Origin of the sequence: Bacteroides sp. AF25-38AC, assembly GCF_003602995.1 — a bacterium.
Classification (GTDB): Bacteria; Bacteroidota; Bacteroidia; order Bacteroidales; family Bacteroidaceae; genus Bacteroides; species Bacteroides uniformis.
The window spans coordinates 16227-73897 of the sequence record NZ_QTMD01000020.1 but is presented as its reverse complement, the minus strand read 5'-3'; the positions used below and the strand labels follow the sequence as shown (position 1 = coordinate 73897).

Below are 57671 nucleotides of genomic sequence, written 5' to 3'. Positions count from 1 at the left end.
ATAAGAGTCTATTTTACGGCGATGGGTAGCAAAAATTCTTGAAGGGAGGGATTTCTTAAACACTTTTTCCATAACATTCTCTTGTTTATGGAGTAAATTTTCCAATTTGGCAAGTTCGGTCTGCCGCCATATCAAGTGTTCAATCTCGTTTTTGCAACGTTCTATTTTAACCTTCAACAATTCAGCATCCGGAAATTCCTTGCCATCGGCAAACAACTCGGATATCTCTTCGAGGCTGAACCCTAATTGCTTGAGGTAAACAATACGGCTCATACACCGGAGCTGGCTGATGTCGTAATAGCGATACCCCGTCCACTCATCCACTTCAACGGGTATCATCAATCCTATCTCTTCATAATGACGAAGCGTCTTAACGGTCACTTGGCAAAGTTTGGAAAACTCTCCGATTTTAAACTTCATTTTATTCTTCATAAACTCATGCGCATTTTGTTTATGAAGCAAAGATAGGTCCTGCCCTTAGGGACGAGTCAAGAGATTGCTTCAAAAAAAACACATATTTCACTATTCACAACGGCAATAGGTGTTTGCACCGCACGTACAACGAGGCAACAGCTGCTCACTCAGTTCATCGCGGTAAAATTCATACAGCCGCCGGTACATGGTTTCATAGAGTGAGGCAACTTGTTTCTCCTGCTCACTTTCATTTTGAAAACGATTTTTAAAGGGATCTTCAAAATCAAAATGCACCTGCTGCTTGGCATCCAGAGTGATAAACTTCAGTTCTTCTCCGGCTTCTTTACATAGGGTAATCACGTAGTCCCACGACCGGTGCGTATAGGTCCCGACACCAGACGGTTTCTTGCGAGACACGCTGAAACCATTCTGTTCCATCACATTGCACACGGCATCGGGAACGCAGTTCCCCTCCATAATTCCTGCCGTAGAGATATTCATTCCCCTGCCAAATGCATGCAGGAGTTCCTGCGCGATACGGCTGCGGCACGTATCTTCATTACTTATTAACAGTATATCCATTGTCCGTTACTTTTCCAGGTTTAAATACTCGCCATCTCCTTCTTTCTTCATCTTCGCTTTACGTGCCAGGTCGAACAAGGTGGGGTTAATGTGGCAATATCCACCAGGATTTTTGTCCAGATAGTCTTGATGATAATCTTCGGCGAGATAGAAGTTCTTCAAAGGCTCTATCTCTACAACCAACGGACGGGAGTAGTTGGCAGCCAGCCGGTCAACGGTTTCACGAATAACGGGCAGGTCGGCGGTATCCGTATAATAGATACCCGTGCGATACTGTGTACCTCTATCCCCCCCTTGCTTATTGAGGCTGGTAGGGTCAATCGTTTTGAAATAAAGGTCGATAAGGAAAGGCAAGTCCACCTCATCGGGATCATACTGTACTTTTACGGTTTCGGCAAAGTCCGTGGTACCGGTACATACCTGCTGATAGGTAGGATTGGCTATATTTCCATTGGCATATCCCACCTGGGTAGCCTCCACACCTTCTATTTGTTTCAGGAAATGTTCGGTACCCCAAAAACATCCTCCTGCCAGATAAATCTCTTTCATTGGTTTCATGTCTGTTCTCCTTTCTGACCGTCCTTCCGGCTTACCGGCATAGGACAGACAAGTCATTAACATTGCAAAAATAAATATTATTTGTTTCATACCTCTAACTCTATGGAAATTATAACAAGAAAGAGAACCGTATGGTTGACTTTTCTGGATGTATTGTATAAAAAGAAACTCCCTTTGCAAAGTATTCATGCAAAGGGAGTTCCTTTCTTTGTGACCCCGGTGCGATTCAAACGCACGACCTTCAGAACCGGAATCTGACGCTCTATTCACTAAGCTACGGAGCCAAATGTGGATGCAAAAGTATAAAAAAATTAGCAGATTCCTAACATTCAAACGCTTTTTATATCAAACCGAGGAATATTTTTATTATTACTTTGAGAAGACTAACCGCAATTACACAAACATTTTGTTCTTTTTTCCCACAAAACAGAAGCAAGTATCAATATTATTCCTATCTTTGCCGAGCAATTTAATAGAAGTTATACTGAATAAATTTATGAGCTACCTGATAACACCTGAAGGTTACAAACCTTTATTGGACCTAAAACAGACTGAATTAGGGATTAAACAAATTAAAGAGTTCTTCCAATTGAACCTCTCTTCCGAACTGCGCCTGCGACGTGTGACAGCTCCACTGTTCGTATTGAAAGGAATGGGTATCAATGACGACCTCAATGGAGTGGAACGTGCCGTAACTTTCCCTATCAAAGATTTGGGCGACGCCAAAGCTGAAGTGGTGCACTCCCTCGCCAAATGGAAACGCCTCACGCTTGCCGAATACCATATCGAACCGGGATATGGCATCTACACAGACATGAATGCCATCCGTGCCGATGAAGAACTGGGCAATCTGCATTCCCTTTATGTAGACCAGTGGGACTGGGAACGCGTCATTACTGCCGAAGACCGCAATGTGGAATTCCTCAAGGAGATAGTAACCCGTATCTATGCAGCTATGGTGCGCACAGAATATATGGTATATGAGATGTATCCGCAAATCAAGCCTTGCCTGCCCCAGAAACTTCACTTTATCCATGCCGAAGAATTGCGCCAACTGTATCCGGACTTGGAACCCAAATGCCGCGAACATGCCATTTGCAAGAAATACGGTGCAGTGTTCATCATCGGTATCGGATGCAAGCTGAGCGACGGCAAGAAGCACGACGGACGCGCCCCGGACTACGACGACTATACCAGCAAAGGGCTGAACGACCTCCCCGGACTGAACGGTGACCTCCTGCTATGGGACCACATCCTGCAACGCAGCATCGAACTTTCCTCCATGGGTATCCGCGTAGACAAGGAAGCCCTGCTTCGCCAGCTCAAAGAGGAAGGCGAAGAGGAACGCCTGGAACTTTACTTCCACAAACGCTTGATGAATGATACACTGCCGCTTTCCATCGGTGGCGGTATAGGGCAGTCCCGCCTCTGTATGTTCTATCTGCGCAAGGCGCATATCGGTGAGATACAAGCCAGTATCTGGCCGGAAGATATGCGCAAAGAGTGCAAGGAACACAATATACACCTGATTTGATATACATTTATCCCGTCATATAATATAAAGTTCACCCCCTCAAAAGGTTGGACTTTATTTTTTATTTTGTACTTTAGCATCCGAAACTACTAACAGATCCAATTATGAATGTTCAAATAGAAGAAAGCTGGAAAGCACATCTGCAACCTGAATTTGAGAAAGATTATTTCCGTACATTGACTGATTTTGTACGGGACGAATATGGGAAATATGCAATATATCCTCCGGGAAAGCTGATATTCAATGCATTCAACCTATGCCCTTTTGACAAAGTAAAAGTCGTGATAATCGGTCAAGACCCCTATCATGGTCCGGGACAAGCACACGGACTTTGTTTCTCCGTAAATGACGGTGTTCCTTTCCCTCCTTCCTTACTTAATATTTTCAAGGAAATAAAAAATGACATTGGCACTGATGCCCCCACTACCGGCAATCTGACACGCTGGGCAGAGCAAGGCATATTGCTGCTCAATGCTACCCTCACCGTACGTGCACACCAAGCCGGTTCTCACCAAAACCGAGGTTGGGAAACATTTACAGATGCGGCTATCCGCATTCTCGCCGAAGAAAAAGAGCATCTTGTATTTATTCTTTGGGGAGCCTACGCCCAACGTAAAGGGGCATTCATCGACCGTAGCCGACATCTGGTACTCACCTCGGCACATCCATCTCCCCTATCCGCTTATAACGGCTTCTTCGGGAACAAGCATTTCAGCAAAACAAACGAGTATTTGCGGGAACATGGAGAGACGGAAATAATTTGGTAAACATCAATACCACTGAATATTACTCTGAGTCTGGCTTCTCTGTTCCCATTTCAAGTCTTGCAGGATACTTGCATTGGCACGGATGGTAAAGTTATAGTATTTCCAGCGTCCGAAAGGTGATATGGCAGCCGTCATGCTGAAACAGTGCAGGTCACGTGTGATGTTGAAAGCGGTCTGCGTTATCTCCTTCGCATTGAAGTCATAACCGGAATTGAAGCTGACAGCCCATTTATTGGTAAGCTTGACGTTACCGTTTATATTAAGGGAATTCAGGCTGAATTTGTACGGATAGCGCATGTTCTTACGATTAATGGGCTTACTGGTGTCTTCCGTAATATTGAAACCGGTACTGAAGTTGATAGACCAAGGCATCTTGAATACCTGATAGCCGTCAGCATCGGCAGCAGCCTTTTCCTTCTTCTTCTTCGGAGTGCCGTCCTCGGTAGTTTCCCCCTCCATGTCACCGTCTTCCTCCGTCGAGGCATTCTGGTCTTGGCCCTGCTCCTCGTCATCCTTCTGACCGGTGAAGAAGTTCCTTATTTTCTTCCACGAATCATTGTTCACGGTCCAACTGAACGACGTACCATATCCCGACCAACGACCGAAACGGCCATACGACCATTCCGTACGGTTACCGGGCACCACCCTTCCGTTCTCATCAAACTCGTAAGCATAAGTGGCAAAGGTAGAGCTCATACTCAACGTATAACTCTTGCTCAACTTCAGACGGAGATTAAAGCTCAAGTCACTCCAAGGACGCACCTGGGCAGCCGTGTTGTAACTGATACCCATACTCAAATCGTCAATCAGGCTCACCTTGCGGATAGAGTCATTCTTATCCTTGAACTTCATTTCAAGGTTATTGGAGATATTGAAACTGATAAGCCCCTGCTTTCCTCCACTTGGCGGACTGAACACCTGACCGGCATAATAGGAATACTGCACGGTATCGCGAATGCCGTTCTGGTCTTTTATATAAGAGTCATAATAGCCAAAACGGGACGAAGTGAAATCGGGCGCAGCGCTGAAACTGATGGAGGGAGTGATGACGTGACGTATCTGTATCTCCTTCTTCTTCATGAACAATGGCTTGTACATACCATAAACTTTGGTATTGATACCCAGACTGGCACTGTAGTCGTATACACGGTGAAAACCGTAGGTCGTATCATTCACCTCCTTGCCTTGCTCATCGTCCCAGTCCTTCTTCACCTTGCGGGTGTACCAACGCTCCGTATAGTTTACGGTAGGCGTCACATTGAAGTACTTGAACAAAGTAAACGTGGCACTTACCGGAATCTCATGCTGCATACCGTTCTCCCAATCGCGTATCAAGTTCTTCTTGAACAACAGATTGTCCTTCGTCTTGATACTGTTCTTCACACGGCCAGTATAGCGAACGGAAATCTTCTCATACCACTTTTCATCTCCCACTGCATGTTTGCGCTTGAAAGGGAAAATGGTACTCAAGGAAATGGTCATGTCCGGTAAAGTCACCGCGATAGAGGAGTCGCGCATGGTCTGGGCAATATTACCTGAAGCGGAGATGCTCAGATGCTGGTCGGGAAAGTTACGCGAATAGCTGACACTGGAAGTCTTGGTATTCTGCGACATTGCCTGGGAGTTGTACATATTGCCGATATTGGTACGCTCATAACTACTGGTAGCAAAGTTCACACTGGCAGAAAAGGTAGAATTCGGACTCGCTTTCGGGTCCTGCCGGTGAGACCACACCACCTTGAAGTCTTTGGCAACCGAGTAGTCGGGCAAGCCTTTGTCACCGGTCTTGGTCACCTGATAGCTTGCCTGCAGCAAACCGGAATATTTGTAACGCTTCACATAGTTCGACTCCATATTCAGCGCCCAAGAACCTTTCGTGAAGATATCCGCCCGCAGCTTCAAGTCCATTTGGTCACTGATGGCGAAGTAATATCCACCGTCCGTCAGACCGAAGCCACGATTGGAGTCATCCATATAGGTAGGCATCAGAAAACCGGACTGGTAACTGCTAGAAAACGGGAAAAAGAAAAATGGAACGGCAAGCGGAAGCGGCACATCCTCTACTACCAGATAGGCAGGTCCCGTCACCACGTTCTTTTTCGGACGTACCTTGGCATAAGTCATCTGCATATAAAAATGGGGGTGGTCATGATGGTCACAAGTCGTGTAACGACCGCTCCTCATATAGAGTTCATCATTATTCCCTTTCTTGGCATTATTACCGGTCACGTATCCCTCGCCCTGCTGGCTGACAACATTGCTGATAAGACCTCTTTTACTCTTGAAGTTATAACGGATAGTATCGGTTTCGTAGGAGGTGTCCCCGTCTTTGAAGACCGGTCTTCCCTTGGCTGTTCCTACAGAATCGACCACGCCACGGGCAAAAACCGTACTGTTGTCCATATCCATAGAGATGACATCAGCCTCCAGGTCAGCACCCGGATAACTCACCTTTCCCTGGCCATAAAGATGGGCAAAGCCACTCTGCGTAAATACAATGGAGTCATTGGCTTCGTAGGCTACGGGAGCATCCAATGCATCCTTCTTGGGAGGCGCAGCCGCTACCGTATCTTGTTGCAACGAATCGGCAGGAAGCCCCTTTCCCCCTTGCAGGGAGTCTCCCATCTGCAAACTATCCCCTACCTGCAACGTGTCTGTCCGCTGAATATTCGGAGGCGCGACCTTCGCTCTACGGCGCTGAGAAGCAGCCCCACCGGAGAGAAGAAGCAAGACGAATAGTAGTATGAATGATATGAATGTATTTGCTTTCAATGGCGTCATTAACTAATAGTTTACGCTTGGAGGGGCAAAAGTACATAATTTATACGGATAATCTCCCTTTTTAAAGAAATTTAGATTGCTACAAGAACTGTTCGCACCAATTATCAAAGCGCCGTACCCCTTCTTCACCATAACGTTCCAAACTTTTACGGGCTTTTTCTACACTTTTCTCCTTTTCCAAATGAGTTTTTGAATAAAACTTATCGGCAAAACAGATAGCTTGTTCTTCCAAGCTGACCGGAACCATTTCACGATGCGGTACGGGCAAATCCTGCGCAATGATTCCCTCCAATGAAAGTCCGGCACCCGTATGGCGTTCACAAACCAAAGCATGGCGGGGATAGCCTTCGCCGCGTATCAGGTCGGCTCCCAAATAACCGTGACAGATATAAGGCTTGTCGCCAAAACAATGGATACCTGCCGCATCTGTAAGAAAAATGCCTATATCGTGCAGCATGGCAGCCTCGTACAGAAAATCCTTATCCAATGAAAGTTCCGGATGGCGGTCGGCAATCCATAACGACTTGTCGGCTACGGAACGGCTGTGCGTCAACAGTATATGCCGCAACTCATTCTCTTCCGGATAATATTTGTTAATGATATCTATCGGATTCATTTTAAGTTATGAGTTATAAATTATGGGTTATGAATGTCAATCGCCCTAAATTTATACATGCAGATTTCATTACGCATATCACAACTGCGTCTGTCTGTACGGAATATCTTTTCCAGATGATACGTCTGTTCCAGCTGTCCCAACATATTCTCCTCCTCCTTTACGGGAACCAATAAATAGCCCTCCCCGCTGGACGGACGTTCCTTTTCAATGTGCCGCATGCGGTCTTTCAGATAGAAGTTAACACCATAGAAACTCATTTTCGAGTAAGAATAGACCACACCTTCCGGAACATACGTATTGACCCTTTCAGCCAAATGTTTATCTGATTTCACAGCCAGCACCGTGGGCTGATAAACCGAATCCAATGATACGAAAAGGCAGAGCATACATCCTGCTATGCCATATAATAATGACCGGCTATCCGCACGCTTTATCACCATGCGTAATGTGCAGACAGCGGCTACTACGGGAAGCGCTACCAGGAGCCACTTGGGAACAGACAAAGCCACATCCTCCAACGCATGCATAAAGGCTACATTCTCAGCGGCATGGCGTCCGCTTCCAAAAACGCTGTCGGGAACCAGGCCGAGACGAACTACGACAAAAACAAGCGTAAGCAACAAGCCCAAAGAAGCAAAGATGATTGCACAAATCCTGAAAACTCGTGCCCCCTTTTGTACCAAAGCCAACAGATACTCAGCTATCAGCACTGCCATAAACGGATAGATGGGAAGCAGATAAACGCTCCGCTTACTCTTGGGGATGCAGTAGAAGACAAAGATTATCAGAATGACCAGCCACGTGAACAATTGTACCGGAGACTGGTTGCGGAAAGCAGTCCAGCCCTTCTTCAACCGCAACAGCAGGGTCTCCCCTTCCGGCAGACAACGCATGTTTTTCCACTTCAAGCCAAACAAGGAAATTACCAGAACCAACGTCCAGGGAATCCATCCCCAAATCAAAGTCAGGAAATTATACCATATAGGATTTTCATGGGACTCGTAGGACATTTTGCCCATAAACCGCCCGGTATTCTCCTCCAGAACCAAATCGAGGAACGGTTGTCCACCTTGTCTGTAAGCTACGTATACCCAAGCTAAATAAGGAACAAAAGAAAGCAAGCCGATACCTACCAACGAGAAAAACGCTTTCCAGAAAGAACGTCCGCGCAACAACTGATACACACCGATACACGCGCAAGGGAATATGGAGCCTACCGGCCCTTTGGTCAACGTGGCACATCCCATCAGCAACACCGCAAGCCAGGGCACTCCGCGGCATCCCTTCTCATCCCAGCGGAACAGCAGACAAAGGGAAATAACGATAAAGGCAACCTGAACCATATCGACCCGACAAGCGACAGCCGCCCGATGCACCTCGAAAGAAGACAAAAGAAGAATAGAGGCCAGAAACGCCGTTTGAACGTTTTTACGTTTTGCCACAAAGGCAAAGAACATTAACTGCATGGCTAAAAAAGCCAATGCAGACGGGAAACGGGCAGAAAACTCCGTCACCTCTCCAAAAAGGGAAGAGACGGCGGCTATTGACCAGTAGAAGAAAGGGGGTTTATAAGCAATATCAGTACCATAGTTCACCGGAAGTATCCAGTTTCCACTTTCCAGCATAGAAAGGGCAACAATCGCCTCCCGCGGTTCCCCCTTGGAATAAAAAATGGTTTCTCCCAGAAAGGGAACAACCACAAGCACACTCAGCAGCGCAATAAACCAGAACGCCTTCTTTCTGTCCGACATACCTTATTTGTTTTTTATGTTTTCTGGACGCAAAGATAGCGCAAACCGAAAGCAGATGCAAATTTATTTGCAATTTGCTGAGATGCAGCTTAATTTCGCAAAGCAAAATTACAAATAATTCTGAAACAATGCCTAACTTTGCCGCCCCAATGATAATGGCAACAGAGAGTAGATATTTAATGTTAAGATGAAGCGGCTGAAACAACTACCGGAATTTGTACGCTTCGTAATGGTGGGCATCTTTGCGACAGCTCTGCACTACGGATTGTATTTTGTATTACAACGGGTTATCAATGTAAACATAGCCTATACACTGGGATATGCTCTCAGCTTCATCGCCAATTTCTATCTGACTGCTTACTTTACCTTCGGCCGAAAGCCCTCATGGAGAAAAGCCTTCGGATTTGGAGGAGCACACTTATGCAGCTATCTGCTACACATGGGGTTGCTGAACCTCTCTCTCTGGATGGGCATCCCCAAACCTCTGGCCCCCATTCCGGTTTTCGCCATCGCCATTCCGGTCAACTTCTTACTCGTACGTTTCGTTTTCAAAAGAAAAGAGTGATAATTTGTTTTTCTCCCGATTTCTTACGAATATTGCAAAAAGATTTGTTCTATGATGGAAAACTCTCCCATACTCGCCGTTGTCGTACCTTGCTACAAAGAAGAGGCAGTGCTGCATGAAACCCATAAACGATTGAGCCAATTATTCGACCGGCTGATACAAGCCCGGCAAATTTCCCCGGAAAGCTATATATTATATGTAAACGACGGAAGCACCGACCAGACATGGGCTATCATCAAAGAACTGCACCAAAATACGGCCTATGCCTGCGGACTGAACCTGGCAGGAAACGTAGGACACCAGAATGCCCTGCTGGCAGGACTCAATGCAGTAAAAGACCGTTGCGAGATAGCCATTTCCATTGATGCAGACTTGCAAGATGACATCCAGGTGATTCCGGACATGATAAACAGCTATAAAGCGGGCAATGACATCGTTTATGGCGTACGTAAAGAACGGAAGACCGACACTTTCTTCAAACGCAACACCGCTTTGGTCTTTTATCGGCTGATGAAGGCAATGGGGGTAAAATCCGTCTACAATCATGCCGACTACCGCCTGATGAGCCAGCGGGCTGTACAACACCTATGCCGCTTCCGCGAGCGCAACCTTTTTCTTCGGGGACTGGTTCCCCTCATCGGCTACCAGACGGACAGCGTGTACTACAATCGTGACAAGCGTTTTGCCGGAGAATCAAAGTATCCTTTCCGGAAGATGCTTAATTTTGCCATCGACGGTATCACTTCCTTTTCCGTCAAACCGGTCCGTATGATTTTTTGGATAGGCTGCATCTTTATTCTTGTGGCACTGTGTGTCACCGGATGGACACTTCACTCTTACACACAGCATAACGCCGTCCCCGGATGGTCATCACTGATGATTTCCGTCTGGCTGGTAGGAGGTGTGATACTTGTGTCGCTGGGGATTGTAGGCGAATACATCGGCAAAATATACATTGAGGTGAAGGACCGACCGCGCTACAATGAAGAAGAACTGCTGATGCCGTCCGGCAAAACAGAATAAAAGAAGCCCATCATCATTCTACACAAAAGTTTTAAAAAGGAAAAACACTTCTCACACTATCACACTATAATAAAGGTATAGGGAACAGTGTGTGTCTTTCTTGCCGACAAGTTGGCAAGATTTTGCCACCCTATTGGCAAGACTTTGCCATAGGCATGGCAAAAGTTTGCCAAAAGCATGACAATGGGTTGGCAAAATTACTCTCTGGCAGACAATGAGTTAACATAACTATCAAAATCGTATCGTCACATCAGTTTATATCAAAAAACACAAAATCGCTTGCGAAAGCGACATAAATGCCGTATCTTAGTACACGTGCAAGCAAACCATTTTGCTTACACATGATAAAAATCTGCTTATGGGAACATTAGGCTGCATCAATGACATGCTACAAAGGGATAAAGAGAACCGTGCTCTCCGCAAGTTGAGCAGAGGACGGATGCGGGAGCACTACAAATACCTTGTAAAAAGGAAAGGTCCTGAGAGAGCCGATGTAACCATTGAGGAAATAGAAGAAATCCGAAGAAATACTACTGAAAAGGAATTATCAGATAAAGAACATCTATTCAGGGCAAAGACGATTCTTGCAGCATGTGCTTTAGTCTTGCTTTTATTGGGAGTACTTTGTTATAAATTGTTCTTATAAGCAGGTCTGAAACCGATTGACAAGAAATCTACCCGGTTAAATTCATCAGCCATTGGCTGGCGATTGAAAGCAGATTCCCATGCTTCATAAAAAATTCGCATACTTTTTATATTCGAAGCAGAGAATCAACAACTTGGTTTCCTAAACCAATAAATTAGAAATGAAAAAATTATCTTTGCAAACACAATAAATACATTGAAAGACTTTCTGTTAGAACATGGAACATCTAAAAGCATACATTTTAGCACTTAAAAACATGAATACAGATTTTACAATTAGAATTGCCCAACAGTCTGATGCCCTTGAACTTATGAGTTTGTTTCAAGAGACAGTCCTCCATATAAACAAACGTGACTATTCAGAAGCAGAAGTGGCAGATTGGGCATCGTGCGGAAACGACCTCTCCCGCATAAAAGAAATGATTAAGACACATTATTTTATTGTAGCAACCAATCAACAGTCACAGATTGTCGGCTTTTCATCCATTACCCACCAAGGATATTTACATTCTATGTTTGTTCATAAAGATTTTCAAGGTAAAGGCATTGCTACCATACTTCTAAATGAGATAGAACGGTATGCAACCACAAGAGGAATCATGCGAATTACATCAGAAGTAAGCCTGACAGCCCGTCCATTCTTTGAGAAAAGAGGCTATATAGTAGAAGTGGAACAGAAACGCAAAGCCAACCAACTTTATCTCACCAATTTTTGGATGGCGAAAAGGCTGGCTGAATGAAATCGTATAACGGACGTATTCCTGCTTGTGGTGTCTTTTGTGGTGGTTGTCCCATATACACAAGAGAAAAAAGTTCCTGCAAAGGAGCAGAACAGAATGGTTCTCGCTGTGAAAAATGTAAAACATTCCATTTATGTTGCTTGGAAAAAGGAATAACACATTGTTTCCAGTGTTCTGATTTCCCATGTACTAAATTCAAAAGATTTACCAAACGTTGGCTAAAATACGGACAAAACTTCATTGAAAACCAAAAGCTTTTAAAAAACGTAGGTGAAGTTAAATTTTTAAAGTATTATAATAAGAGAATCCACAACCAACTTACCAACAATGACAAAAAATCAGGAATAAAATAATAATTTTGTACCTTTCGAAAAACATGTGTTGTAAATGACAGATTTTAATTCATACATGGGCAATATAGACACTGACTTTTTTAGGGAACTGTGTTTAAGAAACGGAGAACTACGGTATCATAAAAGAAATGAATTTATCCTCCGAGAGGGAGAAGTCGGTTCTTTCTTCGGGTTTATTGTATCCGGTGTAATCAAATATACCTGCATCAACCAAACTGAAAACAAAACATATAATGTAGGTTTTTCTTTTGCCAATGAATTTATCTCTGATTATCCCAATTGTTTATACGACATAAAATCTGAATTGAATATACAAGCAATAACCCCATGTAGAATCTACATCTGTTCTTCCGAATTACTTCTACAAGAATTTGAAGAGAACAAAGAAAATCAACGAATAGCCCGCATTGCAGCCGAACAATTATTTTTTCAGTCGTATTCACGTTACTTGGATTTGTTCAGATTTACATCGGAAGAATGCTATCTCCAACTTCTTAAAAAATGTCCAGAAATCCTACAAATGGTACCCCTAAAAGAAATTGCGTCTTACTTGAAAATAACCCCTATTCACATGAGCCGCATCAGACACAAACAGAGTTTTGACAGCAAAGAATAAACATAGGTTTAGAAATTCAATCATTTAACAATATTCCAAGACAATATTGATTCTGTCAGGAAGTTCTCTTTTATTTTTGCCCTATCCTTTGGCTGATTCAGCGAAAGGCAGGAATGAAAGGAGTTAAACATAGAGTCCTATATATGAGAACAAGAAAAGTATTTAGAATGCCACTTGATAAAATTCTTTGTTTATCAGCCAATGCTATATTAACCATTATTGCACTATGGAGTATTGCATCAGTCTTTTTCGAAAACGCCACAATTGATTCTATAATAGCCCGTTTCAGCGTGGCTTCTGCCTGCATGGCCAACCTATTTTCAAAACATCGTCTTATCCGGATAATATTCCTCATTATGGCATTTGTACTGATAATTGTTGCAACCACCCTCTATGTCCATAAAGCAAATAAGATGTAAAATACTCAGCAGTTATTCCGTCTCATTTTTCCTTTTCTTCCACAGCTGATAACTATTGATGATGTTTTGCCACATATTATACATACAGCATAATATAACTCTGATTATCAAAGCAAAAGCCCACCTATTACTAATAGTGGGTAACAAAATAGTAACAAAAAAACGAAGAAATCGCTTTGCGGTGGGCTTCATGTGCAAAGGTAACAAAAGCTCTCTAACCATAAAAGCAAAACTGGCGAAAAGAAGAATACTGTTTTTCTTTTCGCCAGCATATATAATTTGCTGTCAATAGAAATTAGTTTAGTCCGTTTTGGATATATAGACAAAAACACAAACTAAACTTGTGTTTATAATAACTTTTTCAACTTATCTATGACATATCTTCCAATGCAGAGAACTTTGAATGATTTAGGCAACAGATATTTGGATGTTTTAATTAGAATGTCCCTTTTTTACACCTAATATCTATCTAAGAAATCTTACTTTTGTTTGATAATTAAAACAGAATGGAGAAAATTCAAGTAATACAACCTACCAAATTGCTCGCTCCTTATATAAAGCAATATTGGTTTTTAAGGATAGATGATGTAAAGCAAGGCTTTCAACGTTCTATCCCGGCAGGTTGTGTAGCACTTGTTTTTCATAAAGGGAACAAAATTATTTCTTCTTTTCATAAGGGAACGCAGCCACATTACAAATAGGGTAAATTTCAATAATGGATTGTTTTGATGAAAAAAACTCTTCAATATTTAGACTTACTGACATAGGGCTGTCATAGAAGACGCTATCTTTGTATCAAAAAGTATTCAACTTAATATTATAGAATATGAAAAGATTATTTTTATGCTCATCATTTGCTGATGTTGCTAATCTATTTGTCGATTGTGCCAAAGAAGATTTGCAAGGGAAAATTATAGCTTTTATACCAACTGCAAGCCTTACAGAACCAATACGATTCTATGTAAAAAAGGGGAAAAAGGCTTTAGAAGAAGCAGGAATGATTGTTGAAGAAGTCGAGATTACCCAACTGCCCAAAGAGGAAATATCTTCTATATTACATAAATGCGATTATATCTACATAACAGGTGGAAATACATTTTTCCTTTTGCAAGAGTTAAAAAGAAAAGGTGTTGATAAAATTATATCTAAACAAGTGAAATTGGGTAAACTGTATATTGGGGAATCTGCCGGAGCAATAATAGCCTCTCCCGATGCAGAATATATGAGAAGTGTGAATTTTGATCCAATAGAAAAGGCTCCTGAATTGAAAGACTGTACTTCTTTAGATTTGGTCGATTTTTATACGATTCCCCATTATGGAAATTTTCCATTCAAGAAAAAAGGTGAAAAGATAGTTCAACTATATAATGAGAAGTTGCAGCTTATTCCTATAAGTAATAAACAAGCTGTTATTATTGAAGATTCAAATATTCAAATTAAAGATGCAAAATGAATAGAATAGACCGTATTTCTGCTATATTGATTCAGTTACAATCGCACTCGTTAGTGAAAGCACAGCAAATTTCAGAACGTTTTAATATAAGCATTCGCACTGTATATCGAGATATAAGAACATTGGAAGAGGCAGGCATTCCTATCATAGGAAATCCCGGTATTGGTTATTCACTTGCAGAAGGATTCAAATTATCTCCTCTAATGTTTACTCAAAAAGAGGCTTTGTCCTTTTTGATTGCAGAGAAATTAGTACATGAACTAACTGATTCAAATAGCAACGAACATTATAAGTCTGGAATAGAAAAGATTAGGTCTGTCATGCGTTTTGCAGACAAAAATATGTTAGAAACAATGGAAAAGTGCATGTCTGTATTGGATACTTATAAATCATCTACCTATAAACCTGATATTCTTTTACTTATTTTACAAAGTATATACCAAAAAAGAATTATTGAAATATCTTATTTGGGAAGTAATGCGTTAAGTGTTTCAGAACGAAAGATTGAAGCTGTTGGAATTTTCTTTTCGAGAACTAACTGGTATCTAATAGGCTTTTATCTTCCCAAAGAAATCTATCTTACATTTCGGATAGATAGAATTCAAAAAATGCACATTCTTAATGAATTACAATCACGGGAGCATCCTCCTTTGGAAAAATTCATACGCGAGTTTTATGATAAAGAAAAATTACATGAAATCGTTATAAGAATAGAAAAGAATAAAACTTCCATAATGAATGATGATAAATATTATTACGGATTAACATCTGAGAAAGAGATAGGGGATATGTTTGAACTTCATTTTCTAACATTTTCAATCAGTAAGTTTGCACATTGGTATCTGTCTTTTGCAGATAGTGCAACTATAATAAGACCAGATTCTTTAAAATATGAAGTTAAAAATATTATCAATAACATTTCTATTTGATTGCTGTCAAATAGTATTTTTAATCGACTCAATGAAAAAAATATTCGACCAAAGATTTTTCCGCTTATTGTCGGAATGCTCACAACGTAAAGTGTCTGCATCTGAATTTGCAGAAGCTATCGAAGAATTGGCGACCCATGTAGCCAATTTTAGTATCAATGAGCAGGATTACAACGTTTTACTACGTTATTTTTCCTTTGGTTTGCACCGTCTTAAATCGTATCGTGTACGGTTTGAGCAAGAAAAAAATGCCCCATCTGCATCTAATTGATGAAGCGATAGGACTTTTGAACACTGAAATACGCCTTATCGAGTGGCGCATCAAATACCCGGAACAGCTACAGCAACGTATCAACAAACAGCCCCTTTCCCCTCTCTATCTCGCAGACAAGACAACCCTTATCAACATCATGGAAATGGTAAGCGGTCTGTTCCTCTCCAAAAACATCGTGTATCAGAACGGCAAGCCCGCCTACTTGGTGGACTTGGCGAAAGCCTTTGAATGGCTGTTCAACATCAAGATAGGCGACTGTTACCAAAAACATGAGGACGTGATAAAACGAAAGCCGGGCAAACTGACCGGGTTTCTTAATGGATTGGTAGAACTTATCAAAAAGGAACATGACAAGAAAGGATATAGATAATCAGTGACTTATGATTTATTTATAGGGGATTCCATTAGTTCCCCCGTAATTTCTTTGCGCCTATTTTCTGAACTTTGCTTCATCAATTGATTGACAGACAAGAATGTATAATCAGAAAAATGAAGCAATCATGTATATAGACAATGACGATTTCAGCGTATGGATGCAGAAGCTGTACGCCAAGCTGGAAGAACTCTGCAAGGATGTACGGGTACTACGCAATGCGGACAAGGTACTACCCGAAGATGACAACCTATTGGATAATCAAGACTTGTGTTTATTATTCAAAGTAAGTATCAAAACTCTGCAACGCTACCGGGCTATCGGTGCGCTGCCTTACTTCACTATCAGCGGAAAAGTGTATTACAAGGCTTCCGATGTCCGGGAGTTTATTAAAGAACGGTTCAGCGTCACCACGCTACGCCAGTTCGAGAAAGAACACTGTACGAAGAAAAAGAAGTGAATCTGAAAAGCCGGAACGGTGAATGTACTTCATCTGTTCCGACTTTCCCCGTTTATGGCTTACCCAACTTATCGGCTTCTTTCTTTAGCTGTTCGGCTTGCTCATTCAACAGCCTTGCACGTTCCAGTGCTTCCGCCTGCTTTTGGATGCGATATTCAAAATCCATCACTGAATCGGTCAAACTTCGGATAAAACCGTTATCCCGTTGCCACTTGAACTTGTTTTCCAGCATATCAAAAGTTTCCCCGTCTGCCTGTCCTTGCATCAGCAAATAGCGGTATTTCATATCGTTGTCCTGCAACTGCTGCATACGTTCAGCCAAACGGACATTCAAGAATATGGAAACGGAACAGACGACCAGCACTGCCGAAAAAACAAACAATCCCGGACGAATCCAAGAAGCGACCTTGTTGTAAATCCGTTGATAGAACGGTAAGGGCGTAGCTTCCTCTTTATCCGTCTTGCAAGAGCCCAAAGTATCAATCATTACCTTGAAACAACGGTAGGTTTCCAATGTTATTTTCTTGGTGTCCTCTATGTTCTTCTGCTGACCTTGCATCCTGCTCCTTATGTCGTCAAGTTGGCTTTGAATAACCCGCAACTTTTCTTCGGGAACAGCCGAATTACTGTGCAGTTCCGACAACGCTTGTTCGATTGCTCCCAGCCGTTCGAGAGTTTCCTCCCGACTGGCTGGCGTTGCCTGTGCTTCCTGCTTCTCTTTCAGTTCCGTAACCATAGAGAGAAGCCCCTCTAAAATCAAATTATCTTCCATGTCTTTACTGTTTAAGTTGTTTTTTCTTTTTCTTCTTCTTTCTCAAATTAAAATTAGGTTCTTCATCCACTGGGGGAGAAGAAGCAGAAAACAGACCGAGTGAACCTGTTATCAACGGACTGTCAGCCTTGTCCGGTGCAGGTGCTTGTTCCCGAACGGGTGCGAAAGTTGTTTGCCGTTGGCTTTCGGCAACATTCATTCCTGCATCCCCGAAACATTTATCCAGTTTGGAAAAACTGAAACTGCGGTCTATCTCCGACCCCTTGAACGTGTATTCGCCTTTGGAAAAGGATATGCCCTGTATCTCGTCAGTCTGTCCCTTTCGTTTGAACTGGATAGTGATACCCTTTTCCGCTAACCTGTGCTGCAACTGCTGCCAGTTACGGGATTTGCCGATTTCATTTTTCACAGCCGTGTAAATCTCGTATTTTGATTTGTCCGGCTCTTTCAATCGGTGCTGCTTCACCTGCTCTTTTCCCTCGGCGAAATAAAGCCCGTGTTTGGCTTTCAGCTTCTTGCATACCTGTTCGTTACGATACATGTCGTTCCTGTCCGAAATGGTCTTGCCGTTATTGTCTATGCGGTTGAACACGATATGCACATGTGGGTGTTCCCGGTCTTGATGGCGCACGATGATATACTGCGTATCGGTGATTTTCATTTCACGCATATACTCCTGCGCAAGCTGTACCATCTTCCCATCTGTCAATTTGGGCGCATCCACTGCCGAATAACTCAACGCAATATGTCCGACAGGCTTTTTCAAGTCGGGATTCATCCCGGTCTGCATACAGAAGCTGTGGATTATATCTCCCCGGCTTTCAGTCAGAACCCCGTCCGCATGAAGCAAAACCGCCTGCTCCTTGCCAAGCACATAGTTCACACAGCCCTTAAACCCGCTTCCCTTTTTTATTTTTCCAATCATCTGACAAATGGTTTATGATTTCAATAATCCGGTTTTTGAGCTTCACCAGTTCCACCGCCACCAGTGCGAAACCTCCGGCATTCGCCCGGTGCGCCAACTGGTTGATGTTGTTGGCTTCCCCTGCCAGTTTGCGGATGGTGTCCGCATCCTGCCTGTTCAGCCGGGGTATGACCTCTACCGAAACAACCGCCTGCCTTACATACTCACTGACACGTAACCCAGCTTCCCCGGCTCGCTTTCTGATGGCGTAATACTGCAACTCGGTCAGTTTCGTACTGACAACCCGTTGCTGCTTCTCTATCCGTTTCTTTGCCGGACGTCCCCCCGGCTTATCCTTTATATTCGTCATAGGTTTTTACATTTAAATGGTATCTTAAAAATTGCGACCAACGGGAGAAATTTTCTTTGCGGTGAGCAAAGCAAGGTAGTTTCGGTTTACCGAAACATAACCTTGCTCTCCAAATAAACCGCCAGCCGTTGGTAGTCCTGCCGGATTAAATGCCCCTGCCTCTCTTTTGTCTTGGGGCGGCACGTTGTCCGGTTTCCTGCTTCGTTTCCTGCACTTGGCTGGCTGCGTTTTTCTGTTCCTGCTTCCTGCCGCACAGATAATCGTTCAAGTCCGAATATCCCCTATAATTGTGCGAGAAGTCACGCACACGGTAGGGGTATTCCAATTCGATAGCCCGTGTCGCTTCATATCCAGCCTTGTCATTGTCAAGCATACAGTGGATGCGTTCATACGGGTACAGCACGTCAATGGCTTTCGACACATTGGCGGTAGAGTTAAGAATGGCATAATCCTGCCTGTCAAGGTCGGGTATGGTCGGACAGTTCCTCATGCGGAGCGTAAGGAAAGAGAGGTAGTCCATGAAACCCTCGAACACCAAACACTTCTCCCTCGGCTCTCCCTGCTGCCGTATATGGGTGATGTCTTTCGGGGCGATGCAGCCTTTGAAAAAGGAATTGCGAACCTCGTAACCTCCTGCCATGTTCGGGAAACCGATAGCAAAGAACGGTCTGCCATTATTGGTAAAATGGAGTTCCTTACATTCTCTTTTTGCCAGTTCGACATTGATACCCCGTCCCTGCAAGTAACGGAGCAATGCCGGATGGGTAAGGTCACGGACTTCCAAATGCTGGAAGCTCGGTTCTGTCCTACGCTGGGGAAAAGAAAAACTGACCGGACGGACGTGCGGTGTCTGTTCCGCTATCCGGTTTAAAAGGTATGGCAGGCTGTCGGAACAATAGAGTTCCTTTGCCAGTGCGATGATGTTACCGCCCTTGCCTGCGCCAAAGTCATACCAAAGGTTGCGGTCAGTGTTCACCTTGAAAGACGGTTCGTGTTCCTCCCTTAACGGTGATTTGTACCATAAACCGTTACCCTGCTGCTTGACAGGAGAGTAACCTAAACTGTGCAGATAGTCTGCGATGGGTATTTGTTTCACATCTTCGATGTTCATAACATTTTCTTTTTTGGGGATAAAAAAAATAGTTGAAAAGTGCGCCAGTCCTGTTTAGTCCGTTATATATACACCCGTACCATACTAAACCTGCCTGTTCCGATACAGGGAAATAGTAAGTCCGTTCCTCTTGTATATACACCCGGACTAAACCAAACTGACTTTTAATAATGGAAATCGGGATTATAGCGGTAGCCCTTGCCCTCTTTCACAATCATGCGCTTGTTCACAAGAAACTTGTTAAGCGACACAAGAACATTGCGTCCACGCTCGTAACCGATACTCGCATAACCCTGTTTCAATGCCGCTATGACATTGGAATAGCCTTGTACCACCTGCTTGCCGAAACCGTTCTCCAACGCTTCCCGGTGTTGCCGTTCAGTCAGTTCCGCAAGCGAAAAGTTCCTGTCCTGCTTAGGTTGTTGGAATACATAATCATCCACGATTTCGGGTAAAGCGTTGTCATTGATACGGAATGCGAACGGGTCAAATTCCCGGTCACGTATGTGCATCGCCTTTACCTCGCTTATGTTGCCGTCCTGCTGGCTTTTCGTGATTTGCAGGACGGTTTCAGCCTTGTTGTTCAGTTCCGTACCGATATGCCCCCTTGTGTTGTCATCCCCCTTATTCAAATGCAGTACAGTGTGGATATGCAGGTTATATCCGCTTGACCAGCGCATCAAGAGGTTGATTAGGTCGGTTGATTCGCTGGGGCTGTTGATGTCATACATCAAGTCACGGATTCCGTCAATGATGAGCAACCCCACATCGGGCATATTTTCAAGCATATAGCCGATAATCTGTTTCCGCTTGTCGGGGGTCTGCTCCCTTAGCACGATGAAAACAAAATCGTCCCTGTCCTTGTCGGTAGGCAGTCCGGCAAGTCGCAAAATACGCTCCATGACCTTATGGCAATGGTATTTGCTCTGCTCGGTATCTACATAGAGGATTTTCCGCTTGTTCGGTGGCAGATATGCCGAATACTTCAGTACCTCGTCATTCTTCAACGCTGCCGCAACGATGGCGGAAATGTTGAATGTCTTTTTGCTCTTGGCTTTTCCTGTGGATGCGCTGAAATTACCCAGCGTGCCAATGGTAGAGCCGTTCACCCAGAGTATTTCGGGCGGCACTTCGTAAGTGTCCGTCACCTTTAGATGGATGGTTTTCCAAAGGGCTGCAAAATCCTCTTTCTGCATGGTGACATCCTGCCCGGCTTCTGTCGCTTTTCTATTTTCCATAGCCGCTATTTCTTTAAGGGACGGTTAAGGATATATTTCTGCGCTTCCTGCTCTATCTGCGCCTGCGTCTTCACCGGGTTCTGACGCAACCACGCTTCTAATTCCGCTTTCTCAAAATAAAGCATTTTGCCCTGCGGCTTGTAATGGGGTATCAAGTTACCCGAAGTCAGCTTGTACAGGTAACTTTTTGAAAGGTTCAAGAACTTGCTCGCTTCATCAAAACTAAGCACATTCTTTGAAAGGAACACTAAATTTTCGAGTTCTGCAACTCGCTTCTCAATACTTGTTTCCATATAACAAAAGTATTTGCGTTAGACAATATGGAGTGCATGCCCTCCAGTTTCTTGTAATCGATTACGGGGGCAAAAGTATTGAGGAATAGCTTGATAGTGGATTAAGCTATGTTTGAGGTATTAACCTATTCTTAAAGTTTTTTCAGTTGTTTGATATAATTGCTGATGGTTACATAATCTTTTTCATGTTCCACCCCTTTTACATAATTGGCGGCTGTGGCTAAATCACCTTGATTCAGATATTTATCTTTCTTTATATTCTTCGTAACAAACAACTTATTCTTTGCTATAACAGATTGCCAGTTAGGTGTTATCAAACCACGATTGCTTAATTCCGAAAAAAGAAAAGCTACCTGCCTGTTGTTATTAGACCTAAATATAACTTTTGGCTTACAGGAAAGTATTGCTTTCAAATCTTCAAAAGTCATAGGAGCATTGAAAATTTCCACTTCATTGATACAATCCACCAACAATGCTATTTGTCTGTCGTTTAAAATAGACTTAAACGGATTTTCTGTTTCAGCAATATGGGAGATAATTTTAGGCTCTTGGCATTTATCTTGAATTGGTTGCGGCTCTTTCTGTTGTGGCTGCATTTCCGCTTGCACCTTACTTTCTTTCTTTTTTCGCAAGTACGCAGAATATTTTTCCAATACAACAGTTTTAACTATTACAGAAAAATAAGGCAGTTCTTCATCATAAACCGTATTATCTTGCTCATACCGGGAATAATCAAATGAAAGAGGATTAAACGACATGTATTTTCTTTTCTCATCGGATTTCAAGGATTCATAAAAACCGCTTTCCCAAAAGAAATCAGATACAGAATAAAAATATTGAATATCATTCAACACAGAATAACGAATATATAACTGCACCAACTCATCAGTGGTACGAACATATTCTTGCTGTTCCAGTTTATCAGCCTGTTCTGCGTCGAAATATAAGGACTTAGAGGCAATATTATCTATCATAACTTGGCTGGCATGATTGATACAGCGATTGAATATACCTTGTATATGGTCGAATTTTATTTTCAGTTCTTCTTCTGTCATAATAATCTATGTTTCAGTTAGTAGAAACAAAGATATATTTTTCCGGCTAAACAAAGACAAAAAAAGAAAGAAAGTACGGTAACTGTGATATAACCATACTTTCTTTTTAAATCAGTCCGTCAAATTCGGTATCAAACTTATAGCTTCTTCTTTTTTCTTATCGACAATCTTCGCATAAATTTGAGTTGTGGCAATATTTTTATGTCCTAACAATTTGCTAACTGTGTACAAGTCAGCCCCCAATGTAAGCATCATGGTAGCATGGGTATGCCGGGCAACATGAAACGAGATATGCTTAATAATCCCTGCGTCTTTCGCCCATTTTTGAAGTATTTTATTTATAGTTCCCTCATGCGTCAAAGGAAAAATCAAATCATCGCCTTTTGCTTCATTTTGTTGCGGCAACCACTTTAACGCTTCATCGGATATAGGCAGATAAAGCGGTTCTTTTGTTTTCTGCATCTTTATTTCAATTCTTATTCTTTCACCGCTTTTCTGCAAATCGTTCCACTTCAATTTTCTTATATCGCTTACACGCAGCCCACACAAACAACTGAAAAGAAAGGCTTGTTTCATTATCTCATACTTGCACTCTGTCCCGATAAGCCGCTTCAATTCCTCTATTGTCAAATACTCCCTGCGGCTGACTTCCGCTTTTACCTTACTGGCAAAATCAAACTCTTTCGTTGGATTGACCGTAATAATCCCCTCTTTATAGGCTCTATTTATAGCGGTACGCAGCACCCCATAGTAAGCAATAACGGAATTATTACTTAATACACCCCCAGCCTTTAACAAACCAAACTTGCTTGCTTTCTTCGCTTGTTTCAAGAAATCCACAAAGCTATTTAAGAAGTCCTTATCTATATCACGAAAAGCTATGTAATCCCCTCTGAACAACTTTAGTTCACGGATGGTATTACCAACAGTCTTTTCATAGTTCAAGCTGCCACGTTCTTTAGATTGGCTTCTCATGTTCATTAAATAATCAATCACATTCGCTTTTGACTTGTTGGTGTTCTGAAAACCGTGTGCATCATTTTGTAACTCCACTATCCTCTTACTCTGAATCGCTTTTGCAAGAGCCAATGTAGCTTCGTTCTTCGCCTTATCCTCCCTCGTTTTTTCGGGTATAAGGTACAACTTCAAAAATTCATATTGCCGTTTACCGCCAACATAATTTTCTTTTCTAATAACATCACCTGTATAATAGTCCAAATAAATAGACTGGTTGCCATTGGCAAGCTGCTTGAATCTAATCCTTACAGGTTCTTTCAATTTAACTTCTTGTTTTTTCTTCGCCATAATTATGTTCTTATTTTGTTACCGATACAAATATAGCGATTTGTTTTGTTACTCCAATGAATACGGGTAACAAAATAGTAACAAAATAAAGGCATTTATTAGACTAAACAAGAAAACAAGGAAAATAAAGGAAATTACACTCAATAAACATAAAATACTAAATACCAATATCTTATATTTAATATTTTATCTCATTTTTTCTCTTTTTCCACAACTGACAGCTGTTGATGATGTTCTGCCACAGCACATACGATCCCGGACCGACGGAAGATAACGGATTAAGATAAGTATATGCCATCCAGATGGCAAGCACCGTATTCTTTTGCCCCAGCGCCTGCCCTCCACTGATGCGCTCACCATAATGACCGCCGATTCTCTTTCCCAAATAGAATTGTATACAGCAGGTTATCAGTCCCGCCAGGGCTATCAGCAGTTCAACAAATACCGGTGCATCACTATTGACCAATGAACGTACCGTCTGCCCTGAGACAATGGCAAGAGCTACCGCCCACAAATAGAAGGCTGCATCATGGAAACCCAACAGAAAATGATGCACCTTCGGCACAAACGCACGCAGAAACCATGCCAGCAAGAAAGGACAAAGCAGCAATGGAAAGACTTTACTCAGAATTTTCAGGAATGCAACAAAAAAAGTAATGTCAGCATGAGGCTCCACCAACGGGAAAACCAAAGGAACAGCCACAGCCGCCAGAAGATTGGACAACAACGTATAGGTCGTCAGGCTGGATGCGCTTCCACCCAGTTTACCGGTAATGACAGCCGCAGCAGTCGCAGTGGGACAAATGAGGCAGACCATCGCACCTTCAAACACTTCCCGGTAGACCTCCTCCATAGGGCAACACACCAACAATACCGCAACAATCAAGCAAGAAACCGTCTGGAACAGCAGTAACCATCCATGCCACGATTTGGGTTTCAGTTCATGCACCTCCACCTTGCAGAAAGTGAGCAGAAGTTGGGAAAAAATCAAAAGCGGAGTCAGGAAAGCCACTAACCCATTCACATAAGGTTTGGCAGGCGCCACAAAAGGAATGTCTGCAAAAAAGAAATATCCCAAAGTACCGGCAAGCATTGCCAAAGGCAACGTCCAGTTCTTTATAAAACGAACCAGCATACTTGATTTGCTATTTTAATTATCCACCGCAAAGTTACGCATATTATCAATACATTAAGCCACTAATTGCTCAAACACAGACATTAATTCCACTAAAAATGAGAAGAAGAACAATAAAACTGAACATAATCCATTAGTTTTCTATAAATTTCCACTACATTTGCCAAGCGAAAAGGAAGCATTGTCTTTGCTACAATTATATGAAACTATACAGACGATACATATTATATATAAGTATATGCTTAGGGCTGCTTATCTCCCCCTTTTGCAGTGGCAGCGCTGAAGCGAAAGACTTTGTTGTCGTTATAGACCCCGGACACGGTGGACACGACCCGGGTGCAGTGGGAAAAATTTCCAAAGAGAAGAATATCAACCTGAATGTAGCACTCAAACTTGGCAAACAAATCAAGAAGAACTGCCCTGATGTAAAAGTTATCTATACGCGGGACCGGGACATATTCATCCCCCTGGACCGGCGCGCTGAAATTGCCAATAACGCCAAAGCTGATTTGTTCATCTCCATACATACCAATGCCCTGGCCAAAAACCGGACGGCCAAAGGAGCCTCCACCTGGACACTGGGTCTGGCAAAATCGGATGCCAATCTGGAAGTAGCCAAGCGCGAAAATGCCGTTATCCTCTACGAAAGCGACTACAAGACGCGGTATGCCGGCTTCAATCCCAACTCGGCAGAGTCCTACATCATCTTCGAATTCATGCAAGACAAATACATGTCACAGAGTGTGCACCTCGCCTCCCTCGTACAAAAGCATTTCCGCCAAACCTGCAAACGTACAGACCGGGGCGTGCACCAGGCAGGTTTTCTGGTATTGAAGGCCAGTGCCATGCCAAGCATACTGGTGGAACTCGGATTCATCTCCACACCGGAAGAGGAACGGTACCTGAACACTGAAGCAGGAACCACCTCACTTGCCAACGGTATCTTCCGCGCTTTCCTCACCTATAAGCGCGAGCAGGAAATCCGGTTGAACGGAAGCAGCAATACCATTCTTCCGGAGGATGTACCCGAGCCCGTTCAAGAAGAAGGCAACGCAGCTACAGCGACACCGGAAAAGAAAAATGCACCTCAAGCGGAGAGTAACCAAGCTGCCCAGCGCCCGCAAAGGTCAGAAAATGCAGCCGTTTCCCAAACAGAACAGAGCGGCATCGTGTTTAAGATACAGATACTCACTTCTTCACGTCCTCTGGCCAAGAATGACAAAAGACTGAAAGGACTGAAAGACGTGGATTATTATAAAGAAGGCGGAATCTACAAATATACGTACGGCGCATCACCCGATTACAACAAGGTGCTGCGCAGCAAACGTAGCATTACGGACAAATTCAAGGACGCATTCATCATTGCGTTCAAGAATGGAGAAAAGATAAACGTCAACACAGCCATCAGCGAATTTAAAAAGAACAGAAATAAATAACAAAAGATACATCATGAAGTATATTACAAAAGAAGTTAGAATAGGAATAGCAGGCATAGCTGCACTTTGCATATTGGTATACGGCATCAACTACCTGAAAGGGATAAATATGTTCAAGCCCTCCAGCTATTTCTACGTGAAATTCCAGAATGTCAATGGGCTGACAAAATCCAGCCCGGTCTTTGCCGACGGCTTCCGCGTGGGTATTGTCCGCGACTTGTACTACGACTATACCCAACCGGGCAAAGTCGTTGCCGAAATAGATGTTGACCCAGAGCTGCGCATTCCCAAAGGAAGTACGGCAGAACTGGCAGCCGAAATGCTTGGCGGCGTAAAGATGAACCTGCTGCTTGCCAATAACCCGCGGGAGAAATACCAGATTGGAGACACAATCCCCGGCGTGCTGAACAACGGAATGATGGAAAAAGTTGCCACCATGATGCCGCAAGTAGAGAAGATGCTGCCCAAGCTGGATTCCATCCTCGCATCCTTAAATGTCATACTGGCCGACCCCGCCATCCCTGCAACCTTGCATAACGTACAAGATTTAACAGCAAGTATGGCCGTCACAAGCCGCCAATTGCAAACTCTAATGAAGGATGATATTCCACAACTGACCGGCAAGCTCAATACTATTGGAGACAACTTTGCACTCATTTCCAACAACTTAAAGGAGATAGATTATGCTGCCGCCATGCAAAAGGTAGACGCAACTTTGAACAATGTAAAAATGATTACAGACAAATTGAACCAGAAAGACAATACCGTCGGACTTTTGCTAAACGACCCTTCTCTATATAATAATCTGAACGCCACCACTGCCAACGCAGCAAGTTTATTGGAAGACTTGAAATCGCATCCGAAACGATACGTCCATTTCTCCCTATTCGGCAAGAAAGATAAGTAAAAGATGGACGTTATATAGATTTTGTCTAAATAATAAGTCTATAAAGGAATTAAAAGGAAAGCCCTCATTTGCTCTATACAAGGAGCGAAAAAGGGCTTTTTCCTGCTCTGGGCACAGAAGGAAAACAAGAGACGCAAAGCTACATAAACCACTATATGACAAAGTATTAGATAAATGCAAGACACCTTATATAAGGAGTATACTCATAGTAACCGATAAGTAGCTGAAAGTAAAGAGCTTATTACTTTCCCTAAAAACGCAAGAAAAAAAGGATTTGTTTTTCTCGAATAAGATTGCCAATTTTGCAATCGTAGAAGTTATGCTTAATTAATAAATGTATTTATAGCCGTTATGAGTGAAATAGATCATGTCGGGCTGTGGAACCGCTGTCTTGAAATCATCAGAGACAATGTTCCGGAGCAGACATACAAAACATGGTTTCTTCCCATCATACCTTTAAAATATGAAGACAAAACGCTGGTCGTACAAGTGCCCAGCCAGTTCTTCTATGAGTTTTTGGAGGACAAATTTGTTGATTTGTTGCGCAAGACTCTCTATAAGGTCATTGGTGAGGGAACTAAATTGATGTATAACGTAATGGTGGACAAGAGCTCGCGGAAAACCGTCGACCTGGAGTCTACACAGCGCACCATCATACCGCAAAAACAAGTGATGGACAAAAGGATTCCGCAGATTCCCGTCCCCGAACTTGACCCGCACCTTAATCCAGAATACAACTTTGAAACCTTCATCGAAGGTTACAGCAACAAGCTGTCGCGCAGTGTTGCAGAAGCTGTCGCTCTCAATCCGGCTAAAACAATCTTCAATCCGCTATTCCTATACGGAGCATCAGGTGTAGGCAAAACCCATCTTGCCAATGCTATCGGAACCAAAATCAAGGAACTATACCCGGAGAAAAGGGTATTGTATGTATCTGCACACCTATTCCAAGTGCAATACACCGATTCCGTACGTAACAATACGACTAACGACTTCATCAACTTCTACCAGACCATTGATATTCTAATCATTGATGATATTCAGGAATTTGCCGGCGTGACCAAAACGCAGAATACATTCTTCCATATCTTCAACCATCTGCATCAGAACGGCAAGCAGCTCATCCTCACTTCCGACCGTGCACCGGTATTGCTGCAGGGCATGGAAGAGCGTCTGATTACACGTTTTAAATGGGGAATGGTGGCTGAGCTGGAGAAACCTACCGTAGAACTCCGCAAGAACATTCTGCGCAACAAGATACACCGTGACGGCCTGCAGTTCCCCCAGGAAGTGATTGACTATATTGCAGAGAACGTGGGCGACAGTGTACGTGACCTGGAGGGCATCGTCATTTCCATTATGGCGCATTCCACCATATACAATAAAGAAATAGACCTGGAACTGACGCAACGTATCGTCCGCAAGGTAGTGAACAGCGAAAGCAAGGCAGTGACTGTCGATGAAATCATCAACACCGTATGCAAGCACTTCGGATTGGAAACTGCCACCATCCACACAAAATCCAGAAAGCGGGAAGTGGTGCAAGCACGACAAATAGCCATGTATTTAGCCAAAAACTATACAGACTTCTCTACTGCAAAAATCGGTGCGCTAATTGGACATAAAGACCATGCCACTGTATTGCATGCATGTAAAACCATCAAAGAGCTGAAAGAGGTAGACAAATCATTCCGTGCGGAAATTGACGAGATTCAAGCCGCACTGAAAAAAGGATAAGAATAAAGGATAAGGGATTAAATGCAGCTAAGTATGCATTAGCTTAACCCCTTATCCCTTATCCTTAATCCTTAATTTTCAAAATCCCTGCTTTTTCATTATCTTCCAAAGATTCTCCGACATTGCCTCACTGTCTTTCTTCGTATAACGCACATCTGTAAAGACCTGCGCCAGCGTTTCCTTATTGTTCTCCAAGATGAACTGCTTGTTCTCAGGAAGCGATTCTTTATAGGCATACAACCGGTCAATGTCCTGAGGAGTATAATCATGATAAACCTCTTCGTGTACAATGGCCTCCAACGGCAAACGGTCCACTTGTTCCGGCTGTTCGGCAGGCCATCCCACTGTGACTGTCGTGATGGGAAACACCAATTCCGGTAACTCCAACGCTTCGACAATCATCTGAGGGTTGTAAGTGGTAGTTCCCAGATAGCAAATGCCCAACCCCTTCTCCTCGGCAGCCACACAAAAAGTCTGTGCCACCAGCAAGGTATCGACAGCCCCCGTCACAAACCACTCAAAGTTGTTGTATCCCGGCTCAGCCTTACGTTGCTCACACCACTTGCTGAAGCGGCGCAAATCTATGCAGAAAGTAAGCACTACCGGCGCCGTCCGAACCATCGGCTGATTGAAATGTGCAGGCGCCAGTTTGGCTTTACGCTCTGCATCACGCGTCACAATCACACTATAAACCTGCATGTTCCCGACTGTAGAAGCCCGGAAAGAGGTTTCAAGCAAATCATTTAACAAATCAGCAGAAATATCCTTCTGCTGGTATTTTCGGATTGTTCTCCTTTGTTTCAAGCTTTCCATTCTTTCTTTTTTTGCAAAGATAATGTAATCCACGAACAATTCATTCAAGAGTTCACACTTTTTTTATCATCATATATCCGGAATAAAATACATCTTTTCAACAAGAAATGAACAATTATTATTTTTACGAGCAGATAAAAGTAACCTTATGTTCGACTAAACCGAGAACCTTTCAGCCCAACAAGTTGTTAATAAATTCCATTTTGGAAAACTTATTCGTTTACTCAAATCATTAAAACATTATAAACCAATAAATTAATGGCAATCAATAGAAAACTATACATCGGTTGATAAAAACATTCATTTTAATTTTGCCAAGTTGAAAAACATTCATAGCTTTGCAAATGCATTTGTTAACGATAAGTACAACTTCTACAACTTTACTTATTTGTAACTAATCCTAAGAGATACAACATTGTGGAAAAGAAAAATTATTCTTATGACGAAGCCTACGGAGAATCTTTAAAATACTTCCAAGGCGACGAGTTGGCTGCCAGAGTTTGGGTAAACAAATATGCAGTCAAAGATTCTTTCGGAAATATTTACGAAAAGTCTCCGGAAGACATGCATTGGCGAATAGCCAATGAGGTAGCCCGTATTGAGGCCAAGTACCCCAATCCATTAAGTTCAGAGGAACTTTTCGGCTTACTCGACCACTTCAAGTACATTGTTCCGCAAGGAAGCCCGATGACCGGAATCGGAAACAACTATCAGGTAGCCTCTCTGTCCAACTGCTTTGTTATCGGTGTGGACGGCGAAGCGGATTCTTATGGTGCCATCTTCAAGATAGACGAAGAACAAGTACAGCTGATGAAACGCCGTGGCGGCGTGGGACACGACTTATCCCATATCCGTCCGAAAGGTTCACCGGTAAAGAACTCGGCACTGACCTCCACCGGCTTGGTTCCCTTCATGGAACGCTATTCAAACTCTACACGCGAAGTAGCTCAAGATGGACGCCGCGGCGCACTGATGCTCAGCGTATCCATCAAACACCCCGACTCGGAAGCCTTCATCGATGCCAAGATGACTGAGGGCAAAGTGACCGGAGCCAACGTTTCCGTAAAACTGACCGACGACTTCATGCAGGCCGCCATCGAAGGCAAACCATATACACAGCAATATCCGATTGACGCCACAGAGCCGGCATTTCAAAAAGACATTGACGCATCCGCATTATGGAAAAAGATTGTGCACAATGCATGGAAATCGGCAGAACCCGGTGTATTGTTCTGGGATACCATATTAAAGGAATCCGTGCCCGACTGCTATGCAGACCTGGGCTACCGTACCGTATCCACCAATCCATGCGGCGAAATTCCACTGTGCCCGTACGACTCCTGCCGTCTGCTCGCCATCAACCTTTACTCATACGTGGTCAATCCGTTCAAGCCGGACGCCTACTTTGACTTTGAGCTATTCAAGAAGCATGTAGCTTTGGCCCAACGCATCATGGACGATATCATCGACCTTGAACTGGAGAAGATAGAGCGCATCATGAGCAAGATAGATGCCGACCCCGAAAGTGAAGACGTAAAACATACAGAACGCGTTTTGTGGCAGAAGATTTACAAGAAAAGCGCCCAAGGCCGCCGTACCGGTGTAGGTATCACGGCAGAAGGCGACATGCTTGCCGCCCTGGGATTGCGTTATGGTACTGAAGAGGCAACCGAGTTCTCGGAGAAAGTACACAAGACGGTGGCACTCAACGCCTATCGCTCCTCCATAGAAATGGCCAAAGAGCGCGGCGCATTCGAGGTGTACGATACAGAACGCGAAAAGAACAACCCGTTCATCAACCGCCTGCGTGAAGCTGACCCGGAAATGTACGAGGAGATGAAGAAGTACGGACGCCGCAACATTGCCTGTCTGACCATCGCCCCGACCGGCACCACCAGCCTGATGACTCAAACCACCTCCGGTATCGAGCCCGTATTCCTGCCCGTGTACAAGCGCCGCCGCAAAGTGAATCCCAACGATACGAACGTCCATGTGGACTTCATCGACGAAACCGGAGATGCCTTTGAAGAATATATCGTGTTCCACCCCAAGTTCGTGACTTGGATGGAAGCACAAGGATACAACCCCGCCAAACGCTACACGCAGGAAGAAGTGGATGCCCTGGTAGAGAAATCACCTTATTATAAAGCAACCTCCAACGACGTGGACTGGCTGATGAAAGTCAAGATGCAGGGACGTATCCAAAAATGGGTGGATCACTCTATCAGCGTAACCATCAACCTGCCGAACGACGTAGACGAAGACCTCGTGAACCGTCTGTATGTAGAAGCATGGAAATCCGGCTGCAAGGGCTGTACGGTTTACCGCGACGGTTCGCGTTCCGGCGTGCTCATCTCTACCAAGAGTGACAAGAAGTCCGAACTTCCCCCGTGCAAACCGCCTACGGTCGTTGAAACACGTCCCAGAATATTGGATGCAGACGTTGTCCGCTTCCAGAACAACAAGGAGAAATGGGTGGCATTCGTCGGCTTGCTGGACAATCATCCCTACGAAATATTCACCGGTGTGCTGGATGATGATGAAGGCATCATCCTGCCGAAGAATGTGGTGTCGGGCCACATCATCAAGAATGTGGATGAGCACGGAAACAAGCGTTACGACTTCCAGTTCGAGAACAAGCGCGGATACAAAGTCACCATCGAGGGTCTGTCCGAGAAGTTCAACAAAGAGTATTGGAACTATGCCAAGCTGATTTCCGGTGTATTGCGCTACCGCATGCCTATCGAGCAGGTCATCAAGCTGGTAGGTTCACTGCAACTGGACAGCGAAAACATCAACACCTGGAAGAACGGTGTGGAACGCGCCCTGAAGAAATACATCCAGGACGGCACGGAAGCCAAAGGCAAGAAATGCCCCAACTGCGGTAACGAAACACTGGTTTACCAAGAAGGTTGCCTCATCTGCAAGACGTGCGGAGCTTCTCGCTGTGGATAATCCCACGGCAAGCACAAACGTTTGCATAGGAATTTAAATGACTTAGATAACGGTAGCTGCATGATTATGAGGAATAATTTCTATACTTGCATAATCATTGCAGCTATTGCTATTTCTAAATCTAATATAATATGACACTAATATTCAATATCGAGTATCGCACCAGCTGGGGTGAAGAAGTCAGAGTCCTGGGTTCCATCCCGGAACTTGGCAACAACCAGCCCAACAAAGCCACCCCCCTGCACACTGTAGACGGCATTCACTGGACCGCGGAAGTGGATATCCAGATTCCCGGTAATGGAAGCGTCGAATACAGTTACCACATCTATCGAGATGGCAGAACCATACGGACAGAGTGGAACAGCCTGCCACGCATCCTGCACGTTGCAGACAATCCGAAGAAAGTTTACCGCATAGAAGATTGTTGGAAGAATCTGCCCGAGCAGCAGTATTTTTATACATCCGCTTTCACAGAATCCCTGCTGGCGCATCGCGAACGCAGTGCCGCCCCGAAAAGCTACAAAAAGGGGTTGCTGATAAAGGCGTACGCCCCCTGCATAGACAGTGACCATTGCCTGGCACTCTGCGGAAACCAGAAGGCGCTGGGTGACTGGAACCCGGACAAAGCTGCCCTTATGAGCGACATCGACTTCCCCGAATGGCAGGTAGAAGTGGATGCCGGCAAAATCAGCTTCCCGCTAGAGTATAAATTCGTCCTTTACAACAAGAAAGAGCGCCGTGCCGTGGCCTGGGAGAACAATCCCAACCGCTATATGGCCGACCCGCAGATAGCCGCCAACGAAACGCTGGCTGTCGGCGACCGTTATGTATACTTCAATCTTCCTGCATGGAAAGGTTCCGGAGTAGCCGTACCCGTATTCTCCCTGCGCTCCGAGAAAAGCTTCGGTGTAGGCGATTTCGGCGACTTGAAGCGCATGATTGACTGGGCAGTTGCCACCAATCAGAAGGCGGTGCAGATTCTGCCCATCAACGACACTACCATGACGCATACCTGGACAGACTCCTACCCTTACAGTAGCATCTCCATCTATGCCTTCCATCCCATGTACGCCGACCTGAAGCAGTTGGGCAGCTTGAAGGACAAGAAGGTGATGGCCGAATTCAACAAACGCCAGAAGGAACTGAATGCCCTGCCCGCCGTGGACTACGAAGCTGTGAACAAGACAAAGTGGGAATACTTCCACCTCATCTTCAAGCAGGAAGGGGAAAAGGTGCTGGCATCGGATGCTTTCCGTAATTTCTACGAAGCCAACAAGGAATGGTTGCAGCCATATGCCGTCTTCAGCTACCTGCGTGATGCCTACAAGACCCCGAATTTCCGCGAGTGGCCCAAGTATGCCACCTACGATGCCAAGGAGATAGAGACATTGTGCCGGCCGGACTCTGCCGACTATCCGCATATTGCCATCTACTACTACATCCAGTTCAATCTGCACCTGCAACTGCTTGCCGCCACCGAACATGCGCGCGCCAACGGCGTAGTGCTGAAAGGCGACATCCCCATCGGCATCAGCCGCAACAGTGTGGAAGCCTGGAAGGAACCCCACTACTTCAACCTGAACGGCCAAGCCGGTGCACCGCCCGATGACTTCTCCGTGAACGGACAGAACTGGGGCCTCCCCACCTACAACTGGGATGTCATGGAAAAAGACGGTTATGCCTGGTGGATGAAACGTTTCCACAAAATGGCAGAATACTTCGATGCCTACCGCATAGACCACATCCTCGGCTTCTTCCGCATTTGGGAGATACCGATGCACGCCGTACACGGGCTGTTGGGACAATTCGTCCCCGCCCTGCCCATGACGCGCGAGGAGATAGAAAGCTACGGGCTGGCATTCCGCGAAGACTTCTTCCTGAAGCCCTATATCCATGAGTACTTCCTCGGACAAATCTTCGGCCCGCATACAGACTATGTGAAACAGACCTTCATAGAGCCGACAGACACGTGGGAGGTTTACCGCATGCGTCCCGAGTTCGACACCCAGCGCAAGGTGGAAGCCTACTTTGCCGGAAAAACGGACGATGACAGCATCTGGATTCGTGACGGGCTTTACGCCCTTATCAGCGATGTGCTGTTCGTGCCCGACCGCAACAATCCGCACGAATACCATCCGCGCATCGGCGTGCAGCACGACTACATCTACCGCGCACTGAACGATTGGGAAAAGGCTGCCTTCAACCGGCTGTATGACCAGTACTACTATCACCGCCACAACGACTTCTGGGGACAGCAAGCCATGAAGAAACTGCCGCAACTGACACAGTCCACGCGCATGCTGGTATGCGGTGAGGACTTAGGCATGATTCCCGATTGCGTGGCATGGGTGATGAACGACCTGCGTATCCTTTCCCTGGAGATACAACGTATGCCGAAAGACCCGAAACAAGAATTCGGCCACACAGACTGGTATCCATACCGTTCGGTCTGCACCATCTCCACGCACGACATGTCTACCCTGCGCGGCTGGTGGGAAGAAGACTTCCAACAGACGCAGCGTTACTACAACACCATGCTCGGGCACTACGGTGCCGCACCGGCAACGGCCACGCCGGAGCTCTGCGAAGAAGTGGTTCGCAATCACCTCCATAGCAACTCCATCCTCTGCATCCTCTCCCTGCAAGACTGGATGTCCATGGACGGCAAATGGCGCAACCCGAACGTGCAGGAAGAACGCATCAATATTCCTGCCAACCCGCGGCACTACTGGCGCTGGCGCATGCACCTGACACTGGAACAACTGATGAAGGCAGAAAGCCTGAACGAGAAAATAAGGAGCATGATAGAAAGCACCGGAAGATAAGAAAGGATTCTTAGCAAAGTATTATTTTAGGCACGGATTACATGGACAATCACGGATAATATTGAAAGTAACCGTGATAACCCGTATAATTCCGTGCCTAAAATAATTCGATAAGTTCATTCCGACCCTCACATAATTGTATTCTATAAAAAACAATTTCGCGCTATTTTTATATTTTACAGAATACAATCCGCAACCTGAATCGTAATAACCGGATACTGATTTGCCCGTACCACAAAATATCAGTAAGTTTGCAGAAAACAATCTACAAGTAATGACCAGTTATATTTTCCTTGACACGCTTCGCTTCTTCGCCCATCACGGCGTGGGCGAACAAGAAACCGTGGTAGGCAATGAGTTTACCGTCAGCCTGCGCCTGCAAGTTGATATCCGGCGTGCGGCAGAAACGGACGACGTAGCCGACACCGTGAGCTATGCCGATGTACATACAGCTGTGAAGGCAGAGATGGACATTCCTTCCAAACTATTGGAACATGTATGCGGGCGAATTATAAACCGATTGTTCCACGACTTCCCACAGATAGAAGAAATAACCCTCAAGCTGGCAAAGCGCAATCCACCGATGGGCGCGGATATAGAGGCTGCAGGAGTGGAAATATGCCAACGCCGCGGAGAATGACAGATTGCCGAATCACCCCATTCACTATTGATACACAGACACTTCCCACTGCAAAGACACTGCATGCTTTTTGCAGTGGCGCTGCAAACGGTTTGCAGTAACACTGCACATATATTTGCAGTAGTACTGCAACAGCTTTGCAGTAACGCTGCAACAGATATGCAGTAGCACTGCAAAATGTATACAGAAGTTCTGCAGTGAGCATGCAGCAACTTTTCTGCCGTAGAATACAACCATTGATACCAATATTCCGTACCTTTGCCCCATCATCAACAAAAAGTCAATGAGAAACGCTATACAACGACTGGCATTACTCCCCATCGTCACTTTCTTCCTGCTACCGGCCGCTTGCTATCAAATACAGCTCCGAGTTTCATTGGAGAAATGCCCTCTACCTGCCCACCCCTTACGACTTTACAAACCCATACAACTATGCAGACTTCAGAAGGAATGAACTATTGAAAATAAACCTCACAGAGTTCCGCTTCCCCTACCAATACCTCAACGACATAGAATGGGCAGATTCACCAACACCATTATTGTGCAACTCTATGACTTCAAACGGCAAGGGTGGGCTATCGCACCAGTGTGGGCTGTCCATGAACGAAGGGTAGCGATAGATTAAGAATGCCCAGTAGAACCGAGTTTCATCCTTATTTTTGCCGTTTCCGCTTCTTTGCCGATTCCACCGCTTCGGCCACCACCGGCTTATTTGCAAACCGCTTGGTGTAGTTGCTGTAATCGGGAACAGTGCGTTCATACGTCGGGTCGACAAACAACGGGCTGGAAATGATATGGTCTGCCGTACTGCGGTTGCAGCAGAACACGATGTTCTCCACACCGGCAAGGCGGGTCAACGCCTTCACATCCGTATCGTGCGGCTGAAGGGTCATCGGGTCGGTGAAAAAGAAAAGATAGTCAATCTCTCCGTCCACAATGCGCGAGCCCATCTGCTGGTCACCGCCCAAAGGACCGGATTTAAGGATAGTGAAATCCCACTCCACATCAGGATGTTTCTCCCGGAGGGCTTCGAGGATAAGGGTACCCGTGGTGCCCGTACAATAGAATTTATGCCCCATCAGCAATTCCGAGTTCCACAGTACCCACTCGATGAGGTCTTTCTTCATGGCGTCGTGTGCCACTAATCCGATTTTTCTAACTAGTTTTTCCATAATTCAAAACCTTTAATAGATTGAACAATTATAAAAGGCAACAGTTCCTACAATTGGGAAAAGAATTTCTTTCCATGCAGATAAAACTGCGCCAATATACTGTTTTTTGTCCGTTCCGGTATTACGGCAAGCGTAGTTTTTTTCAGATTCTCTTTGCGGGACGCTGCTAATGAAGTGCGGAGGGAGTGGTAGGCACGGCGCGCACGGAATACGGCCAAAGCATTGGGTAACTGGCCTTTCAGCATGAAACTGAACGCAGCCACATAATCGAGCACCGCACGTACACGCATCACGGACGCCAAGTCCTCCTGCGGCAGATTCTTATAAAGCATGACAAGGTTATTACGAAAATTGAGGAAGGTCTTGCGCGGATTCTCCTTCTTCAAAGTGGCCCCTCCCACATGAAATACCACACTCTGCGGTATACATGCCAACTGTCTGCCACGGGCACGAAGCCGCCAACATAAATCTATCTCCTCCATGTGGGCAAAAAAACGTCCGTCCAGCCCACCCGCTTCCCGGTAGTCTGCCAGACGGATGAACAGAGCCGCCCCCGTAGCCCAGAAAATGGGTATCACCGTGTCGTATTGCCCCTTGTCCTCTTCTACCACGCCCATAATACGGCCGCGGCAGAAGGGATAGCCATAGCGGTCGATGAAACCTCCCGCAGCTCCGGCATACTCAAACTGCCCCTTGTTACGCCAACTGCGTATCTTCGGCTGGCAAGCGGCCGTCTCCGGATAGGCATCCATATACTCTGCCAACGGGACAAGCCAGTGCTCGGTGACCTCTACATCGGAATTGAGCAGCACTACATATTCTGCCTCCACTTGCTTCAATGCTAGATTGTATCCGTCGGCAAAACCGTGGTTCTCTTCCAGCAGAATCAAGTGCACAGAAGGAAACTCGCGACGGAGCATTGCCACAGAAGCATCCGTAGAGCCATTGTCCGCCACATACACCACAGCACCATCCGCCTCCGAAAAACGCACAACAGAGGGAAGGAAGGAACGGAGCATATCACATCCGTTCCAATTCAATATGACAACAGCAATCTTATCCATGTTGCACAGCTTCTTTTCGTTTCTTTTTCCAGCGTTTATGAGACCAGAACCAATAAGCCGGTTCGCGCCGGATGGTCTGCTCCAGACGACGGGCGAAGCACTCGGTTATCTCGCCATCCGCCGTCTGCTTGGGAGTTTCGGTAACCAAGTCGAAGAGCACTTTGCAATATCCTCTGGATGTCCGTTCCAATTCACAATAAAAGACGGGGAAGTCCATCAGCTTGGCAATGCGCTCGGCGCCATCCATGAACACGGTGTCCTGATTCAAGAAAGTGGTCCAATAATGGGCCTCGCTGCGGTTGGGCGACTGGTCCGTAATCAGGCCGATGGCTATCCGCCTGCCTTCACGGCGAAGCTTTATCACTTCGCGTGCCGTGGAATGTTTCGCCACATTGTATCCTCCGAACCGGGCACGGATATGCTTAAACATCTCGTCCAGATACTTATTGCTTAGCGGTTTGTACACCTGCACCGGGATGTCGCCCGGATGCATGATGGCCCCCATGCCTATAATCCACTCAAAATTGGCATAATGGGGAATCAACAGTACAATGCCTCCATGCTTCTCTATCATGGCAAGGTATTCTTCCTTATTATCATACTTCATCCGGCGGCAGAGCTCCTCGAAAGACATGCGCAGCATCTTCACCTCTTCCAGCATATAGTCGCAGATATAATGGTAGAACTTGCGCTCTATCTCCATCAATTCGGTTTCCGACTTCTCCGGAAAGGAATTGCGAAGGTTGCGGCGAACGACTTTCTTCCGATAATGCACGACGTGGCGCATCAGGAAGTACAGCCCGTCAGACAATGCATAAAGCGCCCGGAAAGGCAGAAGTGCCACAAGCCACATGCCCGCATAAGTCAGCCAATAGACAATTTTTGATTTCACTTCGTCAGTTATGAGTTATAAGTTATGAGTTATTTGTTGCAAAGGCGGCATTCCTCATTCCATCGCTCCCAAGAGTGCGGTGCCGTCGGCATTGAAATCGCCCAGGCGCACAGACACGAGCTGGTTGTCCAAGGCAGCATCATGAGGGACTTCCACACGGATATAATTGGGAGTGAAGCCGTGCATCGGCAGTCCGGGTTTGGGACGTTCCAGCAACACCGGCATCGTCTGCCCGATATGGCGCGCATAAAAAGCACGGGTCTTTTCGTCCGAAAGCTCCAGCAATTGCTGGCTCCTGCGGTGCTTTTCTTCGGGTGCCACCACGTGGTCTATCTTCAAGGCTTGCGTGCCGGGACGCTCCGAATAGCTGAAGACATGGAGCTGCGTCACGTCCAGGCTCTTGATAAACTCATAAGCCTGCCCGAAATACTCCTCCGTCTCTCCACGGGTACCCACAATCACGTCTACCCCTATAAAGGAATCGGGCATCACTTCCTTTATCTTCTTTATCTTCGAGGCAAACAAGGCGGTATCGTAACGGCGTCGCATCAGCTTCAGCACCTCGTCACTGCCCGACTGCAGCGGTATATGGAAATGAGGCATGAAACGCCGGGAACGGGACACGTATTCTATGATTTCATCTGTCAGCAGATTCGGCTCGATGGAGGATATGCGGTAACGCTCAATGCCTTCCACCTCGTCCAGCGCCTTCACCAAGTCGAAGAAAGTCTCACCGGTAGACTTGCCGAAGTCTCCGATATTGACGCCGGTCAATACAATTTCCTTTCCACCTTCGGCAGCCGCCTGGCTGGCCTGCTCCACCATAGAAGCAATGCTGCCGTTACGGCTACGTCCGCGGGCAAAGGGAATGGTGCAATAGGAACAATAATAATCGCAGCCGTCCTGCACTTTCAGGAAGAAGCGTGTCCGGTCGCCACGCGAACAAGACGGGGCAAACGAACGTATATCCTTCAAAGCGGAAGTGTAGGCCTCGCCGGTCTCGTGCTTCTGCAGATTGCCCAGGTAGTGGAGCAGGTCCTTCTTCTGCTCGGCTCCCAGCACGACGTCCACACCTTCTATCTTTGCCACCGTCTCCGGTTTCAGCTGGGCATAGCAACCGGTCACCACGACAAATGCACCCGGATGTTGCTTCACCAGTTTGTGGATGGCCTGGCGGCACTTCTTGTCTGCCACTTCCGTCACCGAGCAGGTATTCACTACACAAATATCCGCTTTCTCACCCTTGCGCGCCGTACGTACGCCCGCTTCCCGCAAAATTTTACCGATAGTAGAGGTCTCCGAGAAGTTCAGTTTGCACCCCAACGTATAGTAAACCGCCGTCTTATCTTGAAATATATTGGTATCTATCATGAGCTTATAAACACATTTATGCTGCAAATATATACATTATTAATCTATTTTTCCTACTTTTGCACACTCAACTAAAATTTGTGCAATGATACAAGAGAACTTTATCAAACTATACGAGCATAGTTTCCGCGAGAATTGGGACCTCCCCTGCTATACCAACTATGGAGAAAACGAGAGCTATACTTATGGCGAAGTGGCACAAGAAATAGCCAGACTGCATCTTATTTTCAAGTACTGCCAACTGCGCCGCGGCGACAAGATAGCCGTCATCGGCAAGAACAATGCCCGCTGGTGCATCGCCTATATGGCCACCATCACCTACGGTGGTATCGTAGTCCCCATTCTGCAAGACTTCAACCCCAATGATGTCCATCATATCGTAAACCACTCCGAATCAACGTTCCTCTTCACCAGCGATGCCATTTGGGAACATCTGGAAGAAGAACGGCTTACTGGACTTCGCGGTGTGTTCTCGCTGAGCGACTTCCGCTGTCTGTATCAGCGGGACGGCGAAACCATCCAGCGTTTCCTCAAGCATCTGGGCGATGAGATGGAAGCGACCTACCCGAACGGGTTCCGTAAGGAAGACATCGTTTACACGGACCTTTCCAACGACAAGGTCATGCTGCTGAATTATACCTCGGGCACCACCGGATTCAGTAAGGGCGTCATGCTGACGGGAAACAACCTGGCCGGCAACGTCACCTTCGGCATACGTACCGAGCTGCTGAAGAAAGGGGACAAAGTGCTCTCTTTCCTGCCTTTGGCACATGCATACGGCTGCGCATTCGATTTCCTTACCGCCACGGCCGTCGGCACACACGTCACACTGTTGGGAAAAGTGCCTTCCCCAAAGATTCTGATGAAAGCTTTCGAGGAAGTGAAACCCAACCTGATTATCACCGTCCCCCTTGTCATTGAAAAGATATACAAGAATGTCATACAGCCCATCATCAACAAAAAGACCATGAAATGGGCGCTCAGCATTCCCTTGCTCGACGGACAGATATACGGGCAAATCCGCAAGAAACTGATTGACGCACTGGGCGGACGTTTCAAGGAAGTCATCATAGGAGGCGCAGCCATGAACCCGGAAGTGGAAGAATTCTTCCACCGCATCAAGTTCCCCTTCACCATCGGCTACGGCATGACTGAATGTGCCCCTCTCATCAGCTATGCTCCCTGGAATGAATTCGTCCCGACTTCCTCCGGACGGGTACTCGACATCATGGAAGCCCGTATCTGCAAGGAAAACCCGGACGACAAACTCGGCGAAATACAAGTACGTGGCGAGAACGTGATGACGGGTTATTACAAAAACCCCGAAGCCACCAAAGAAGTCTTCACCGAAGACGGATGGCTTCGCACCGGCGACTTGGGTACACTGGACGACGACAACAACCTATACATACGCGGACGCAGCAAGACCATGATTCTCAGTTCCAGTGGACAGAATATCTTCCCCGAAGAGATAGAAGCACGGCTCAACAACATGCCTTTCGTCCTGGAAAGTCTTGTCATCGAACGGAATAAAAGACTGGTAGCGCTGGTTTATGCCGACTATGAAGCCCTGGATTCCTTGGGACTAAACCAGCCGGATAACCTTAAAACCATCATGGATGAGAATCTCAAAAATCTGAATAACAGCGTGGCAGCCTACGAAAAAGTAAGCCAAATCCAACTTTATCCGACTGAATTTGAGAAAACGCCCAAAAGAAGTATCAAGAGATACTTATACAACAGCATTGCCGAAGATTAATATGTTGTAAAACATATAGATAGGGATAAAAACAGCCGAAGCTCCAAAAAAAATATAAAAAAAGTTGGGGTTTCGAGAACAACATATTCAAAAAGTACATACCTTTGCAACGTTTTAATAAAGCAATTGATTGTATTACGTTTTAAAAGTAAAGAAAATGAAAAAATTAGTTTTGATGGCTGCAGCTATCGTAGCAGTATCTTTCGCATCTTGTGGCAACAAAGCAGCTAACGCTGAACAAGCAACTGCAGATTCTATCCGTATCGCTGACTCAATCGCAGCTGTAGAAGCAGCAGCAGCTGAAGCCGCAGCAGCAGCCGCAGCAGCTGACACTGTAGCAGTAGATAGCGCAGCTGTTGTAGCTGAATAATTTCAGTACAACACTCGAGAGAATTGAAAGTCTGACGTGCATACAAGCACACCAGACTTTTTTTATGTCTTATCCTCTCCTTCTGTTCCCTTCCAATTGTTAAGTCTTGGTCTTATTTCACAAAAAAGGGTATTATATGGCAGATAAATGATAAAGTATAGTGCATATACCAAATAAAAGCCGTTACTTTGCATCAACAAAACAATAAGAGGTTTATTACGATCTACGTTTCACTATGTTTCTCCTCGATTAGCCACATTGAGAATTTTCATTTCTGACTACAACTTCCTAAGACTCCTTTATTGAATTATTAATTTTTTATTTTTGTATTTTATGAATATGTACATTGGAAACCTTAGCTACAACGTTAGGGAATCAGATTTGAGACAAGTAATGGAAGAGTATGGAACAGTAGAATCAGTAAAACTGATTATGGACCGTAATACAAACAGATCAAAAGGTTTTGCCTTCGTAGAGATGCCCGAAGCTGCTGAAGCCCAACAAGCAATCAACAAACTGAATGGAGCAGAATATGTAGGCCGCCAAATGGTAGTGAAAGAAGCATTGCCAAGAAACTAAAAGAATTATTGGCTGACAATAAGGCAAAGAGCATACCCCTGAGTGGATATGCTCTTTTTTTGCATTAGTAACCTCGTAAAGAGACACAAGAGTATTCTTGCCAAACCTCTATACCGCGCGCGTAAACCTCTACTTCAGATTCGTAAACCTCTATGTCAGCATGCGTAAACCGCAGCTTTACGTATCCCTCAATAAGCTCACACACATACGCTCCGAACATAGAAAAGCCCGGTCCTTTATCAGAACCGGGCTTCCTTATCATTATTAAGTCTTTTCTTATGCTTCTTCAGCAACTACTTCGAAAGGAATTTCTACAGAAACTTCCTTGTGCAGCTTAACGATAGCCTTGTAGTTACCAACTTCTTTCACTGCGTCCTTAACAACGATAATCTTACGATCGATGTTGTGACCCAATTTAGCCAACTCTTCAGCAATCTGGATGTTACCAACAGAACCGAAGATAGTACCAGTAGAGCTAACCTTAGTAGCAATCTTCAATGATACGCCTTCCAGCTTAGCAGCCAGTTCTTCAGCATCCTTTTTGATTTTCTCCAGCTTGTGAGCACGTTGTTTCAGCTCTTCAGCCAACATTTTCTTTGCAGCCGGTGAAGCGATGACAGCTTTACCAGTCGGGATGAGGTAGTTACGACCGTAACCAGACTTTACTGTTACGATGTCGTTCTTATAACCCAAGTTTACAATGTCTTCTTTCAATATAATTTCCATACTTTCCTCCTCCTATTATTTCATCATGTCAGTTACATAGGGCAGCAACGCCAAGTGACGTGCTCTCTTCACAGCTTGAGCTACACGACGTTGGAACTTCAAAGAAGTACCGGTAATACGACGCGGAAGGATTTTACCTTGCTCATTCAAGAATTTCTTCAAGAATTCGGGATCTTTGTAGTCGATGTACTTAATACCGCTCTTTTTGAAACGGCAGTATTTTTTCTTCTTAACGTCTACTGAGGGCGGAGTTAAATATCTGATTTCTGATTGAACTTGTTGTGCCATGATTAATCCTCCTTTTTAGTTGATTTAACACTTCTTCTCTTCGCAGCATATTCAGCAGCGTACTTGTCTTGCTTGAAAGTCAAGAAACGGATAACGCGCTCATCACGACGGAAGTTTATTTCCAATTTCTCAATGACAGTAGGTTCTGCATTGAACTCAATCAGCTGATAGAAACCGGTTGACTTCTTCTGGATAGGATATGCCAGCTTCTTCAGTCCCCAGTTTTCTTCATTTACAATCTCAGCACCTTCAGCAGTAAGGATGCTTTTGAATTTTTCTACCGCTTCCTTCATCTGAACATCAGACAAAACGGGAGTCAAAATGAAAACGGTTTCGTATTGATTCATACTCGTTTAATTAAATAAATAAATTATTCGTTTTAAAAATGCGGTGCAAAGGTAGACATTTTATTTTGAACTACAAACATTTAATGTTTTTTTGTGTAGGGATATAGGAATTGTCTTCGGCTTGCACTATCTTTGCAAAGTTGTTTAAACAATAATTTCATGATAGAGCAATTCAACTTTGATATCCGCCTTATCTTTGCCATACTGAACGGTAAAGTGTCGGCTGCCATTAACCGAAAGCTGTCCCGCAACTTCCGCCAGAACGGTTTGGAGATTACTCCGGAACAGTGGACCGTCCTCATCTTCTTATGGGAAAAGGACGGGGTGACGCAACAAGAGTTGTGTAATGCAACTTTCAAAGACAAGCCCAGCATGACGCGCTTGATAGACAATATGGAGCGTCAGCATCTCGTCGTGCGCATATCGGACAAGAAAGACCGCCGAACCAATCTGATACATCTGACCAAGGACGGCAAGGAGCTGGAAGAACGCGCGCGCGTCATTGCCAACCAGACCCTCAAAGAAGCCTTGAAAGGCATCACCATCGAAGAGCTCAGTGTGAGCCAGGAGGTGCTGAGGAAGATTTTCTTCAATACGAAGGACTAAGATATAGGGATTAGGGGTTAAGGATTAGAGATTAAGGGAGGAGAAAACAAGGGGATGAAGCGTCATTTTTCATTCCTCATCTTCCATTCTTTATTAAAATATGGATTTTTTGCAAAAATAATTTCGCTTGTTAAAGAATTATGCTTTTCTTTGTGACAAGAATACGAAAGAATATAATAATCTAATTAAAATACACACACATGAAAGGCTTATTAAAAAATCTGGGATTGATATTAGTCGTAATAGGAGCTGTAATCCTGGTTGCATGTTCTTTTACCGGCAATGTTAACAACAATGCCATCTTGGGCAGTTCTGCCGTTTTGGTTGTAGTGGGATTGATTTCCTACATTGTCATTAACAAGAGAATTGTCGACTAATATCAAAAGAAAAGAAATAAAGAAGGCGGTTAGCATATACATGCAAACCGCCTTTTTTATTTTCTCTCCCCCAGAGGAGCCGAGTCTCATCAAGACTCAGCTTCCGGAGTAATCAGTTTATATCCTTTTCCGTGAATGTTGATGATTTCAATCGAATCATCTTCTTTCAGGTGCTTACGCAGCTTTGTGATATATACATCCATACTACGTGCATTGAAATAGTTGTCATCAATCCAAATAGTCTTCAACGCAAAGTCACGCTGCAGAATTTCGTTGGCATGTGCACAAAGCAAGCCCAGCAGTTCGGATTCTTTGGTGGTCAGTTTAGTCTGCTTCTCGGCAGTCGCCAGAATCTGTTTCTGCGTGTCGAATGTAAACTTACCAATCTTATAGATGTTGCTCTCCTTGTTCTTCTTTCCGCGAACACGTCTCAGGATAGCTTCAATTCTGAAAGTCAGCTCTTCCATACTGAAGGGCTTGGTGATGTAGTCATCGGCACCAATCTTGAAACCTTCCAGAATATCTTCCTTCAATGTTTTTGCCGTCAAGAAGATAATAGGTATTTCGGCATTGGCCGCACGCACTTCTTGTGCCAGTGTGAATCCGTCTTTCTTTGGCATCATCACATCAAACACACACAAGTCATATTTATTCTTCAGGAAAGCCTTGTATCCTGCTTCTCCATCGGGATATAACTCGGCAGCGTAACCTTTTGCCTGTAAATATTCTCTTAAAAGCATGCCAAGATTTTCATCATCTTCGCACAATAAAATACGCAGTTTCTCGTCCATATCAATCAATTTTTTAATAAAGGTAATGCAATAATAAATTTAGTTCCTACGTTCAGTTCACTTTCTGCCCGGATAGTTCCCTTATGATCCATGATAATCTTCTTCACATAAGCCAGTCCCAAGCCGAAGCCTTTCACATCGTGCAGATTACCTGTATGCACGCGATAGAACTTCTCGAATATCTTTTTCAAATTCTCCTTCTTGATGCCGATGCCGTTATCTTGGATGGAAATCATCAGTTTGCCAGGCTCATTCCAAGTCTTCACCGTCAGTTGCAGATCCGCATCCGGACGTTTATACTTCACTGCATTATCCATGAGATTGAAAATCACATTGGTGATATGCATCTCATCGGCAAAAATGGCAGAGTTGGTAGCTTTAAGCTCCGATTCAATCTTTCCATTATAACGCTCCACTTTCAGTGTAAACGTGTTGATAACACCCGCTATCAGCTCGTTGGCATCCAGTTCCTTATTCTTCAAAGTAGCCTTCTGACGGTCAAACATCGACATCTGAAGCACTTTTTCTACCTGGAACCTCAAGCGCTTCGTTTCATCGTTGATGACACCCGATATATGCTGGAACATAGTCGGAGACTTGCCCACAGCCGGGTCTTTCAACATCTGTGCCGCCAGAGAAATCGTCGATATCGGCGTCTTGAACTCGTGCGTCATATTGTTGATGAAATCATTCTTCATCTCCGTCAGCTTCTTCTGGCGGAATACGATGTAAATCGTAAAGATGAACGTCACCAGCAGTACAAAAGTAAATATCATCGACGGTATCATAAACCTGACCGAATCGAAGATATAATCCTTCTTTCCCGGAAAATGTATCTTGACGATACTCATACGGGCTGGTGGGTCATTCAAAAACAATGGCTGCGAATAAGAGCTTTCACTCCCTGCATCGCTATAATCCGCACAACGGTATACCTCCCGACCTTCCCGGTCTATCACCTTGAAGTGATAATCCATATCACCGAGACCATTCTCTATCAGACCTGCTTTTAGATACTGGTCCAGACTTTTGAAATTAACACGCTCCTCAATCGGCTTGTCGCTGGCATTGTATACCATCTGCAACACCACCTCGTCTACCAATGCACGCTGGTAAAGATAGCGGTTTTTAAGCATCTCTATCTGCGAGCGTGAAGTCTGAGGAATGGTTTTTGCTCCGTGTTTGCGTGAAATCATTGCTCTTGGCAATTCAGAAGGCTCGTTACTGAAAGTTTTCAATTCCACCGAAGAACGGACACTGCCATCCGGAGCTGTCATCACAAACCGCTGGGTACGCATCACTCCGCTACTGCTTTGCGATTGTTCCCACGCCTTCTTTTCTGCCTCGGAGATATCCTCATTCAGCCAACGCACAACCTCTGCGGACTCTGCCTCTTTCGAAGCAGCCATCAACGCACGCTTCACCGATTCATCAAATTGTCCGTTACGCATCTTCACCATTTCCTCAATATAGCTTATCTGCAGATACAGCAAACTAAGGAAGGAAAGCCCCATAACAACACCTAATATCCATATAGTTGACTTTTTCATAGTCACAAAATTAACACTCCCTAATTAACACTCCTAACCAATTAACCTGATTTAACCGGACGTTCTCGTAAATTAACCGAAGACCATTTTTTAGGTTGTATTATGAGCATTATAACAAAAACACAAGCCTTTGGTTTGCAAATTTAATAAAAAATTAATCATTCAATTCACAATTCTGCATGTTCTTAATCTACGTTAATGAAAAAAGCCGTTATTACTTGCCATGAAGTAACAACGGCTTTAACAATTGTTATATTAGCAGCCGGTAGTTACAACAGCCAAACTACCAACCCCTGAAAATCATTCTTCAGCTTGCTTTGCCTCAAATTCCTTAATCAGTTTATCCTGCACATCACTCGGAACGAGTTCATAGCTGGCAAACTTCATGATGAACGAAGCACGTCCACCGGTCAGTGAGCTAAGTGCCGTAGAGTAGGATGACATTTCCTTCAAAGGCACCTTAGCACTCAGTTTTTCGTAACCGGCCTCGCTGCTCATACCCATAATCATGGCACGGCGTCCCTGCAAGTCCCCCATCACATCACCCATCTTGTCCGACGGAACAAATACTTCCACGTCATAAATGGGTTCTAGAATCTTCGGGCCTGCATTCTTGAACGCTTCGCTGAACGCATTCCGTCCCGCCAGCATAAAGGAGATTTCATTGGAGTCAACCGGATGCATTTTTCCGTCATATACGATGACACGTACATCGCGAGCATACGAACCAGTCAACGGTCCCTGCTCCATACGTGACATGATACCCTTCAAGATGGCCGGCATGAAACGTGCATCAATGGAACCACCCACAATACTATTGACGAATACCAGCTTGCCACCCCATTCCAATGGAACTTCTTCGGTACCCTTGACGTTCATCTTGAACTCCTGACCATTGAATTTATAGGTTTCGGGCAACGGCATGCCTTCGTAGTAAGGCTCAACAATCAGATGAACTTCACCGAACTGGCCTGCACCACCCGACTGCTTCTTATGGCGATAATCCGCACGGGCAGCTTTGGTAATCGTTTCGCGATACGGTATTCTCGGTTCTTCAAACTTGATTTGCAGTTTTTCATTGTTTTCCAGACGCCACTTCAAGGTACGCAAATGGAATTCACCTTGTCCGTGTACAATAGTCTGACGCAATTCTTTAGACTGGTCTATCACCCACGTCGGGTCTTCCTCTCGCATACGGTTCAAAGCAACCATCATCTTTTCTGTATCCGACTCGTTCAACGGCTTGATAGCACGTGAGTATTTGGAGTTCGGATATTTAATGAAGTTGAAACGGTTTTCAGAGCCCTTACCGTTCAATGTATTGCCGGTATGTACATCCTTCAGTTTCACTGTACAGCCGATGTCACCGGCTACCATTTCCTCTACCTTGATACGGTTGGCACCGGCACAAGCATAAATCTGCGCGATGCGTTCCTTGGAACCGCGGTCTGCATTGGTAAAATCATCACCTTCGTGCACTTTACCACTCATAACCTTGAAGTATTGAACATCACCGATATGCGGCTCAACGGCAGTCTTGAAGAAATACAAGGAAGTCGGTCCGTTAGAATCCGGCTTCACCACCTCACCGCGTGTATTGTGCACCGGTGGCATTTCGTCCACAAACGGCACCACATTACCCAGGAACTCCATCAGACGGCGTACACCCATATCCTTGCCGGCACAGACGCAGAATACCGGGAACATACCTCGTGAAGCCAGTCCCTTGCGGATACCTTCGCGCATTTCGTCTTCTGTCAAAGAGTCCTGCTCAAAGAATTTTTCCATCAGGCCTTCGTCATGTTCGGCTGCAGCTTCTACCAAAGCCTTGTGCAGTTCTGTAGCCTTTTCCATTTCTTCGGCCGGAATCTCTTCAATAATGGGAGCGCCACCTTCGGGTCCCCACGAATATTTTTTCATCAAAAGTACATCGATCAACGAATTGAAGTTCGGTCCGGTAGCCAGCGGATATTGCACGGGCACCACCTTCGGACCGTATATGGTTTGCAACTGCTCAAGCACCATATCATAATCGCACTTTTCATTATCGAGCTGGTTTACCAGGAAAATAACCGGTTTGCCCAGTTTCTCGGTGTAGCGGAAATGGTTCTGCGTACCTACCTCGGGACCGTATTGCCCGTTCAGCAGCAGAATGGCAGTATCTGTAACGTTGAGCGCCGTCATGGCAGCCCCTACAAAGTCATCACTACCCGGGCAGTCAATGATATTCAGTTTCTTGCCGTTCCACTCCACATGGAAAACGGTGGAAAACACAGAATAGCCGTATTCCTGCTCCACCGGGAAGTAATCGCTGACTGTATTCTTGGCAGTAATCCTGCCGCGGCGTTTTATAATACCACTCTCAAAGAGCAGCGCTTCCGTGAGAGTGGTTTTACCCGAGCCGTCATTGCCAAGGAGGGCAATGTTCTTAATTTCATTCGTCTGATATACTTTCATGATATATTAAGATTTTAAGTGAATAACCTGACATACGATGATGCCGTTAACTTTTTGTGAGGCGCAAATTAGGCATTAATTCAAAGAAAAGCAACATCGGGAAGCATGTTATATAACACACTTCCTCCGCCAACAAAGAATATAATGTTCTTCTGCCAATAAACTGCCCGAATTCACAAGTCATCCAACTTCTTGGACGGCTTAAATATTTCTTATAACTTTGCAGGAAAAAGAATCCCCCCCGAAAACCATGAACAAACTACTGTTAACAACACTGCTCGTTCTATGTCCATATTTGGCAATGGGACAGTCCAACCAAAAAACAACCAGGAAAGCCCCTCTCATCGGCATTTCCTGCTCACATCCGGGCCGAAGCTCATCCACACAGATGACGTATACCGAGTCTGTAATCCAGGCAGGTGGAACACCTATACTGATTTCCATCACTACCGATAGCCTTGTCTTGACAGACATTGCCAACCGGCTGGACGGTATCATTCTGATAGGAGGAGGAGACATCCACCCTTCCTATTTCAATGAATCGCCCATCGAACAGCTGGGAGAGGTGGACTCCCTGCGTGATGTATACGACATGGCACTCATCCGCCTGGCTACCCGGCGTAACATTCCGATGTTTGGCATCTGCCGAGGAGAACAGTTAATCAATGTAGCTTTCGGCGGAACCCTTTATCAGGATATCCCTACCCAGCATCCCGACACCACTGTCTGCCACCAGCAGCAGGAACCGAGCAGTATACCAACTCATACCGTCCACCTCACTCCCGGTTCTGCCATGGCATCCATAACCGGACAGACACAACTTTTCACCAATACTCACCATCACCAGGCGGTCAAGCAAGTTGCCCCGGGATTCAGCGTAACGGGTTGGTCGTCAGACAGTATTCCCGAAGCTATAGAGTCTTCCCACGAATATCCGATATGGGGTGTGCAATTCCATCCCGAAGCTCTGGCTACGGCAGGCGACAGCATCTCTGCCAGATTCTTCTATTTTCTGGTTCAAAAGGCAGCTACCTACCGGCATGCCAAAGAGATTCACCGCCGCATCCTCTCCCTCGACACGCATACAGACACCCCACTTGATTTTGACGTTTCCTATAATATAGGTACGCGCGAAAAAACGCAGGTTTGCCTGCCCAAGATGCGAGAAGGAAAATTGGATGGACAATACCTGGCATGCTGGGTGCGCCAAGGCCCGTGCGATGAAGAGAACAGTCTGAAAGCCATTGACCGAGTGGATGAGTTGATACGCCACATCTACCGACAAGTGGAGATGAACGGGGAGCAATGTGCCATAGCCCGCACGCCCGATGATTTGTCCAGGCTCAAGACCGAAGGAAAGAAAGCTTTTTATATTGGCATCGAAAACGGATACGGCATCGGCAAGGATTTGAAGAATATCACCCGTTTCCATGATGCAGGCGTTACCTACATCACCCTTTGCCACACCCGCAACAATGACATCTGCGACAGTTCTTCGGACACGACTGCCCGTTGGAACGGCTTAAGTCCTTACGGTAGAAAAGTGGTGAAAGAAATGAACCGGCTGGGAATAATGATAGACCTTTCCCATGCAGCCGAAAGCACCTTCTGGGATGTACTGAAATATTCAAAAGCACCGGTCATAGTCTCCCACTCCTCTGCAAGCGCCATCTACAGACACGACCGCAATCTGACCGACGAACAGCTACGCGCCCTTGCCGCACATGGCGGTGTGGCTCAAGCCTGCCTGGTAGACGAGTTCCTGAACCCGGATGCCAAGAAAACCAACCTTACGGACTTCATGAAACACCTGCTGCACATGGTTGAAGTGGCAGGCATAGACCACGTGGGCATTGGCTCGGACTTCGACGGTGGAGGCGGGGTCAAAGGATGCAATGGGGACAATGATTTCATCAATATCACCGTCCGTCTGCTGGAACATGGATTTACAGAAACAGACATCGCCAAGATATGGGGTGGAAATTTCCTCCGGGTGATGAAACAAGTACAAACCAAATAGAAAAGACCGAAAAACATCACAAAAAGGAGAGATTAGAGCTATAATCTCTCCTTTTTGACACATTTACATACCCTCCATTTCTCAACTTTCGCATATCTTTGCCCAAAACATAAACGATTTATTAATTATCTAATACCGAATTCTTAAATGAAAAGGAAAATTATTTGGAGTTTTGCATTGCTGGCCTGCCTTTGCTGCCTGCCATCTGCAAAAACAAAAGCACAAACGAAAAATGCCGCAATCATACCCGGGGAAGTATGGAAAGACACCGACGGCAATCCCATCAACGCCCATGGCGGCGGCCTTCTTTACCACGAAGGGACCTACTATTGGTATGGCGAATACAAAAAAGGGGAAACCATCCTGCCCGAATGGGCTACGTGGGAATGCTACCGCACCGACGTAACCGGTGTCAGCTGCTACTCTTCAAAAGACCTGCTGAACTGGAAGTTCGAGGGTATTGTACTTCCTGCCGTGAAAGATGACGAGAAACACGACCTGCACCCCAGCAAGGTGTTGGAACGTCCCAAAGTGATTTACAACGAAAAGACAAAGAAATTCGTCATGTGGGCGCATGTGGAAAGCGCCGACTACAGTAAGGCATGTGCCGGCGTAGCGGTCAGCGATTCTCCTACCGGGACATTCACCTATGTAGGCAGCTTCCGTCCCAACGGTGCGATGAGCCGCGACCAAACAGTGTTCGTTGATGATAACGGCAAGGCATATCAGTTCTACTCGTCGGAAAACAACGCTACCTTATATATAAGCGAACTAACGGATGACTACCTGAAGCCCACTGGTCGCTATACACGCAATTTCGTGAAGCAAAGCCGCGAAGCACCCGCCGTATTCAAGTATAACGGCAAGTACTATATGCTCTCTTCCGGTTGTACCGGCTGGGATCCCAATGTTGCCGAACTGGCTGTGGCCGACTCCATCATGGGGCAATGGACTACCATCGGCAATCCGTGTACCGGTCCTGATGCAGATAAGACCTTCTATGCACAAAGCACTTACGTGCAGCAAGTATACGGAAAAGGAAATGCCTACATTGCCATGTTCGACCGCTGGAAAAAGAAAAACCTTGAGGACTCACGCTACGTATGGCTCCCGCTTGAATTCGGCAAGGACGGCACAATCACGATACCCTGGCGCGACAGCTGGGACCCGCGTACCCAATGGGAAGAACAAGGCGACTTCTCTGCCGGCAAAGGAACATTCCTATTGAATGGCAAGCCGTTTGTCATCAAAGCCGCAGAGCTGCACTATCCACGTATCCCCAAAGCCTATTGGGACCAACGCATCAAGCTATGCAAGGCACTGGGCATGAACACCATCTGCCTTTATGTATTCTGGAACTCCCACGAGTCTCAGCCGGGAGTGTTCGACTTCACCGGACAGAATGACCTGGCGGAATTCTGCCGCCTATGCCAGCAGAATGACATGTATGTCATCCTGCGCCCGGGACCGTATGTCTGTGCCGAATGGGAAATGGGCGGACTGCCCTGGTGGTTACTCAAGAAAAAAGATATCCGCCTGCGCGAATCCGACCCCTACTTTATGGAGCGTGTAGGTATCTTCGAAAAAGCCGTTGCCGAGCAGGTAGCTGGTATGACCATACAGAACGGAGGTCCCATCATCATGGTACAAGTAGAGAACGAATACGGCTCCTACGGGGAAGACAAAGGCTACGTATCGCAAATCCGCGACATCGTACGCGCCAACTACCCCGGCGTAGCACTGTTCCAATGCGACTGGGCGTCCAACTTCACCAAGAACGGACTCCACGACCTGGTATGGACCATGAACTTCGGTACAGGAGCCAACATCGACCAACAGTTTGCACCGCTGAAGAAACTCCGTCCTGATAGCCCGCTGATGTGCTCCGAATTCTGGAGCGGCTGGTTCGACAAGTGGGGAGCCAACCACGAAACCCGTCCGGCTGCCGACATGATTGCCGGCATTGACGAGATGTTGTCCAAAGGCATCTCCTTCAGCCTCTACATGACCCACGGAGGGACCAACTGGGGACACTGGGCAGGAGCCAACTCACCCGGATTCGCCCCTGACGTAACCTCTTACGACTACGACGCCCCCATCAGCGAATCGGGACAGACCACTCCCAAATACTGGGAATTGCGAAAAGCATTGTCCAAATACATGAACGGCGAGAAGCAGGCTAAAGTTCCCGCTTTAATCAAGCCCATCCGTATTCCGTCTTTCCAATTTACAGAGATGGCTCCTTTGTTCGACAATCTTCCTGCTGCCAAGAAAGACCGCAATATCCGTACCATGGAGGAATATAACCAGGGATTCGGAAGTATTCTCTACCGCACCACACTGCCCGAGATGAAAACCCCGTCCCTGCTCACTGTGAACGATGCGCACGATTATGCCCAAGTTTTCCTGGATGGCAAATACATCGGCAAACTGGACCGCCGCAACGGTGAAAAGCAACTGGAATTCCCCGCCTGCCCCAAAGGTGCACGCCTCGACATTCTGGTAGAAGCCATGGGCCGCATCAACTTTGGACGTGCCATCAAGGACTTCAAGGGTATCACCCAAAGCGTAGAACTTACCGTAGACATCGACGGCCGTCCTTTCACCTGCAACCTGAAGGATTGGGAAGTCTATAATCTCGAAGATACATACGATTTCTATAAGAACATGAAGTTCCAGCCCATCGGCTCACTGAAAGATGAGTTAGGACAACGCATTCCGGGTTGCTACCGTGCCACCTTTAAGGTGAACAAGCCCAGCGACACATTCCTAAACTTCGAGACTTGGGGCAAGGGACTTGTCTACGTCAACGGGCACGCCATGGGACGCATTTGGGAAATCGGCCCGCAACAGACCCTCTACATCCCGGGATGCTGGTTGAAGAAAGGTGAGAATGAAGTGATTGTCTTCGACATCATCGGTCCCAAAGAAGTTAAGTCCGAAGGACTGAGCGAGCCATTACTGGACCAGTTGCTCGTCACCAAACCGCTGACGCACCGCAATGAGGGTGAAAATCTCGACTTGTCCGGTGAGCAGCCCGTCCTCTCCGGCAGCTTCAATCCCGGCAACGGTTGGCAGGAACGCAAATTCGACCAACCCGTCACCGGACGTTATGTCTGCCTGGAAGCCTTGAGTGCACAAGATGGAAAAGACCTGGCTTGCATTGCCGAAATGTATCTGCTGGATGAGAATGGGGAACGTCTGTCACGCGAACCCTGGATTGTCAATTATGCCGACAGCGAAGACGTATCCCACGTCAACTGTTCTGCGGACAAAATCTTCGACCTCCAGGAATCAACCTATTGGAGCACAACAAAAGACACTCCATACCCGCATTCTGTCGTGATTGACTTGGGTAGTACCCGCACCCTGACCGGCATACAATATCTACCCAGAATGGAAAGCGAGGTACCGGGTGGAATCAAAGACTTCAAGGTTTACGTAAAATCCAAGGCTTTCAACTATTAGGCCGGATTTACAACACTAATAGATTCTTTAGACACGGATTACATGAAAAATCATGGATAATAAATGAAGAATATCCATGATTTTTCGCGTAATCCATGCCTAACTTAAAATCAATCAAACAGATTTTCCGTACAATTCATCGTCTACCACAGCCAGCATTCCCTCCACTTGAGCCAATGCCAGCATACGGCCATGAAAAGAATAACCTGCATTGTACCCTTTATCCTCGTCGCCCAACATCATGCGACCGTGGTCCACACGCATCGGCAATCCCGGATTTTCTTTCTCAAAGATACGAATCAAATCAATGAGGTGTCCCCTTCCCTCCAGATGGGAACTTTCGATAAAGTTTCCACCCGGTATTGCCTTCGTACTGCGCAAATGCACAAAGTGGGTACGCCTGGCAAACTTCCTTGCCAGTTCACGGGTATCATTCTGTTCACCCGCACTCAATGAACCGGCGCAAAAAGTCAGGCCATTATGGGGATTGTCCACTGCACTCAGTATCCAGGCAATATCTGCCTCGTCTGTCACAATGCGCGGCAACCCCAATACCTGAAAAGGAGGGTCATCGGGGTGTACACACATATTCACCCCATATTCCTCGCATACCGGCATGATGGCAGACAAGAAATAACGCATATTCTCGCGCAGAGCCTCCCGGTCTATCCCTTTGTATAGCGCCAGCAAACGTTTGAACAGGGTTACCGGCTCCTTGTCACCTTCCTTGATGTTGCCATTTACGAATCCTTGTGTCTTTACGATAATCGTATCTACCAGCTCTGCCTTTTCAGACTCCGTAATCACCTTATCCAGTTCTGCCACCTTGTCCAGCTCTTCCGGAGAATAATCGGCTTCCGCATTCTCCCGTTCCAATATCTTCAGGTCGAAGTAGGCAAAACGGATTCTGTCGAAATAAAGAGAAGATGTCCCGTCTTCCCAGGGATGTTGTAAGTCCGTGCGAATCCAGTCAATCACCGGCATGAAGTTGTAGCATACCGTCCGGATGCCTGCCTTGCCGAGATTGGCAAGGCTTATCTTGTAGTTCTCTATCAATCGGTCACGCTCACTCCCCGCATATTTGACAGCCTCGCACACCGGCAGACTTTCTACTACAGACCAGCGCAATCCGAAGGATTCAATATAATCCCTCAAATCTTCAATGGCTTCCAACGTCCATATTTCACCGTTGGGAACTTCATGCAAGGCAGTGACAACGCCTTCCACTCCTATCTGTTGCAACATGGCAAGGGTTATCTTGTCTTTCTTGCCAAACCATCTCCAAGTCTTTTCCATTCTTTATTATTAATTTTCTTGTTTTTCAGGCGTTCAAACCACCCGTTACCTTTTTGCAAAAGTAAGAAAGAATATGAGAACTGTCCATTCTGAATGGATAGATTTGTTTGTTCGCAATGAAAACAATATCTTAGCACTTCATTACATATATTAATTACGCTTATGCAAGACATAACAAACGGACGT

The 57671-nt window shown here is 45.4% G+C and carries 56 protein-coding genes and 1 tRNA gene (1 of these 57 only partly in view); 28 read left to right on the top strand and 29 right to left on the bottom strand.

Annotation, left to right across the window (positions count from 1 at the left end; all coding sequences use genetic code 11):
• The 4 genes from DWY55_RS14220 to DWY55_RS14205 all read right to left on the bottom strand — a co-directional run.
• On the bottom strand, window positions 1-432 hold the 5' portion of the coding sequence (locus DWY55_RS14220) for a MerR family transcriptional regulator (protein ID WP_005827229.1). It extends 399 nt beyond the left edge of the window; 432 of the gene's 831 nt are visible here — the first part of the coding sequence; it begins with the start codon at window positions 430-432; the stop codon falls past the left edge of the window.
• A gap of 90 nt (window positions 433-522) precedes the next feature.
• Window positions 523-996 (bottom strand): hypothetical protein, encoded by a 474-nt coding sequence (locus DWY55_RS14215; protein WP_005827232.1) that lies wholly within the window; start codon window positions 994-996, stop codon window positions 523-525.
• Window positions 997-1002: 6 nt separating this feature from the next.
• Window positions 1003-1644, bottom strand: coding sequence for a peptide-methionine (S)-S-oxide reductase MsrA (gene msrA / locus DWY55_RS14210; RefSeq protein ID WP_034522775.1), 642 nt, complete (start codon window positions 1642-1644; stop codon window positions 1003-1005).
• A gap of 121 nt (window positions 1645-1765) precedes the next feature.
• Window positions 1766-1838, bottom strand: a tRNA-Arg gene (locus DWY55_RS14205).
• 212 nt (window positions 1839-2050) lie between these two features.
• Between DWY55_RS14205 and asnA the strand changes: the two genes are divergently transcribed.
• Together asnA and ung are read left to right on the top strand one after the other, a co-directional pair.
• The gene (gene asnA, locus DWY55_RS14200) at window positions 2051-3088 is read left to right on the top strand and encodes an aspartate--ammonia ligase (RefSeq protein WP_008664075.1); all 1038 of its coding nucleotides are present in this window, start codon (window positions 2051-2053) and stop codon (window positions 3086-3088) included.
• Between the two features lie 104 nt (window positions 3089-3192).
• Complete coding sequence (gene ung, locus DWY55_RS14195; protein WP_005827240.1) at window positions 3193-3855, top strand: uracil-DNA glycosylase; 663 nt, start codon at window positions 3193-3195, stop codon at window positions 3853-3855.
• A 3-nt stretch (window positions 3856-3858) separates the two neighbouring features.
• On the opposite strand, the gene DWY55_RS14190 is transcribed toward ung, so the two are convergent.
• From DWY55_RS14190 to DWY55_RS14180, 3 genes are all read right to left on the bottom strand, one after another.
• Complete coding sequence (locus DWY55_RS14190; protein ID WP_005827242.1) at window positions 3859-6636, bottom strand: putative LPS assembly protein LptD; 2778 nt, start codon at window positions 6634-6636, stop codon at window positions 3859-3861.
• A 79-nt stretch (window positions 6637-6715) separates the two neighbouring features.
• Window positions 6716-7252 (bottom strand): HD domain-containing protein, encoded by a 537-nt coding sequence (locus DWY55_RS14185; protein ID WP_005827246.1) that lies wholly within the window; start codon window positions 7250-7252, stop codon window positions 6716-6718.
• Between the two features lie 20 nt (window positions 7253-7272).
• Window positions 7273-9006 carry an ArnT family glycosyltransferase gene (locus tag DWY55_RS14180; protein WP_117680594.1) on the bottom strand — a complete coding sequence of 578 codons (1734 nt, stop codon included), beginning with the start codon at window positions 9004-9006 and terminating at the stop codon, window positions 7273-7275.
• Window positions 9007-9193: 187 nt separating this feature from the next.
• On the opposite strand from DWY55_RS14180, the gene DWY55_RS14175 reads away from it, so the two are divergent.
• From DWY55_RS14175 to DWY55_RS14110, 13 genes are all read left to right on the top strand, one after another.
• Window positions 9194-9571, top strand: coding sequence for a GtrA family protein (locus DWY55_RS14175; RefSeq protein ID WP_005833184.1), 378 nt, complete (start codon window positions 9194-9196; stop codon window positions 9569-9571).
• 51 nt (window positions 9572-9622) lie between these two features.
• Window positions 9623-10594, top strand: a complete 972-nt coding sequence (locus DWY55_RS14170) for a glycosyltransferase family 2 protein (protein WP_098032134.1) — start codon at window positions 9623-9625, stop codon at window positions 10592-10594.
• 358 nt (window positions 10595-10952) lie between these two features.
• Window positions 10953-11240, top strand: coding sequence for a hypothetical protein (locus tag DWY55_RS14165; RefSeq protein WP_005827260.1), 288 nt, complete (start codon window positions 10953-10955; stop codon window positions 11238-11240).
• Between the two features lie 256 nt (window positions 11241-11496).
• Window positions 11497-11979 carry a GNAT family N-acetyltransferase gene (locus DWY55_RS14160; RefSeq protein WP_034529629.1) on the top strand — a complete coding sequence of 161 codons (483 nt, stop codon included), beginning with the start codon at window positions 11497-11499 and terminating at the stop codon, window positions 11977-11979.
• A complete protein-coding gene (locus tag DWY55_RS14155) occupies window positions 11976-12332 on the top strand; it encodes a DUF3795 domain-containing protein (RefSeq protein ID WP_117878688.1) in 357 nt (118 codons plus the stop codon). The genes DWY55_RS14160 and DWY55_RS14155 overlap by 4 nt, the downstream gene beginning before the upstream one ends.
• Window positions 12333-12366: 34 nt before the next feature.
• On the top strand, window positions 12367-12948 hold the full coding sequence (locus DWY55_RS14150) for a Crp/Fnr family transcriptional regulator (protein ID WP_117878690.1): 582 nt from the start codon (window positions 12367-12369) through the stop codon (window positions 12946-12948).
• A gap of 143 nt (window positions 12949-13091) precedes the next feature.
• Window positions 13092-13367 (top strand): hypothetical protein, encoded by a 276-nt coding sequence (locus DWY55_RS14145; RefSeq protein ID WP_022401417.1) that lies wholly within the window; start codon window positions 13092-13094, stop codon window positions 13365-13367.
• A gap of 506 nt (window positions 13368-13873) precedes the next feature.
• Window positions 13874-14068, top strand: coding sequence for a DUF6597 domain-containing transcriptional factor (locus tag DWY55_RS22590; RefSeq protein ID WP_049702064.1), 195 nt, complete (start codon window positions 13874-13876; stop codon window positions 14066-14068).
• A 125-nt stretch (window positions 14069-14193) separates the two neighbouring features.
• Window positions 14194-14820, top strand: coding sequence for a Type 1 glutamine amidotransferase-like domain-containing protein (locus DWY55_RS14130; RefSeq protein WP_004315354.1), 627 nt, complete (start codon window positions 14194-14196; stop codon window positions 14818-14820).
• Complete coding sequence (locus DWY55_RS14125; protein ID WP_004315355.1) at window positions 14817-15749, top strand: helix-turn-helix transcriptional regulator; 933 nt, start codon at window positions 14817-14819, stop codon at window positions 15747-15749. Before DWY55_RS14130 ends, DWY55_RS14125 begins: the two co-directional genes overlap by 4 nt.
• A 31-nt stretch (window positions 15750-15780) precedes the next feature.
• Entirely contained in the window at window positions 15781-16020 is a 240-nt protein-coding gene (locus tag DWY55_RS14120; RefSeq protein ID WP_004315356.1) for a hypothetical protein, read from the top strand.
• Entirely contained in the window at window positions 15974-16393 is a 420-nt protein-coding gene (locus DWY55_RS14115) for an RteC domain-containing protein (RefSeq protein WP_008770715.1), read from the top strand. The genes DWY55_RS14120 and DWY55_RS14115 overlap by 47 nt, the downstream gene beginning before the upstream one ends.
• A gap of 130 nt (window positions 16394-16523) precedes the next feature.
• Window positions 16524-16856, top strand: a complete 333-nt coding sequence (locus DWY55_RS14110; RefSeq protein WP_008997282.1) for a helix-turn-helix domain-containing protein — start codon at window positions 16524-16526, stop codon at window positions 16854-16856.
• Window positions 16857-16908: 52 nt separating this feature from the next.
• On the opposite strand, the gene DWY55_RS14105 is transcribed toward DWY55_RS14110, so the two are convergent.
• The 9 genes from DWY55_RS14105 to DWY55_RS14065 form a co-directional block, all read right to left on the bottom strand.
• On the bottom strand, window positions 16909-17628 hold the full coding sequence (locus DWY55_RS14105; RefSeq protein ID WP_004315359.1) for a hypothetical protein: 720 nt from the start codon (window positions 17626-17628) through the stop codon (window positions 16909-16911).
• A gap of 4 nt (window positions 17629-17632) precedes the next feature.
• Window positions 17633-18553: a relaxase/mobilization nuclease domain-containing protein gene (locus DWY55_RS14100; protein WP_049702061.1), complete on the bottom strand. Its 921-nt coding sequence runs from the start codon at window positions 18551-18553 to the stop codon at window positions 17633-17635.
• The gene (locus DWY55_RS14095; RefSeq protein ID WP_049702060.1) at window positions 18519-18902 is read right to left on the bottom strand and encodes a MobC family plasmid mobilization relaxosome protein; all 384 of its coding nucleotides are present in this window, start codon (window positions 18900-18902) and stop codon (window positions 18519-18521) included. The genes DWY55_RS14100 and DWY55_RS14095 overlap by 35 nt, the downstream gene beginning before the upstream one ends.
• A gap of 145 nt (window positions 18903-19047) precedes the next feature.
• Complete coding sequence (locus DWY55_RS14090) at window positions 19048-20013, bottom strand: toprim domain-containing protein (protein ID WP_049702059.1); 966 nt, start codon at window positions 20011-20013, stop codon at window positions 19048-19050.
• Between the two features lie 164 nt (window positions 20014-20177).
• Window positions 20178-21251 (bottom strand): AAA family ATPase, encoded by a 1074-nt coding sequence (locus DWY55_RS14085; RefSeq protein ID WP_049702058.1) that lies wholly within the window; start codon window positions 21249-21251, stop codon window positions 20178-20180.
• A 5-nt stretch (window positions 21252-21256) separates the two neighbouring features.
• Window positions 21257-21544, bottom strand: coding sequence for a helix-turn-helix domain-containing protein (locus DWY55_RS14080; RefSeq protein WP_005802192.1), 288 nt, complete (start codon window positions 21542-21544; stop codon window positions 21257-21259).
• Between the two features lie 131 nt (window positions 21545-21675).
• Window positions 21676-22599 (bottom strand): hypothetical protein, encoded by a 924-nt coding sequence (locus DWY55_RS14075; RefSeq protein ID WP_049702057.1) that lies wholly within the window; start codon window positions 22597-22599, stop codon window positions 21676-21678.
• Between the two features lie 111 nt (window positions 22600-22710).
• On the bottom strand, window positions 22711-23904 hold the full coding sequence (locus tag DWY55_RS14070; protein WP_004315367.1) for a site-specific integrase: 1194 nt from the start codon (window positions 23902-23904) through the stop codon (window positions 22711-22713).
• Window positions 23905-24082: 178 nt separating this feature from the next.
• The gene (locus DWY55_RS14065; RefSeq protein ID WP_117963685.1) at window positions 24083-25039 is read right to left on the bottom strand and encodes a transporter; all 957 of its coding nucleotides are present in this window, start codon (window positions 25037-25039) and stop codon (window positions 24083-24085) included.
• Between the two features lie 200 nt (window positions 25040-25239).
• On the opposite strand from DWY55_RS14065, the gene DWY55_RS14060 reads away from it, so the two are divergent.
• From DWY55_RS14060 to dnaA, 3 genes are all read left to right on the top strand, one after another.
• A complete protein-coding gene (locus DWY55_RS14060; protein WP_005827280.1) occupies window positions 25240-26475 on the top strand; it encodes an N-acetylmuramoyl-L-alanine amidase in 1236 nt (411 codons plus the stop codon).
• Between the two features lie 13 nt (window positions 26476-26488).
• On the top strand, window positions 26489-27382 hold the full coding sequence (locus tag DWY55_RS14055) for an MlaD family protein (RefSeq protein ID WP_005827282.1): 894 nt from the start codon (window positions 26489-26491) through the stop codon (window positions 27380-27382).
• A gap of 351 nt (window positions 27383-27733) precedes the next feature.
• On the top strand, window positions 27734-29119 hold the full coding sequence (dnaA, locus tag DWY55_RS14050) for a chromosomal replication initiator protein DnaA (protein ID WP_061411268.1): 1386 nt from the start codon (window positions 27734-27736) through the stop codon (window positions 29117-29119).
• Window positions 29120-29197: 78 nt separating this feature from the next.
• Here the strand turns inward: dnaA and DWY55_RS14045 are convergent, their stop codons facing one another.
• Window positions 29198-29932: an NADPH-dependent oxidoreductase gene (locus DWY55_RS14045; protein ID WP_044468986.1), complete on the bottom strand. Its 735-nt coding sequence runs from the start codon at window positions 29930-29932 to the stop codon at window positions 29198-29200.
• Window positions 29933-30349: 417 nt separating this feature from the next.
• Between DWY55_RS14045 and DWY55_RS14040 the strand changes: the two genes are divergently transcribed.
• The 3 genes from DWY55_RS14040 (at window position 30350) to folB (ending at window position 36352) form a co-directional block, all read left to right on the top strand.
• The gene (locus tag DWY55_RS14040; protein ID WP_009037933.1) at window positions 30350-32887 is read left to right on the top strand and encodes an adenosylcobalamin-dependent ribonucleoside-diphosphate reductase; all 2538 of its coding nucleotides are present in this window, start codon (window positions 30350-30352) and stop codon (window positions 32885-32887) included.
• 131 nt (window positions 32888-33018) lie between these two features.
• Window positions 33019-35712, top strand: a complete 2694-nt coding sequence (locus tag DWY55_RS14035; RefSeq protein ID WP_057281602.1) for a 4-alpha-glucanotransferase — start codon at window positions 33019-33021, stop codon at window positions 35710-35712.
• Window positions 35713-35986: 274 nt separating this feature from the next.
• Window positions 35987-36352, top strand: coding sequence for a dihydroneopterin aldolase (gene folB, locus DWY55_RS14030; protein WP_005830212.1), 366 nt, complete (start codon window positions 35987-35989; stop codon window positions 36350-36352).
• Between the two features lie 653 nt (window positions 36353-37005).
• Here the strand turns inward: folB and DWY55_RS14020 are convergent.
• From DWY55_RS14020 to mtaB, 4 genes are read right to left on the bottom strand one after another with little or no spacing between them, the layout of a single operon-like run.
• Window positions 37006-37524 carry a methylglyoxal synthase gene (locus tag DWY55_RS14020; protein ID WP_005830204.1) on the bottom strand — a complete coding sequence of 173 codons (519 nt, stop codon included), beginning with the start codon at window positions 37522-37524 and terminating at the stop codon, window positions 37006-37008.
• A gap of 47 nt (window positions 37525-37571) precedes the next feature.
• Window positions 37572-38588 (bottom strand): glycosyltransferase family 2 protein, encoded by a 1017-nt coding sequence (locus tag DWY55_RS14015; protein ID WP_005830203.1) that lies wholly within the window; start codon window positions 38586-38588, stop codon window positions 37572-37574.
• On the bottom strand, window positions 38581-39480 hold the full coding sequence (locus DWY55_RS14010; protein ID WP_008664096.1) for a lysophospholipid acyltransferase family protein: 900 nt from the start codon (window positions 39478-39480) through the stop codon (window positions 38581-38583). The genes DWY55_RS14015 and DWY55_RS14010 overlap by 8 nt, the downstream gene beginning before the upstream one ends.
• 54 nt (window positions 39481-39534) lie before the next feature.
• Window positions 39535-40851: a tRNA (N(6)-L-threonylcarbamoyladenosine(37)-C(2))-methylthiotransferase MtaB gene (gene mtaB, locus DWY55_RS14005; protein WP_005833232.1), complete on the bottom strand. Its 1317-nt coding sequence runs from the start codon at window positions 40849-40851 to the stop codon at window positions 39535-39537.
• An 85-nt stretch (window positions 40852-40936) separates the two neighbouring features.
• Between mtaB and DWY55_RS14000 the strand changes: the two genes are divergently transcribed.
• The 3 genes from DWY55_RS14000 to DWY55_RS13990 all read left to right on the top strand — a co-directional run bounded on the left by DWY55_RS14000 (window position 40937) and on the right by DWY55_RS13990 (window position 43559).
• Window positions 40937-42610, top strand: a complete 1674-nt coding sequence (locus DWY55_RS14000; RefSeq protein ID WP_008664099.1) for a long-chain fatty acid--CoA ligase — start codon at window positions 40937-40939, stop codon at window positions 42608-42610.
• A gap of 157 nt (window positions 42611-42767) precedes the next feature.
• Window positions 42768-42980 (top strand): hypothetical protein, encoded by a 213-nt coding sequence (locus DWY55_RS13995; protein WP_005833237.1) that lies wholly within the window; start codon window positions 42768-42770, stop codon window positions 42978-42980.
• Window positions 42981-43313: 333 nt separating this feature from the next.
• On the top strand, window positions 43314-43559 hold the full coding sequence (locus DWY55_RS13990) for an RNA recognition motif domain-containing protein (protein ID WP_005830186.1): 246 nt from the start codon (window positions 43314-43316) through the stop codon (window positions 43557-43559).
• Window positions 43560-43835: 276 nt separating this feature from the next.
• On the opposite strand, the gene rplI is transcribed toward DWY55_RS13990, so the two are convergent.
• Genes rplI through rpsF form a run of 3 tightly spaced genes read right to left on the bottom strand, consistent with a single transcriptional unit; the run spans window position 43836 to window position 44920 of the window.
• The gene (gene rplI / locus DWY55_RS13980; protein ID WP_005830185.1) at window positions 43836-44285 is read right to left on the bottom strand and encodes a 50S ribosomal protein L9; all 450 of its coding nucleotides are present in this window, start codon (window positions 44283-44285) and stop codon (window positions 43836-43838) included.
• 15 nt (window positions 44286-44300) lie between these two features.
• Window positions 44301-44573 (bottom strand): 30S ribosomal protein S18, encoded by a 273-nt coding sequence (rpsR, locus tag DWY55_RS13975; protein WP_004288442.1) that lies wholly within the window; start codon window positions 44571-44573, stop codon window positions 44301-44303.
• A gap of 2 nt (window positions 44574-44575) precedes the next feature.
• On the bottom strand, window positions 44576-44920 hold the full coding sequence (gene rpsF / locus DWY55_RS13970) for a 30S ribosomal protein S6 (protein ID WP_005833241.1): 345 nt from the start codon (window positions 44918-44920) through the stop codon (window positions 44576-44578).
• A gap of 159 nt (window positions 44921-45079) precedes the next feature.
• Here rpsF and DWY55_RS13965 point away from each other — a divergent pair, with 159 nt between their 5' ends.
• Together DWY55_RS13965 and DWY55_RS22005 are read left to right on the top strand one after the other, a co-directional pair.
• A complete protein-coding gene (locus DWY55_RS13965) occupies window positions 45080-45526 on the top strand; it encodes a MarR family winged helix-turn-helix transcriptional regulator (protein WP_005830183.1) in 447 nt (148 codons plus the stop codon).
• A 200-nt stretch (window positions 45527-45726) separates the two neighbouring features.
• Complete coding sequence (locus tag DWY55_RS22005; RefSeq protein WP_005830181.1) at window positions 45727-45903, top strand: hypothetical protein; 177 nt, start codon at window positions 45727-45729, stop codon at window positions 45901-45903.
• Window positions 45904-45992: 89 nt separating this feature from the next.
• Here DWY55_RS22005 and DWY55_RS13960 read toward each other — a convergent pair whose 3' ends face one another.
• The 3 genes from DWY55_RS13960 to DWY55_RS13950 form a co-directional block, all read right to left on the bottom strand.
• Window positions 45993-46694 carry a response regulator transcription factor gene (locus DWY55_RS13960; protein ID WP_005830176.1) on the bottom strand — a complete coding sequence of 234 codons (702 nt, stop codon included), beginning with the start codon at window positions 46692-46694 and terminating at the stop codon, window positions 45993-45995.
• A gap of 5 nt (window positions 46695-46699) precedes the next feature.
• Window positions 46700-48244 carry a sensor histidine kinase gene (locus DWY55_RS13955; protein WP_005830174.1) on the bottom strand — a complete coding sequence of 515 codons (1545 nt, stop codon included), beginning with the start codon at window positions 48242-48244 and terminating at the stop codon, window positions 46700-46702.
• 300 nt (window positions 48245-48544) lie between these two features.
• Window positions 48545-50701, bottom strand: coding sequence for an elongation factor G (locus DWY55_RS13950; protein ID WP_005830172.1), 2157 nt, complete (start codon window positions 50699-50701; stop codon window positions 48545-48547).
• A gap of 250 nt (window positions 50702-50951) precedes the next feature.
• Here DWY55_RS13950 and DWY55_RS13945 point away from each other — a divergent pair, with 250 nt between their 5' ends.
• Together DWY55_RS13945 and DWY55_RS13940 are read left to right on the top strand one after the other, a co-directional pair.
• On the top strand, window positions 50952-52721 hold the full coding sequence (locus DWY55_RS13945; RefSeq protein WP_022401411.1) for a gamma-glutamyl-gamma-aminobutyrate hydrolase family protein: 1770 nt from the start codon (window positions 50952-50954) through the stop codon (window positions 52719-52721).
• Window positions 52722-52868: 147 nt separating this feature from the next.
• A complete protein-coding gene (locus DWY55_RS13940) occupies window positions 52869-56189 on the top strand; it encodes a beta-galactosidase (RefSeq protein WP_057259056.1) in 3321 nt (1106 codons plus the stop codon).
• Window positions 56190-56303: 114 nt separating this feature from the next.
• Here the strand turns inward: DWY55_RS13940 and uxuA are convergent, their stop codons facing one another.
• Both uxuA and DWY55_RS22195 read right to left on the bottom strand, forming a co-directional pair.
• Window positions 56304-57485 carry a mannonate dehydratase gene (gene uxuA, locus DWY55_RS13935; RefSeq protein WP_005830167.1) on the bottom strand — a complete coding sequence of 394 codons (1182 nt, stop codon included), beginning with the start codon at window positions 57483-57485 and terminating at the stop codon, window positions 56304-56306.
• Window positions 57443-57671 (bottom strand): hypothetical protein (locus DWY55_RS22195; RefSeq protein WP_207806426.1); only part of this gene is annotated, 229 nt, incomplete at its 5' end. The genes DWY55_RS22195 and uxuA, both read right to left, overlap by 43 nt.

Coding starts and splice junctions, on each gene's coding strand:
- DWY55_RS14100 (WP_049702061.1), bottom strand. CDS start 18,553: ATGATTGGAAAAATAAAAAAGGGAAGCGGGTTTAAGGGCTGTGTGAAC.
- DWY55_RS14125 (WP_004315355.1), top strand. CDS start 14,817: ATGAATAGAATAGACCGTATTTCTGCTATATTGATTCAGTTACAATCG.
- msrA (WP_034522775.1), bottom strand. CDS start 1,644: ATGAAACAAATAATATTTATTTTTGCAATGTTAATGACTTGTCTGTCC.
- DWY55_RS14110 (WP_008997282.1), top strand. CDS start 16,524: ATGTATATAGACAATGACGATTTCAGCGTATGGATGCAGAAGCTGTAC.
- DWY55_RS14145 (WP_022401417.1), top strand. CDS start 13,092: ATGAGAACAAGAAAAGTATTTAGAATGCCACTTGATAAAATTCTTTGT.
- asnA (WP_008664075.1), top strand. CDS start 2,051: ATGAGCTACCTGATAACACCTGAAGGTTACAAACCTTTATTGGACCTA.
- DWY55_RS14170 (WP_098032134.1), top strand. CDS start 9,623: ATGATGGAAAACTCTCCCATACTCGCCGTTGTCGTACCTTGCTACAAA.
- DWY55_RS14175 (WP_005833184.1), top strand. CDS start 9,194: ATGAAGCGGCTGAAACAACTACCGGAATTTGTACGCTTCGTAATGGTG.
- uxuA (WP_005830167.1), bottom strand. CDS start 57,485: ATGGAAAAGACTTGGAGATGGTTTGGCAAGAAAGACAAGATAACCCTT.
- DWY55_RS14095 (WP_049702060.1), bottom strand. CDS start 18,902: ATGACGAATATAAAGGATAAGCCGGGGGGACGTCCGGCAAAGAAACGG.
- DWY55_RS13945 (WP_022401411.1), top strand. CDS start 50,952: ATGAACAAACTACTGTTAACAACACTGCTCGTTCTATGTCCATATTTG.
- DWY55_RS13940 (WP_057259056.1), top strand. CDS start 52,869: ATGAAAAGGAAAATTATTTGGAGTTTTGCATTGCTGGCCTGCCTTTGC.
- DWY55_RS14165 (WP_005827260.1), top strand. CDS start 10,953: ATGGGAACATTAGGCTGCATCAATGACATGCTACAAAGGGATAAAGAG.
- DWY55_RS13995 (WP_005833237.1), top strand. CDS start 42,768: ATGAAAAAATTAGTTTTGATGGCTGCAGCTATCGTAGCAGTATCTTTC.
- DWY55_RS14065 (WP_117963685.1), bottom strand. CDS start 25,039: ATGCTGGTTCGTTTTATAAAGAACTGGACGTTGCCTTTGGCAATGCTT.
- DWY55_RS13990 (WP_005830186.1), top strand. CDS start 43,314: ATGAATATGTACATTGGAAACCTTAGCTACAACGTTAGGGAATCAGAT.
- DWY55_RS14070 (WP_004315367.1), bottom strand. CDS start 23,904: ATGGCGAAGAAAAAACAAGAAGTTAAATTGAAAGAACCTGTAAGGATT.
- DWY55_RS14190 (WP_005827242.1), bottom strand. CDS start 6,636: ATGACGCCATTGAAAGCAAATACATTCATATCATTCATACTACTATTC.
- DWY55_RS14035 (WP_057281602.1), top strand. CDS start 33,019: ATGACACTAATATTCAATATCGAGTATCGCACCAGCTGGGGTGAAGAA.
- rpsR (WP_004288442.1), bottom strand. CDS start 44,573: ATGGCACAACAAGTTCAATCAGAAATCAGATATTTAACTCCGCCCTCA.
- DWY55_RS14090 (WP_049702059.1), bottom strand. CDS start 20,013: ATGAACATCGAAGATGTGAAACAAATACCCATCGCAGACTATCTGCAC.
- folB (WP_005830212.1), top strand. CDS start 35,987: ATGACCAGTTATATTTTCCTTGACACGCTTCGCTTCTTCGCCCATCAC.
- rplI (WP_005830185.1), bottom strand. CDS start 44,285: ATGGAAATTATATTGAAAGAAGACATTGTAAACTTGGGTTATAAGAAC.
- DWY55_RS13950 (WP_005830172.1), bottom strand. CDS start 50,701: ATGAAAGTATATCAGACGAATGAAATTAAGAACATTGCCCTCCTTGGC.
- mtaB (WP_005833232.1), bottom strand. CDS start 40,851: ATGATAGATACCAATATATTTCAAGATAAGACGGCGGTTTACTATACG.
- DWY55_RS14060 (WP_005827280.1), top strand. CDS start 25,240: ATGAAACTATACAGACGATACATATTATATATAAGTATATGCTTAGGG.
- DWY55_RS14020 (WP_005830204.1), bottom strand. CDS start 37,524: ATGGAAAAACTAGTTAGAAAAATCGGATTAGTGGCACACGACGCCATG.
- DWY55_RS22005 (WP_005830181.1), top strand. CDS start 45,727: ATGAAAGGCTTATTAAAAAATCTGGGATTGATATTAGTCGTAATAGGA.
- DWY55_RS14075 (WP_049702057.1), bottom strand. CDS start 22,599: ATGACAGAAGAAGAACTGAAAATAAAATTCGACCATATACAAGGTATA.
- DWY55_RS13965 (WP_005830183.1), top strand. CDS start 45,080: ATGATAGAGCAATTCAACTTTGATATCCGCCTTATCTTTGCCATACTG.
- DWY55_RS14130 (WP_004315354.1), top strand. CDS start 14,194: ATGAAAAGATTATTTTTATGCTCATCATTTGCTGATGTTGCTAATCTA.
- DWY55_RS14015 (WP_005830203.1), bottom strand. CDS start 38,588: ATGGATAAGATTGCTGTTGTCATATTGAATTGGAACGGATGTGATATG.
- DWY55_RS13955 (WP_005830174.1), bottom strand. CDS start 48,244: ATGAAAAAGTCAACTATATGGATATTAGGTGTTGTTATGGGGCTTTCC.
- DWY55_RS14105 (WP_004315359.1), bottom strand. CDS start 17,628: ATGGAAGATAATTTGATTTTAGAGGGGCTTCTCTCTATGGTTACGGAA.
- rpsF (WP_005833241.1), bottom strand. CDS start 44,920: ATGAATCAATACGAAACCGTTTTCATTTTGACTCCCGTTTTGTCTGAT.
- DWY55_RS14080 (WP_005802192.1), bottom strand. CDS start 21,544: ATGGAAACAAGTATTGAGAAGCGAGTTGCAGAACTCGAAAATTTAGTG.
- ung (WP_005827240.1), top strand. CDS start 3,193: ATGAATGTTCAAATAGAAGAAAGCTGGAAAGCACATCTGCAACCTGAA.
- DWY55_RS14155 (WP_117878688.1), top strand. CDS start 11,976: ATGAAATCGTATAACGGACGTATTCCTGCTTGTGGTGTCTTTTGTGGT.
- DWY55_RS14185 (WP_005827246.1), bottom strand. CDS start 7,252: ATGAATCCGATAGATATCATTAACAAATATTATCCGGAAGAGAATGAG.
- DWY55_RS14180 (WP_117680594.1), bottom strand. CDS start 9,006: ATGTCGGACAGAAAGAAGGCGTTCTGGTTTATTGCGCTGCTGAGTGTG.
- DWY55_RS13960 (WP_005830176.1), bottom strand. CDS start 46,694: ATGGACGAGAAACTGCGTATTTTATTGTGCGAAGATGATGAAAATCTT.
- DWY55_RS14215 (WP_005827232.1), bottom strand. CDS start 996: ATGGATATACTGTTAATAAGTAATGAAGATACGTGCCGCAGCCGTATC.
- dnaA (WP_061411268.1), top strand. CDS start 27,734: ATGAGTGAAATAGATCATGTCGGGCTGTGGAACCGCTGTCTTGAAATC.
- DWY55_RS14150 (WP_117878690.1), top strand. CDS start 12,367: ATGACAGATTTTAATTCATACATGGGCAATATAGACACTGACTTTTTT.
- DWY55_RS14160 (WP_034529629.1), top strand. CDS start 11,497: ATGAATACAGATTTTACAATTAGAATTGCCCAACAGTCTGATGCCCTT.
- DWY55_RS14055 (WP_005827282.1), top strand. CDS start 26,489: ATGAAGTATATTACAAAAGAAGTTAGAATAGGAATAGCAGGCATAGCT.
- DWY55_RS22590 (WP_049702064.1), top strand. CDS start 13,874: ATGGAGAAAATTCAAGTAATACAACCTACCAAATTGCTCGCTCCTTAT.
- DWY55_RS14085 (WP_049702058.1), bottom strand. CDS start 21,251: ATGGAAAATAGAAAAGCGACAGAAGCCGGGCAGGATGTCACCATGCAG.
- DWY55_RS14045 (WP_044468986.1), bottom strand. CDS start 29,932: ATGGAAAGCTTGAAACAAAGGAGAACAATCCGAAAATACCAGCAGAAG.
- DWY55_RS14000 (WP_008664099.1), top strand. CDS start 40,937: ATGATACAAGAGAACTTTATCAAACTATACGAGCATAGTTTCCGCGAG.
- DWY55_RS14120 (WP_004315356.1), top strand. CDS start 15,781: ATGAAAAAAATATTCGACCAAAGATTTTTCCGCTTATTGTCGGAATGC.